The sequence below is a fragment of the Streptomyces sp. NPDC006516 genome (assembly GCF_040611875.1).
Taxonomy (GTDB): Bacteria; Actinomycetota; Actinomycetes; order Streptomycetales; family Streptomycetaceae; genus Streptomyces.
In genome coordinates this window covers 1-57,671 of sequence record NZ_JBEXPD010000017.1, presented here as the reverse complement: position 1 = coordinate 57,671, position 57,671 = coordinate 1, and the positions used below count along the sequence as shown (strand labels likewise).

Annotated in this window: 44 protein-coding genes (1 of these 44 running past the window's edge); 18 read left to right on the top strand and 26 right to left on the bottom strand. The window is 71.2% G+C overall.

Annotated elements, in window-relative coordinates:
- A protein-coding gene (locus ABZY45_RS31520) for a nuclear transport factor 2 family protein (protein ID WP_356745536.1) crosses the window boundary here: on the top strand, positions 1 to 6 show its end. 432 nt of this gene lie to the left of the window's left edge; the window shows 6 of its 438 coding nt (coding positions 433-438); the start codon falls outside the window, past its left edge; it ends in the stop codon at positions 4 to 6.
- A gap of 77 nt (positions 7 to 83) precedes the next feature.
- On the opposite strand, the gene ABZY45_RS31515 is transcribed toward ABZY45_RS31520, so the two are convergent.
- Genes ABZY45_RS31515 through ABZY45_RS31490 form a run of 6 tightly spaced genes read right to left on the bottom strand, consistent with a single transcriptional unit; the run spans position 84 to position 7,009 of the window.
- On the bottom strand, positions 84 to 1,349 hold the full coding sequence (locus tag ABZY45_RS31515; protein WP_356745534.1) for a class I SAM-dependent methyltransferase: 1,266 nt from the start codon (positions 1,347 to 1,349) through the stop codon (positions 84 to 86).
- Positions 1,346 to 2,815 carry an NDP-hexose 2,3-dehydratase family protein gene (locus ABZY45_RS31510; protein ID WP_356745532.1) on the bottom strand — a complete coding sequence of 490 codons (1,470 nt, stop codon included), beginning with the start codon at positions 2,813 to 2,815 and terminating at the stop codon, positions 1,346 to 1,348. Before ABZY45_RS31510 ends, ABZY45_RS31515 begins: the two co-directional genes overlap by 4 nt.
- Positions 2,812 to 3,759, bottom strand: a complete 948-nt coding sequence (locus tag ABZY45_RS31505; RefSeq protein ID WP_356745530.1) for an NAD(P)-dependent oxidoreductase — start codon at positions 3,757 to 3,759, stop codon at positions 2,812 to 2,814. Before ABZY45_RS31505 ends, ABZY45_RS31510 begins: the two co-directional genes overlap by 4 nt.
- Positions 3,756 to 4,370, bottom strand: coding sequence for a dTDP-4-dehydrorhamnose 3,5-epimerase family protein (locus tag ABZY45_RS31500; protein WP_356745528.1), 615 nt, complete (start codon positions 4,368 to 4,370; stop codon positions 3,756 to 3,758). The genes ABZY45_RS31505 and ABZY45_RS31500 overlap by 4 nt, the downstream gene beginning before the upstream one ends.
- Positions 4,371 to 4,419: 49 nt before the next feature.
- The gene (locus ABZY45_RS31495) at positions 4,420 to 5,631 is read right to left on the bottom strand and encodes a class I SAM-dependent methyltransferase (protein WP_356745526.1); all 1,212 of its coding nucleotides are present in this window, start codon (positions 5,629 to 5,631) and stop codon (positions 4,420 to 4,422) included.
- A gap of 37 nt (positions 5,632 to 5,668) precedes the next feature.
- A complete protein-coding gene (locus ABZY45_RS31490; protein WP_356745524.1) occupies positions 5,669 to 7,009 on the bottom strand; it encodes a P450-derived glycosyltransferase activator in 1,341 nt (446 codons plus the stop codon).
- A 132-nt stretch (positions 7,010 to 7,141) separates the two neighbouring features.
- Here ABZY45_RS31490 and ABZY45_RS31485 point away from each other — a divergent pair, with 132 nt between their 5' ends.
- Positions 7,142 to 7,885 (top strand): NAD-dependent epimerase/dehydratase family protein, encoded by a 744-nt coding sequence (locus tag ABZY45_RS31485; protein ID WP_356745522.1) that lies wholly within the window; start codon positions 7,142 to 7,144, stop codon positions 7,883 to 7,885.
- A 119-nt stretch (positions 7,886 to 8,004) separates the two neighbouring features.
- On the top strand, positions 8,005 to 9,228 hold the full coding sequence (locus ABZY45_RS31480) for an acyl-CoA dehydrogenase family protein (RefSeq protein WP_356745520.1): 1,224 nt from the start codon (positions 8,005 to 8,007) through the stop codon (positions 9,226 to 9,228).
- A gap of 124 nt (positions 9,229 to 9,352) precedes the next feature.
- On the opposite strand, the gene ABZY45_RS31475 is transcribed toward ABZY45_RS31480, so the two are convergent.
- A complete protein-coding gene (locus tag ABZY45_RS31475; protein WP_356745518.1) occupies positions 9,353 to 10,306 on the bottom strand; it encodes an aromatase/cyclase in 954 nt (317 codons plus the stop codon).
- A gap of 221 nt (positions 10,307 to 10,527) precedes the next feature.
- Here ABZY45_RS31475 and ABZY45_RS31470 point away from each other — a divergent pair, with 221 nt between their 5' ends.
- The 4 genes from ABZY45_RS31470 (at position 10,528) to ABZY45_RS31455 (ending at position 13,458) form a co-directional block, all read left to right on the top strand.
- Positions 10,528 to 10,701, top strand: coding sequence for a hypothetical protein (locus ABZY45_RS31470; protein ID WP_356745516.1), 174 nt, complete (start codon positions 10,528 to 10,530; stop codon positions 10,699 to 10,701).
- 229 nt (positions 10,702 to 10,930) lie between these two features.
- Complete coding sequence (locus ABZY45_RS31465; protein WP_356745514.1) at positions 10,931 to 11,920, top strand: ATP-binding cassette domain-containing protein; 990 nt, start codon at positions 10,931 to 10,933, stop codon at positions 11,918 to 11,920.
- A 2-nt stretch (positions 11,921 to 11,922) separates the two neighbouring features.
- The gene (locus tag ABZY45_RS31460) at positions 11,923 to 12,696 is read left to right on the top strand and encodes an ABC transporter permease (RefSeq protein ID WP_356745512.1); all 774 of its coding nucleotides are present in this window, start codon (positions 11,923 to 11,925) and stop codon (positions 12,694 to 12,696) included.
- Positions 12,697 to 12,759: 63 nt separating this feature from the next.
- Complete coding sequence (locus ABZY45_RS31455) at positions 12,760 to 13,458, top strand: DsbA family protein (protein WP_356745510.1); 699 nt, start codon at positions 12,760 to 12,762, stop codon at positions 13,456 to 13,458.
- Between the two features lie 59 nt (positions 13,459 to 13,517).
- Here the strand turns inward: ABZY45_RS31455 and ABZY45_RS31450 are convergent, their stop codons facing one another.
- Positions 13,518 to 14,303: an SDR family NAD(P)-dependent oxidoreductase gene (locus ABZY45_RS31450; protein WP_265691104.1), complete on the bottom strand. Its 786-nt coding sequence runs from the start codon at positions 14,301 to 14,303 to the stop codon at positions 13,518 to 13,520.
- A gap of 197 nt (positions 14,304 to 14,500) precedes the next feature.
- On the opposite strand from ABZY45_RS31450, the gene ABZY45_RS31445 reads away from it, so the two are divergent.
- From ABZY45_RS31445 to ABZY45_RS31415, 7 genes are all read left to right on the top strand, one after another.
- Entirely contained in the window at positions 14,501 to 15,319 is an 819-nt protein-coding gene (locus ABZY45_RS31445; RefSeq protein ID WP_356745508.1) for an NAD(P)H-binding protein, read from the top strand.
- A 102-nt stretch (positions 15,320 to 15,421) separates the two neighbouring features.
- Positions 15,422 to 16,606 carry a class I SAM-dependent methyltransferase gene (locus ABZY45_RS31440; protein ID WP_356745506.1) on the top strand — a complete coding sequence of 395 codons (1,185 nt, stop codon included), beginning with the start codon at positions 15,422 to 15,424 and terminating at the stop codon, positions 16,604 to 16,606.
- Positions 16,607 to 16,695: 89 nt separating this feature from the next.
- Entirely contained in the window at positions 16,696 to 17,919 is a 1,224-nt protein-coding gene (locus ABZY45_RS31435; RefSeq protein ID WP_356745504.1) for a nucleotide disphospho-sugar-binding domain-containing protein, read from the top strand.
- Between the two features lie 88 nt (positions 17,920 to 18,007).
- Positions 18,008 to 18,805, top strand: coding sequence for an SDR family oxidoreductase (locus tag ABZY45_RS31430; protein WP_356745502.1), 798 nt, complete (start codon positions 18,008 to 18,010; stop codon positions 18,803 to 18,805).
- Positions 18,806 to 18,912: 107 nt separating this feature from the next.
- Positions 18,913 to 20,226: an activator-dependent family glycosyltransferase gene (locus ABZY45_RS31425; protein WP_356745500.1), complete on the top strand. Its 1,314-nt coding sequence runs from the start codon at positions 18,913 to 18,915 to the stop codon at positions 20,224 to 20,226.
- Between the two features lie 52 nt (positions 20,227 to 20,278).
- Positions 20,279 to 20,716, top strand: a complete 438-nt coding sequence (locus ABZY45_RS31420) for a MarR family transcriptional regulator (protein WP_356745498.1) — start codon at positions 20,279 to 20,281, stop codon at positions 20,714 to 20,716.
- Between the two features lie 67 nt (positions 20,717 to 20,783).
- Positions 20,784 to 22,085, top strand: coding sequence for an activator-dependent family glycosyltransferase (locus ABZY45_RS31415; RefSeq protein WP_356745496.1), 1,302 nt, complete (start codon positions 20,784 to 20,786; stop codon positions 22,083 to 22,085).
- 63 nt (positions 22,086 to 22,148) lie between these two features.
- Here the strand turns inward: ABZY45_RS31415 and rfbD are convergent, their stop codons facing one another.
- A complete protein-coding gene (gene rfbD / locus ABZY45_RS31410; RefSeq protein WP_356745494.1) occupies positions 22,149 to 23,000 on the bottom strand; it encodes a dTDP-4-dehydrorhamnose reductase in 852 nt (283 codons plus the stop codon).
- Positions 22,997 to 23,992 carry a dTDP-glucose 4,6-dehydratase gene (gene rfbB / locus ABZY45_RS31405; protein WP_356745492.1) on the bottom strand — a complete coding sequence of 332 codons (996 nt, stop codon included), beginning with the start codon at positions 23,990 to 23,992 and terminating at the stop codon, positions 22,997 to 22,999. The genes rfbD and rfbB overlap by 4 nt, the downstream gene beginning before the upstream one ends.
- A gap of 143 nt (positions 23,993 to 24,135) precedes the next feature.
- On the opposite strand from rfbB, the gene ABZY45_RS31400 reads away from it, so the two are divergent.
- The gene (locus ABZY45_RS31400) at positions 24,136 to 24,459 is read left to right on the top strand and encodes a muconolactone Delta-isomerase family protein (protein ID WP_356745490.1); all 324 of its coding nucleotides are present in this window, start codon (positions 24,136 to 24,138) and stop codon (positions 24,457 to 24,459) included.
- Here ABZY45_RS31400 and ABZY45_RS31395 read toward each other — a convergent pair.
- The 6 genes from ABZY45_RS31395 to ABZY45_RS31370 form a co-directional block, all read right to left on the bottom strand.
- On the bottom strand, positions 24,449 to 25,417 hold the full coding sequence (locus ABZY45_RS31395) for an SRPBCC family protein (protein WP_356745488.1): 969 nt from the start codon (positions 25,415 to 25,417) through the stop codon (positions 24,449 to 24,451). The two genes, ABZY45_RS31400 and ABZY45_RS31395, sit on opposite strands and share 11 nt — an antisense overlap.
- Positions 25,414 to 26,700: an activator-dependent family glycosyltransferase gene (locus tag ABZY45_RS31390; RefSeq protein WP_356745486.1), complete on the bottom strand. Its 1,287-nt coding sequence runs from the start codon at positions 26,698 to 26,700 to the stop codon at positions 25,414 to 25,416. The genes ABZY45_RS31395 and ABZY45_RS31390 overlap by 4 nt, the downstream gene beginning before the upstream one ends.
- Entirely contained in the window at positions 26,697 to 27,860 is a 1,164-nt protein-coding gene (locus tag ABZY45_RS31385) for a hypothetical protein (RefSeq protein WP_356745484.1), read from the bottom strand. Before ABZY45_RS31385 ends, ABZY45_RS31390 begins: the two co-directional genes overlap by 4 nt.
- Positions 27,857 to 28,666, bottom strand: a complete 810-nt coding sequence (locus tag ABZY45_RS31380) for a phytanoyl-CoA dioxygenase family protein (protein WP_356745482.1) — start codon at positions 28,664 to 28,666, stop codon at positions 27,857 to 27,859. The genes ABZY45_RS31385 and ABZY45_RS31380 overlap by 4 nt, the downstream gene beginning before the upstream one ends.
- Positions 28,667 to 28,730: 64 nt before the next feature.
- Positions 28,731 to 29,879: a nucleotide disphospho-sugar-binding domain-containing protein gene (locus tag ABZY45_RS31375; protein WP_356745480.1), complete on the bottom strand. Its 1,149-nt coding sequence runs from the start codon at positions 29,877 to 29,879 to the stop codon at positions 28,731 to 28,733.
- Between the two features lie 109 nt (positions 29,880 to 29,988).
- Positions 29,989 to 30,702 carry a class I SAM-dependent methyltransferase gene (locus ABZY45_RS31370; protein WP_356745478.1) on the bottom strand — a complete coding sequence of 238 codons (714 nt, stop codon included), beginning with the start codon at positions 30,700 to 30,702 and terminating at the stop codon, positions 29,989 to 29,991.
- 164 nt (positions 30,703 to 30,866) lie between these two features.
- Here ABZY45_RS31370 and ABZY45_RS31365 point away from each other — a divergent pair, with 164 nt between their 5' ends.
- The gene (locus ABZY45_RS31365) at positions 30,867 to 32,006 is read left to right on the top strand and encodes an aromatic ring-hydroxylating dioxygenase subunit alpha (RefSeq protein WP_356745476.1); all 1,140 of its coding nucleotides are present in this window, start codon (positions 30,867 to 30,869) and stop codon (positions 32,004 to 32,006) included.
- A gap of 184 nt (positions 32,007 to 32,190) precedes the next feature.
- Here the strand turns inward: ABZY45_RS31365 and ABZY45_RS31360 are convergent, their stop codons facing one another.
- From ABZY45_RS31360 to ABZY45_RS31335, 6 genes are all read right to left on the bottom strand, one after another.
- Positions 32,191 to 32,919: a hypothetical protein gene (locus tag ABZY45_RS31360; RefSeq protein ID WP_356745474.1), complete on the bottom strand. Its 729-nt coding sequence runs from the start codon at positions 32,917 to 32,919 to the stop codon at positions 32,191 to 32,193.
- Positions 32,920 to 33,012: 93 nt separating this feature from the next.
- Positions 33,013 to 39,969 carry a polymorphic toxin-type HINT domain-containing protein gene (locus tag ABZY45_RS31355; RefSeq protein WP_356745472.1) on the bottom strand — a complete coding sequence of 2,319 codons (6,957 nt, stop codon included), beginning with the start codon at positions 39,967 to 39,969 and terminating at the stop codon, positions 33,013 to 33,015.
- A gap of 87 nt (positions 39,970 to 40,056) precedes the next feature.
- Complete coding sequence (locus tag ABZY45_RS31350) at positions 40,057 to 43,704, bottom strand: LamG domain-containing protein (RefSeq protein ID WP_356745470.1); 3,648 nt, start codon at positions 43,702 to 43,704, stop codon at positions 40,057 to 40,059.
- Between the two features lie 23 nt (positions 43,705 to 43,727).
- On the bottom strand, positions 43,728 to 45,245 hold the full coding sequence (locus tag ABZY45_RS31345; RefSeq protein WP_356745468.1) for a VCBS repeat-containing protein: 1,518 nt from the start codon (positions 45,243 to 45,245) through the stop codon (positions 43,728 to 43,730).
- 344 nt (positions 45,246 to 45,589) lie between these two features.
- Positions 45,590 to 47,116, bottom strand: coding sequence for a VCBS repeat-containing protein (locus tag ABZY45_RS31340; RefSeq protein WP_356745466.1), 1,527 nt, complete (start codon positions 47,114 to 47,116; stop codon positions 45,590 to 45,592).
- Between the two features lie 833 nt (positions 47,117 to 47,949).
- Entirely contained in the window at positions 47,950 to 48,723 is a 774-nt protein-coding gene (locus ABZY45_RS31335) for a calcium-binding protein (RefSeq protein WP_356745464.1), read from the bottom strand.
- Positions 48,724 to 49,125: 402 nt separating this feature from the next.
- On the opposite strand from ABZY45_RS31335, the gene ABZY45_RS31330 reads away from it, so the two are divergent.
- Positions 49,126 to 49,731 (top strand): lytic polysaccharide monooxygenase, encoded by a 606-nt coding sequence (locus ABZY45_RS31330; protein WP_356745653.1) that lies wholly within the window; start codon positions 49,126 to 49,128, stop codon positions 49,729 to 49,731.
- A gap of 520 nt (positions 49,732 to 50,251) precedes the next feature.
- On the opposite strand, the gene ABZY45_RS31325 is transcribed toward ABZY45_RS31330, so the two are convergent.
- From ABZY45_RS31325 to ABZY45_RS31310, 4 genes are all read right to left on the bottom strand, one after another.
- Entirely contained in the window at positions 50,252 to 51,556 is a 1,305-nt protein-coding gene (locus ABZY45_RS31325) for a BNR-4 repeat-containing protein (RefSeq protein WP_356745462.1), read from the bottom strand.
- A 156-nt stretch (positions 51,557 to 51,712) separates the two neighbouring features.
- Positions 51,713 to 53,014 carry an ABC transporter substrate-binding protein gene (locus ABZY45_RS31320; RefSeq protein ID WP_356745460.1) on the bottom strand — a complete coding sequence of 434 codons (1,302 nt, stop codon included), beginning with the start codon at positions 53,012 to 53,014 and terminating at the stop codon, positions 51,713 to 51,715.
- A gap of 61 nt (positions 53,015 to 53,075) precedes the next feature.
- On the bottom strand, positions 53,076 to 53,996 hold the full coding sequence (locus ABZY45_RS31315; RefSeq protein WP_356745458.1) for a carbohydrate ABC transporter permease: 921 nt from the start codon (positions 53,994 to 53,996) through the stop codon (positions 53,076 to 53,078).
- On the bottom strand, positions 53,996 to 54,922 hold the full coding sequence (locus ABZY45_RS31310; RefSeq protein WP_356745456.1) for a sugar ABC transporter permease: 927 nt from the start codon (positions 54,920 to 54,922) through the stop codon (positions 53,996 to 53,998). Before ABZY45_RS31310 ends, ABZY45_RS31315 begins: the two co-directional genes overlap by 1 nt.
- A gap of 340 nt (positions 54,923 to 55,262) precedes the next feature.
- Here ABZY45_RS31310 and ABZY45_RS31305 point away from each other — a divergent pair, with 340 nt between their 5' ends.
- On the top strand, positions 55,263 to 57,551 hold the full coding sequence (locus tag ABZY45_RS31305) for an FAD-dependent oxidoreductase (RefSeq protein WP_356745454.1): 2,289 nt from the start codon (positions 55,263 to 55,265) through the stop codon (positions 57,549 to 57,551).
- Positions 57,552 to 57,671: the final 120 nt, after the last annotated feature.

Here is a 57,671-nt window from a genome sequence, read left to right as displayed (position 1 = left end):
CCCTGAGGCGGACGGCGAGAGGCCCGGGGGGACGTCGGGCGACGTCCCCCCGGGCCTCTCGCGTGCCTCGGAGGGGGTACGGCTCAGCGGACGGTGTCGGCCGACACGACGGCGGGTTCGGGGAAGGGCAGGATGAACCGGCCTCCGGCCCGCAGGAACTCCGCCTCCTTGCGCAGGATCTCGTCGGCGTAGTTCCAGGCCAGCATGAGGTAGACGTCGGGCGGGTCGTTCCTGGCGTGGCCGGGGCTGCGGACCGGGATGTGAGTGCCGGGCAGCACCTTGTCCTGTTTGAGCGTGGTGGTGTCGGTGCAGTAGGCCACCTCGTCGGCGCCGAGGCCGCAGATGTTGAGGATCGTGGTGCCCTTGGCGGATGCCCCGTAGCCCGCGACCCGCTTGCCCTCTGCGAGCAGGGAGCGGACGAGGACGGGCAGTTCCTCGCGGACGGCCCGGACCCCGCGGGCGAACTCCCGGTAGGCGGAGTCGCCGTGGAGTCCGGCCCGGTCCTCCGCCGCGATCAGTTCGCCGACGGCGCCGGTGACAGGCCGCCGGGCCTCGGGACGGCCGGCGAGCACCAGGAGGGAGCCGCCGTGCACCGGGAGCCGCTCCACGTCGAAAAGACTCAGTCCGTGCCGGGTGAAGAGGGTGTCGAGGGTGCTGAGCAGGAAGTACGAGAGGTGCTCGTGGTAGATGGTGTCGAAGGCGTACTTCTCCAGCAGGTCCACCGCATAGGGGACCTCGATGGCGAAGACACCGTCAGGGGCGAGCAGCGCGCGCACTCCGGCGAGCACCCCGGCGAGGTCGTCGATGTGGGCGAACACGTGGCGGCCGAGGATGAGCCGCGCGGGCCCGTGGGAGCGGTGGACCTGCCCGGCGGTGGTCTCGGTGAAGAATTCCGGCAGGGTATGGACGCCGTTCTCGCTGGCGACGGCAGCCAGGTTGCGGGCGGGGTCCACGCCGAGCACCCGGGCGCCGTCGCGGGCGAAAGCGGCGAGCTGCTGGCCGGTGTTGCTGCCCAGTTCCACCACCAGGTCCCCGGCGCCGAGCGCGGCCCGTTCCCGGCAGGTGCGCGCGACGAACTCCATGTGGCGGGTGATGGTCTCCGAGTCGGAGGTGACGTAGCTGTACGTCCGGTACATCACCTCGGGGTCGACGACGTGGGTGACGCTCATCAGCCGGCAGGAGCGGCAGGAGATCACCCCCAGCGGGTAGGCGGCCTCGTCCTCGTAGGAGTCGGCGGGTGGCAGGAAGGCGTTGGCCAGCGCCACCTCGCCGAAGGAGACCACGTCCTGCCAGTCCGCCGCGCCGCACACCCGGCAGCTGGTGACGGGCCGTACGTTCTCCGCGTTCATACCCGGGCCTTCCTCTCCGTGGTCGGTGCCGGTCCGCCCGGCGTCAACAGGCTCTGCAAGCAGGCCACCAGGCTGCGTGCCTGGATGTTGAGGTAGTGGCTGTGCCGCAGCAGCTCGACGAGCTGGTGGACGGTCATCCACCGGTAGTCGGGATCGTCGGCGGGGACGTCGAGGTCGGTGTCGACGATCAGATAGCGGTTGCGCGCGTGGTGGAAGCGCCCGCCCTCCTCGGAGAGCAGGGACCGGAAGCGGACCCTCGCGGGGTCCGCTTCCTCCACAGCGTCCAGGTAGCGCGGCCGAGCGCTCCTCGGCAGGTGCGCGTAGGAGGCGGGGGTGCACTGGACCGTGGGGGCCAGTTCCACCACATCCATGTAGCCCGCCTCGACGCGGGCGTTCATGAGGACGTGCAGCACTCCGTCGATGGACCGGGTCAGGAAGGCGACGACGCCGGTGCCGTGCGGTTCGATCATGGGCTGCGCCCACCGGGCGACCTCCCTGCCGCCCGCCTCCACACGGACGCCGATCACGTCGAAGAAGGCCCCGGACTCGTGGGAGATCCGCTCCGGGGTGCGGTGCCAGCCGGGCAGCCCCGCGAGCGGGACGCGCCGGGCCTGGACCTCGGTGCGGGTGCGGGCCTCGGTGATCCAGCTGAGGACGGCGCCCAGCGGGTGCCGGGCCCCGGCGGACGGGTCGCAGGAGCGGATGAGGGCCGCCTGGAACGGGTCGGCGGGCGGGCCTAGTTCGCGGGCGAGGTCCGCATGGGCGAAGGGCAGGCAGGACAGGACGGTACGGGCGTCCATGTTGAGGACGTCGTCCTCGGCGAGGAGCCGGTGGAGCTGACCCAGGGTCAGCCAGTGGAAGTCCTCGTACACCTCCACCTCGCCTTCGGCCTCGACGACCATGTTCCGGTTCCGTTTGTGGTGGAACGCGGAGCCCTGTTCCGACTGCCGTACGTCGACGAGGGTGCCCCGGGAGCCGGGATCGCGGAACCGGTCCAGGTACGGGACGGGACGGCCGCCGTGGATGCCGGTGTAGTTGCTGCGGGTCGCCTGGACGGTCGGTGAGATCTGGACGCCGCCGACGTTGCCGGGCTCGACCTTGGACTGCATCAGACAGTGCAGGATCCCGTCGAACTCCTTGACCAGGATGCCGAGGACGCCCACCTCGGGCTGGTTGATGATGGGCTGGCTCCAGGCCGGGACGGGCCCGGCCGGCATCCGGACCTCCAGACCCTCCACCGTGAAGAACCCGCCGGTGTGGTGGCGCAGATTGCCGGTCTCGGGGTCGGTCTCCCAGCCGGCGAGGGCGTCGAGCGGGACGCGTTCCACCTGGGTGAAGGTGCGGGCGGCGGCCCCCGCGTACCAGTCGCGGAACGCGCTGTGCGGGGTGTGCCCGCCGTCGCGTGCGTACGCCGACGCGGCGACCCGCAACGGGGTGGGCGCCGCGCGCGTGAGGAATTCGGTCATGATTGCTCCACCGGGTGGTCCTCGCGGGACGCGTCCCACATGTCCTTGATCGATTCGGGCAGTTCGACCGTCGGCCGCCAGCCCAGCGACCGGATCGCCCGGCCGACGTCGACCCGGGTCCAGTCGCCGCCCCGCGAGTCGACGGACGCGGCCCTGAGCCGGACGGCGCCCGGCGGCCGCCCGGCCGCGGCGACGAGCAGGTCCACCAGGTGCGCCACCGGTACTGCCTCGCCCCGGCCCACATTGATCACCTGCCCGGTCACCGGAGCGGTGGTGGCGGCGAGGACGGCCTCGGCCAGGTCCCGTACGTCCAGGTAGTCCCGGTGGGCCCCGGCGACGGTCAGTTCGGCCGGCCGCTCCGGGGTGGCGTCCCGGAGCTGACGCACGACGGCGCCGAGGAAGCCGACATCCGCCGCTTCCGGGCCGCAGAGATTGACGACCCGCAGCACCACCCCGTCCACGAGCCCCTCGCGGGTGGCGCGGAGCACGGCCTCGGCCCCGGCGAGTTTGCTGCGCGCGTAGGCCGTCTCGGGCCGGGGCCCGTAGGTCTCCGACACGGCCGTGCCCGCGGGAAGCGGGCCGTACTCGTGGACGGACCCGATCTGCACCAGCCTGGTCCTGCCGGGCGTCCGGGCGAGTGCGGCGAGCAGGTTCTCCACCAGGTGCAGGTGGACGCGCTCGTTCTCGGCCTCGCCGGTGACCCAGCCGCCGGTCGCGTTGACCACGGTGTCCACCCCGGCCGCCGTGAGCAGACCGGCGAGTTCACCGGGGTCGACGGCCGCCGCGTCGAGGGCGAGGAAACGATCGCCGCCCGGGTGCGAAGGCCCATGGCGGCCCACTCCGAGGACCGGCCGGCGAGCCCGGACGAACGCGGCCGTGACCGCGCGGCCCACGCAGCCCGTCGCGCCGAACACGGCGACGGCGGGTTCCCGGCCGGCGGTCACCGGGCCGGGCCGCCGCACAGCGCCCGTTCGAGCTCCAGACAACGCCGGTACTCCGGCAGGGTGCCGGACTTCTCCGCTGTCTCCAGGGTCGGCGCGGCCAGGTCCCGTTCCGACATGACCGGTTCGAAGTCCGACGGCAGCGACAGGTCGAGGACCGGGTCGAAGACCGAGAGGGCCAGCTCGTTCTCGGGGACGTACTCCCCGGAGAGCATGTACGACATGACCGTCCGGTCCTCCAAGGCGACGAAGGCGTGCGCCACGCCGACCGGGAAGTAGACGGCGCGGAAGTCCTCCTGGTCGAGCAGGACGGTCTCGGAGCGGCCGTAGGTGGGCGAGCCGAGCCGGACGTCGATGACGATGTCCAGGGCCCTGCCGCGCGCGCAGTAGACGTACTTGGCGATGCCGGGCGGTGTGAGGGTGTAGTGGGCGCCGCGGATCGTGCCGCGGCGGGAGAGACTGTGGTTGGTCTGGGCCACGGGGAACAGCGGATGTCCCAAGGCCTGTCGGGCGGCCGTCTCCTGGAACGGGGAGACGAAGAGCCCCCGTTCGTCGGTGAAGACCTGGGGCCGGAACTCGAACGCGCCGTCCACGGCGAGCTGTCGCGACTGCATGACACCGTCCTCGGTTGCTTGTGGTGGGGCCGGCCTGGGCCGGCGGCGGTCAGAGGACGCGGACCTCGGGCACGTACACGATCCAGCGCCCCCCGGACTCCCGGAACAGCCGCTCCTTCGCCATGATCTCCTCGGCGTGGTTCCAGGCGAACAGCACCGCGTAGTCGGGGTAGGGGTGGGTGAGCGCCTCGGTGGGGCGGACCGGGATGTGGGAGCCGGGCATGAGCTTCCCGTGCTTGGCCGGGGTCACGTCGCACACCCAGTCGATCGACTCGGGGCCGATCCCGCAGAAGTTCGTCACGGTGGCGCTCTTCGCCGTGGCGCCGTAGCCGACGATCCGCTTACCTTCTGCTCGCAACTCCCGCAGAAGAGTGGTCAGTTCCGTCCGAACCCGTTCGATCCCGGCGGCGAACGCCGCGAAGGACTCGGGAGTGCCGACCCCCTTGCGGTCCTCTTCGGCGAGCAGCGCGGCCACGGCCGGGCTCGGCACTGCCCGGCCCGTCCGCTTGAGGGTGTAGCGGAGTTCCCCACCGTGCACCGGCAGCCGTTCGACGTCGACGACCTCGAAGCCGAAGCGGGCGGCGGCGGCGCTGACGGAGCGAACGGTGAAGAAGTAGAAGTGCTCGTCGTAGATCTGGTCGAAGGACGTCTGCTCCAGGATGTCGCCCAGGTAGGGATCCTCGAAGACGAAGGCGCCGTCCGGGGCGAGCAGGGTGTCGAGCCCCCGGAAGACGGAGTCCAGGTAGGGGATGTGGCAGATGGTGTTGGCCGAATAGACCAGGTCGGCCGGGCCGTTCCCGGCCACGATCCGGGCCGCGGTCTCCTCCTCGAAGAACTCGGTGAGGACCCGCACCCCCTGCAGGCGGGCGAGTTCGGCGACGCCGCCGGAGGGCTCGACGCCCAGGTGCCGGACGCCCTCCTTGGCCAGGGCCCGCAGCATCACGCCGTCGTTGCAGCCGATCTCCACCACGAACGGGTCGGGGCCGCGCAGGTGCTCACGGGAGATCCGGGCCGCGGTCTGCTCGAAGTGGCGTCGCATGTGGACCGAGCCCGACGAGTGGTACGGGTAGGCCTCGTGGAACATCCGGTCCCGGGCGACCTCGTCCAGGAGCTGGGTCATGCCGCAGGACTCGCAACTGCCCACGGCGAGGCGGTAGAAGTACTCGTCGTCGACGCGGTCGGGGTCGAGGAACGCGTCGGAGAGCGGCTGGCGCCCGAAGTCGAAGAACGGACGGACGGGTCCTTTGCAGACACGGCACATGGGGCCTTCCTCGGGTTCATAAGGTCCGGGGCGGGAACTACCGCCGGACGTTTCCTTGGCGAGCGGCGGGGAAACGGAACAAGCCACCGGTGAGCGGGGAGCGGAGGCGGCGCAGCACCTCGCCGTTCCTGACCAGGCCGGGCATCTCGGCGGCGAGCGCACGCAGCGCGGCCTCGGCCGCCAAGCGCGCGGCGGGGCCGACGATGGCGCCGGCGTGGCCGTCCTCGGGGAGGGCGTGCCGGTCGTGGGCGGGCCGGTGGACGTCGAACCGGTCCGGGTCCTTGTGGCGGCGCGGATCGTGCCCGGCCGCCTCGGTCAGCAGGACGACCTCCTCGCCCCGCGGCACCCTGGTACCCGCGAGGTCCAGGTCCTGGCGCGCGTACAGCCGGTGCAGGCGGACGGGGGGCGAATGGCGCAGGGTCTCGGCGACGGCTGCGGGGGCGAGGCCTGGGTCCTCACACAGGGCCCGCCACTGATCGGGGTGGTCCAGGAGGAGGGCGACGGCGTTACCGGTGAGCGTGGCGGCGACGTCGGCACCGACGAGGGCCAGCAGGGCGGACAGGATCAGGACGTCCTCGGGAGCGCCCAGGGGCCCCAGAGGGCCCGGTGCTCCCGGTGTCCCAGGCTTCTCGCGTGTCTCCCGCGTTCCCTGCGTGGCCTCCGTCCCTCGCGTCTGCCCCGGTTCCTTCGCTCCCGCGGACTCGGCCAGGAGGGACAGGAGTTCCGGGAGGGCGGCGCGGTACCGGCGGGCCGTGTCGAGGCGCGGGGGGCAGAGCGTGGCGTCGAGTACGCCGCTGAGGTCCCCGCAGAGTTCCGCGAAGCGCTCGGCCCGGTGCTCCGGCAGGCCGAGGAGGACGCGTGAGGCGTCCACCGTAGCGGGCCGCACCACGTCGTCCATCAGGTCGAAACGCTCCCCCACCGCCGACGCCCGGTGCCGGTACGCCCGGACGGCCGGGCCGAGCCGGCGGCGCAGCGCGGGCCCGCCGAGCACAGGGGCCGCCACCACCCGGAGCCGTTCGTACTCCTCCCGGGCGAGCGCCACCGGGAGTCCGGTCAGCGGAAGCGCCTCCCGCAGGGCCGGTACGTCCCACGGAGCCGGTTCCCCGTCCGGGCCCCCGGGCGGGGAACCGGTGCCGGGTGGCCGTGGAGTGAGGCGTACGTCGGTCAGCGCCTCCGCGACCACGGTGTGGTCGGCCGTCACCCAGGCCTCGGCGCTGCTCCAGTACAGAGGTCCCCGCTCTCGGACGCGCCGGCCGAGCTCGGCCCGGTCCTCCCCGGCCGCGCGCAGCAGCAGTGCGTATGGGTCTCCCTTCGTGCCCAGGATCCACTGGACGCCGCGCAAGGTCAGCAGGACGCGTCCCAGCGTGCTGTCGGTCATGCTCGCCACCATGGGCCGGAACGCTAGGCAGGCCTCCTCGACCCCCTCTCGAATTCCCCTGTCACCGGCCGGAGACGGCGTCGAGCCGGGCACGAGGAGAGCGTGGCAGCGGCCCCCTAGGGTGACGCGGTCATGGACATCATCGGCAAGGGATTCATCGCCCGGCACCTGTGGCCGCTGCGAGAGGCGCACCCCGGGGTGACGGTGCTGGCGGCAGGTGTTCCGCGCCAGCACCTGCCGGATTCCGAGCACGAGCGGGAGGCCGAGCTCGTACGGGAGACGATCGCGCGCTGCCGGAGCCGGGGCGAACTGCTGGTCTTCTTCTCCACGGCCAGCATGTACGGCGGCCCCGGCTGCCGGGGACGCGAGGACGACCGGATCGTCCCGACGACCCGCTACGGCCGCCACAAGTTCACCCTGGAGTCGACCGTCCGGGAGTCCGGCGTGGCCCATCTCGTACTGCGCCTCTCCTACGTACTGGGGCCGCACGGACCGGACTTCCGGCTGGTGCCCGCCCTGGTGTCGCAGGTGCGGGCGGGGCGGGTCCGGGTTCATCCGGGGGCGCGGCGCGATCTGCTGCACGTCGCTGACTTCGTGGGGCTGGTCGACCGTCTGCTGGCCTCGGGGGTGCGCGACGAGACGGTGAACGTGGCCTCCGGCGACTGCGTGGACGTCCTGGCTCTCGTCGCGCACATCAAGCAGCGACTGGGGCTCGATGCCGAGGAGGAGGTGATGGGCGGGGGCGAGAGTGCGTTCTCGCACTGTCCTTCGGTGGCCAGGCTGCGCGCCCTGGTACCGGAGCCGGCCGGTTCGGTGTTCGGGCCGGGCTACCACCGGCTCGCCCTCGACCGCTACCTCCGCGAGACGGGCGCATGACCGGCGGTGGACCCGGGGAGGCAGCGGCCTTCCAACGGTCGTCGAACCGCCGCGGACATCATCGGGTCCTCCCGGCCGCACCGGGCGACGGGAGTCGACTGAAGGAAGCGGGGAACGCGATGGCGGCGTACGACAGGGACCGGGCAACCACGACGGATCTGCGCGACCCGGGGACCGCCTCGGGCCGGGAGCTGCTCGCTTTGCTGAACGAGTACCTTCCACAGATGCGGGAGGGCGCCCGGCGGGCTGACCGGGAGGGCGCCTTTCCGGCCGAGGTGTTCGAGGGGCTCAGGAGTAGCGGCGTGCTCGGGGCCACCGTGCCGCAGGAGCTGGGAGGGCTCGGCGTCTCCTCGCTGCACGACGTCTGTCTCGCCCTGAGGACCGTGGCCGAGGCGGACGCGTCGACCGCGCTCGCCCTGCACATGCAGCTCAGCCGGGGCCTGACGCTCACCCACGAGTGGCGGCACGGGGACGCGCGGGCACGGGCCCTGGCCGGACGGCTCCTGCGTGGCATGGGCTCGGGCGAGGCGGTGGTGTGCACGACGGTGAAGGACGCGGGCGGCGGGCGGGTGGTCACCCGGCTGCACCCGGCGCAGGACGGCGGCTGGCTTCTGTCGGGCCGCAAGACACTGGCCAGCATGGCGCCGATCGCCACTGACTTCGTGGTGACGGCACAGGTGGAGGTGGCAGGCGTGACCTGCTCGGCCGCCGCCGTCCTGTCCCGGGGGACGCCGGGGCTCAGCGTCCTGGACAACTGGGACGGGCTCGGCATGCGGGCCTCCGGCAGTGTGGACGTCCTCCTGGAGGACTGCCCGGTCCGGCAGGAGGACGTGTTCCTTCGCGGTCCGGTCGGAGAGCGCGACGACACGGCCCTGGCCGGGCAGACCGTCAGTTCGATCACCATGCTGGGGATCTACGTGGGCGTGGCCCAGGCCGCCCGGGACCACGTGGTGGCGGAGCTGACCCGCCGGAGCGGTGCGCCGGGGGCGGGCGTCCGCACGCTGCTCGCCGAGATCGAGGCCCGGCTGCACGCGCTGCGGACCACGGTGGCGGGCACCCTGGTGGTGGCCGACCACCTGGCGTACGGGTTCGACGGTGATCCGCTGGAGCGCGGACGGCGGATGATGTTCGACTTCCAGCGGGCCAAACTGATGGTCAACCGGCTGGCGCCGGAGATCGTCGCGGACTGCGTGACGGTGATCGGCGGCGCCTCCTACTCCGGGTCGCACCCGCTGGCGCGGCTCTCACGGGACGTCAGGGCGGGTGCGTTCATGCACCCGTTCACCTATCCCGACGCGGTGGATTGGCTGTCCGAAGCGGCCCTGGGCGGCCCGAAGGACTGACACCGACGAGGGGCCGGCCGGGTTCCGGGCCACCGGGGCGGGGCGGCGCGGGGCAGGCCGAACGGGAGGGCGGGGAGTCCCCGGCCCTCCCGTTCGCTCTCGCGTGACCCTGAAAGCGCGGGCCTCAGTGGGAACGGGCCTTCCGGGCGTGGGCGACCGCGTGTTCCATGGTGGTGGTGCTGTTGCGGCTGAGGGCGTTCCGTACGAAGGCGCGGGCATCGGCCACCGTGGCGTCCGGGCCGAGGACGGCCGGCACGGCCTCCTCGTTGAGGACGACGGTGTGGACGGAGGTGACCCTGGCCCCGTCAGCGTCCTCCTCGAAGAGCCAGCGTCCGGTGTGCGCGGTCATCAGCGCGGGGGTGCGCAGTTGCTTGTAGACGATCCGATCGTCGGGGAAGCAGATCCGGACGGAACGGGTGGTGTGTGTCGAGCCGTCCGGCGCCAGGGTCTCCATCTCCAGGGTCTGCACCCCGGGGACGTTCTCCTCCAGTACGGTTCCGGCCACGTGCGGCAGCCGTTCGGGCCAGCGGTCCGCCTCGTCGACGAAGGCGTAGACCTCCTCGAGGCCGCCGGGGACCTCGACGGTGTCCTCGAAGGTCAGGGTCAGCCCTCCGGAGTCCTCGGCCCGTTCGACCGCGGCGCGCAGCGCGTCGAGTTCGGCTCCGCTGTTGCGGTCGATCGCCCGCCCGATCCATTCGACGTGGGCGGGGTCGTCGCCGACGGCCCGGAAGTCGTGGAGCAGACGGACCCGGGTCCGGGTGTCGTCGAGCGCCTCGACGATCCACTCCCCGCCCATGGCTGCCACGGGGGGCTGGGAGACCTCCTGGCGGAAGGTGACGCGCAGGCGGTCCTGGTCCAGTCGGCGGCGCGAGGTCCAGCTCTTGACCTCACCGTTGGCTGTGGCCCAGATCCGGATCACCTCCTCCGTCGCGCCGCGTTCGGCGTACTCGACGTGCACCGTGGGCGGGAAGGTCTCCGGCCAGCGGCCGACATCGACGATCAGGTCGTAGACACGGCTGGCGGGTGCGGCCACCGTGACCGTGTGCTCGGTGTGGTGGGTGGTTCGGGGGTCTGGCATGGTTCTCCGTCCAACGCGGCTGTGGGTCGGTTGGTCCTGAGCGCGGCCAGCTTCCGTGCGCACTCTGGTCAGCGGCTCGACGACGGCTCGGGGGGCGGTGGGCGAGGGCCTCGGGGGCACGAACGGGGAGCCGCCGGTCAGCTGCCGGTCAGCGGACCGAGGGGCACGCCGAAACAGGTCCGGGGGGCCGGGGCTCCTCGCGCCACCTTCACGTCCGGTCCGTGGCCGATCGCCTTGTCGGCGCCCAGCCTGGGTGCGCTCGCTGGCGGGACGGTGGAGTCACGCTGGTACGGGCGTCCACGGGCTCCCCGGAAGAGACGGTTCGGCGGGGCCAGGAGCTCGCCGGGGGTGTCTCCATGTCCTTCGTCGAGGAGGCGGCGCTCGGGGCCGCGTGAACGCCGTGCGCGCGGGCCGCACGGACGGCTGTCCGGGTGGTGGTTCGAAGACCAGATCGAGACCGTCAACCAGGCTGACAAAGACGTCATTAACGCTTCTAAGCTCGAAGAAGTCAAGAGCCCAGGGCATCTGGCTTTCCCTCAGCCTGCCCCGGTGCCGAGCCGGCCGGACCGGGCACGGGCCGCGCCCTCCCCTGGTCCGCCCACCGAACTCCGTACGGGAGAACCCATGATCCACACACGCGGGCTCACCCGCAGCTTCCGCGCCAAAGGAGAGACCGTCGAGGCCGTGCGCGGCCTGGACCTCGACATCGAAGCCGGTTCCGTCGTCGCCTTCCTCGGCCCGAACGGCGCCGGGAAGACCACCAGCCTGCGCATGCTGACCACCCTGCTGCCGCCGACCTCCGGCACCGCCGTCGTCGCGGGCCACGACGTGAGGACCGACCCGTCCGGCGTCCGCCACCGCATCGGCTACCTCGGCCAGGGCAACAGCGCCGGCAGCAACTTCCGGGTCAGCGACGAGCTGATCACCCAGGGCCGCGCATACGGCCTGAGCCGCGCGGAGTCCCGCTCCCGGGCCGACCGTCTGCTCACCGCGCTCGAACTGGACGGCTTGACCAAGCGGACGGTCGGCACCCTCTCGGGGGGCCAGCGCCGCCGCCTGGACATCGCGATGGCCCTGGTCCACGAGCCGGCCCTGCTCTTCCTCGACGAGCCGACGACCGGACTCGACCCGCACAGCCGCGCCAACATCTGGGACCACGTGCTGCGGCTGCACAAGGAACTCGGCACCACGATCGTCTTCACCACCCACTACCTGGAGGAGGCCGACCTGTGGGCCCGCCGGGTGATGGTGGTCGACCACGGCCGGGTGATCGCCGACGACTCCCCGGAGAAGCTCAAGGCCGACCTGGCGGGCGACCGCATCACCCTGGGGACCGCCGACCGCGCCGACGCCGAACGGGCCGTCGGGCTGGCCCGCGCCCTGCCCACCGTCCACGAGGTCACCGCCGACGGCACGGAGGTGCGGATCCGGACCCCCCACGGAGACACACAACTCCCCGTGCTGCTGCGGAACCTGGAGGTGGCCGGGGTGCGGGCGCTGACCGCCCGGCTCGTCCGCCCCACCCTCGACGACGTCTTCCTCAGCCTCACCGGGCGCACCCTACGGGAGAGCGCCGATGCCACCGCCCCGACCACCTCGCAGGACGGAGCCTGACCATGAAGGTGCTCAACGACACCCGCACCGCGTTCGCCCGCGAGCTGGGGCCCGAGCTGCGCCAGCCGGCCGGGCTCCTCTTCACGATGCTCCTCCCCTTCCTCTTCCTCGCCCTCTTCGCCCCGCTGCTCTCCGGCACGGGACCGGCGGGCGGGGGCACGGGGACGGGCTCCCCCTGGCAGTGGTTCGTGCCGGGCATGCTCGTCCTGCTGGCCCTCTCCGCCACCGCCGGGGCCGGGGCCTCGCTGCTCAACGAGATGTCCTCGGGGGCGTTCGAGCGCATGCTCGTGACCCCGCTCAACCGGGCGGCGATGCTCGTCGGGCGGGCACTGAAAGAGGTCGTGATCCTGCTGGCGCAGGCCCTGCTGATCCTGGTCCTGCTGCTGCCGACCGACTTCCGGCTCCACCCGCTCGGCGCGCTCGCGGGCCTGGCCCTGCTCACCGTCTTCGGGGTGGGGATCGGCGCCCTCTCCTTCACCCTGGCGCTCCACTCCCGCAAGCAGCAGACCCTGTTCTACGGCGTGCAGCAGATGATCTTCTTCCCCCTGCTGCTGCTCTCCGGCGTCCTGCTGCCGATCACCCAGGCCTCGGCGCCCACCTGGCTCTACGTACTGAGCCGGATCAACCCGGCCACGTACGTCGTCGAGGCCGAACGCGCACTGTTCGACGGCCGGTTCGCCGAGACGAACGTGCTGTACGGGCTCCTCGCAGCGTCCGCCGTCGCGGTGCTCGGGGTCGTCGCGGGCATTCGCGGCATGCGCAACGCCTCGGTGTGACACGCCGTCCGACGCCCCCGCCGCTCACCGCCCTCCGGTCCGTACACGAAGGAGCACCACCCCGTGCCAGCAGAAGCCCTGCCGGGCGGCCCCCGCCCCCGGCTCCGCACCGTGAACGTCTGGTTCGACCCCGCCTGCCCGTACACCTGGCTGACCGCCCAATGGCTGCGGCAGGTCTCCCGGGTCCGGCCGCTGGAACTGCGCTGGCACCTGATGAGCCTCACCCTCCTCAACGAGGGCCGGGAGGACGATCCCGAGGGCGACCCCGGCGGGTACCTGAGGATCCCGGTGCGGATCGGCACCGCCGTCCGTCGCCACCACGGGCAGGAGGCCCTGGGCCGCTTCCACGCCTCCCTCTGGTCCCACCTCGGTCCCCCCGGGGAGCACGGCAGTACCGCCAGGAAGTGGATCAACGACCCGGCCCTCGCCCTGGCCCACGCGGGTCTGCCGCCGGAGCTGGCGGCGGCCGGCGGATCGACCGTCTACGACGAGGAGCTGCGGGCCTCGCACGAGGAGGCCCTGGAACTGCTCGGCCCCCGGCCCGGGACACCGGTGGTGGCCGTCGGGGAGCCCTCGGAGCCCTCCCGTCCGCCGCTGGCCTTCCACGGGCCCGTCATCTCCCGCGTACCGAAGGGCGAGGACGCCGGGCGGTTGTGGGACGGGACGCTCCTCGTGGCCGGGACCCCTGGGTTCCACGCGCTCAAGGGACGGCCCGCCGACCCGGACCCGGACGTGACCGGATCGGACGTCGATCCGGCGTGACCGGGCCCGCACGGGCGGGCCTTCGGGCGGGGCGCGCGGAGGTCTCCGGCCTCCCGAGGTCAGTAGTTGCCGAGGCCGCCGCAGACGTTGAGCGCCTGGGCGGTGATCGGCGCCGCGGTCTCGGTGATCAGGTAGCCGACGAGGCCCGCCACCTCCTCGGGGGTGGTGTACCGGCCGAGGGGGATCTTCGCCTGGAACCGTTCGAGCACCGCGTCGGTCGTGGTGTCCCACGCCGCCGCGTACCCGGCGCGGACCCGCTCCGCCATCGGGGTCTCCACGTACCCGGGGCAGACCGCGTTGACCGTGATGCCGGTCTTGGCCAGTTCCAGGCCCATGGCCTTGGTGAGGCCGACGACGCCGTGCTTGGACGCCGAGTAGGGGGCGCCGAGCACCACGCCCTGCTTCCCGCCCGTGGAAGCGATGTTGACGATCCGGCCCCGGCCGCGCTCCAGCATGCCTCCGGCGGTCAGCGCGGCCCGGGTCACCCGGAACACGCTGTGCAGATTGGTGTCGACGACATCGAGCCACAACTCGTCCGTCAGCTCCGCGGTGGGGCCACCGCCGTTGCGTCCGGCGTTGTTGACGAGGACGTCGACCGGGCCGTACCGGTCGACGGCGGCGCGTACGAAGGCGTCCACCTGCTCGGTGGAGCGCACGTCGCAGCTCTGCCCGTCGGCGTCCACACCCTCCTCGCGGAGGAGTTTGACGGTCGCGGCCACCGCGTCGGCGTCCCGGGCGCAGAGGAAGATCCGCAGCCCGTCCCGGCCGAGCGCTCGGGCCACGGCGAGGCCGATCCCGCTGGTCGCTCCCGTGATGACTGCGGTCCGTCCTGCGGTGCCGGTCATGGTCCCTCCCGGATCGTGACATCGGATGTGCCTGCCCGGCCCGAGGGTGGCAACAGGCGCTCGACAGGCGGTGGAACGACCGCGTTCACCGCGGTTCGAGCGGTTCGAGAGAACCCACCGGAAACGTCGGCAGGTCCGGGACCGTCCCGCCGCACATGCCGACCGAACACGACACTCTGGAAGAAGGAGAGAAGACGATGACCGTACTGGTTACGGGTGCCACGGGGAACGTGGGCCGACACGTGGTGGCGGGACTGCTGGAGAAGGGAGTGCCGGTGCGCGCGATGACCCGCGCGCCCGAGCGGGCAGCCCTGCCGGACGGCGTGGAGGTGGTCCGCGGCGACCTCGCCGGTCCGGGGAGCCTCGACGCGGCCCTCGCCGGGGTCGACCGGGCCTACCTCTTCCCGCTGCCCGGGACGGCCGAGGAGTTCACCGCGCGGGCGGCGAAGGCGGGGGTGCGGCGGATCGTGGTGCTCTCCTCCGTGGCTGCCGAGTACGCCGACGGCGACTACAGCGGCGACCACCACACCGCGGTGGAACGCGCGGTGGAGGCCTCCGGCCTCGAGTGGACCCATGTGCGGCCCGGTGAGTTCATGGCCAACCTGCTGGACTGGTGGGCGCCTTCGATCCGGGCCGAGGGCGTGGTACGCGCTCCCTTCGGTTCGACCCGCAGCACCCCCGTGCACGAGGCGGACATCGCCGACGTGGCGGTGGCGGCGCTCCTCGAGGACGGGCACGCGGGGAAGGCGTACTGCTTCTCCGGCCCCGAGTCCCTGGCCAAGACCGAGCAGGTCCGCGTCCTCGGCGAGGTCCTCGGGCGTGAGATCCGCTTCGAGCAGTTGACGGTGGACGGGGCCCGCGCCCTGTGGCTGCGGCAGGGCATGCCCCCTGAGGCGGTCGACTGGCTGCTCCAGGACCCGGTGGACGTCCCGGTCGGCCCGACCGCCGAGCACGTCACGGGACGGCCGGCCCGCACCTTCGCCCAGTGGGTGGCCGACCACCGGGCGGACTTCTGACGGGCCGCGCCCGGCCGGTGTTCAGCGGCGGTTGAGCGGGTTTCCAGGCGGTCCGCCGACCGTGGTCGCGACCCTCTTCGCGGACCGATGGGAAACGCCCTCATGGTGGATGTCGCACAGAACGCCCTGATCCGACGACTGGTCCGGGCCGGAGCAGGCTCCGACGACGAGATCGACGCCGTGCTGAAGGACGCCGGTCTGACCGACGTGGCACGCGTCCTCGTCGCGGAGGTGCTGTTCCGCTCCCCGGAGCCGGTCAACACCGCCCCCGTCGACGTGGCCCTGGACGTCACCCACGGCGGGGAGCGGTACTCCGTCGCCCTGCGTATGGTGCGCGACGAGGCGATCCGCGTGATCGGCGACGACTCCGCCCGGGTGCGCTCGCGGGTGACCTTCACGGCGGCGGGACTGGTCCGCCGGCTCTTCGGGCCGGCGGACTCGCAGCGCACCGGGGACTTCCACAACTCCTTCGTGCCGACGCCCGAGGACCCCGAGCGGGTGCGGGAGCTGCTCGCCGAGATGAACACGGTGCTACGCGCGGCGGCCCAGGCCACCGCCACCCTGATGGCGGGCTGCACCGGGCGCTGCCCGGACCTCGGTGAGCTGTCGATCCGCTACGGCTCCGACAAGTGGGCCAGTTTCCACTGGTACACGGCCCACTACGAGCGCCACTTCGCCCCGTACCGGGACCGGGCGGTGCGGATCCTGGAGATCGGCATCGGCGGTTTCGACGACGACCTCGGCGGTGGCTCACTGAAGATGTGGAAGCGCTACTTCCCCCGGGGCACCGTCCTGGGCCTGGACCTCTATGACAAGACGGCGCTGACCGAGCCCCGGCTCACGGCACTGGTCGGGGACCAGAACGATCCCGAGTACCTGACCGGACTGGCCCGGGAGCACGGCCCGTTCGACATCGTCATCGACGACGGCAGTCATGTGAACGAGCACGTGCGCACCTCGTTCCGGACCCTCTTCCCGTACGTGCGTCCCGGCGGGCTCTACGTGATCGAGGACCTCCAGACCGCTTACTTCACGGACTTCGGCGGCAGTACGGGCGGGGTGGCGGGTCCCGACACCTCGCTCGGGCTCGTCAAGGAGCTGATCGACGACCTGCACCACCGTGAGCACCGCGAGCCCTCCGTCACCCGGCCCACGCCGACGCAGAGCACCGTCACAGGGGTGCACGCCTACCACAACATCGTCTTCGTGGAGAAGGGGACGAACGGGGAGGACACCCTCCCCTCATGGATGGACGCGGACGTGTGGACCGCCCTCGGCGCCAAGTGAACCGCCACGAGAGCCGTCAGGGAAGCCGCCGCGTGAACCGTGACGCCGGCCGTGACGCCGGCCTCCGGGCGAACGGAAGGGGATCGCGCATGCGTGTGCTGTTCACCGTGTCCACCTGGCCCACGCAGTACGCGGCGATGGTGCCGCTGGGCTGGGCGCTCCAGGCGGCCGGACACGAGGTCCGGGTGCTGTGCGCCCCCTCGCAGGCCGCCGCGGTGGGCCGGGCCGGGCTCGTGCCCGTACCGGTCCTCGGGGGGATGGAGGAGGTGCTGCGGCTGCGGCTGCAGTACCACGCGGAGGCCACGGACGGCATCTGGCCGTACCCGTGGCTCCCGCCGCACCCGCTGACCGGCGAGCGGCTCGACCGGCTCGACGCGTTCGACGTCGGCCACTTCGAGCGGGAGATCGCGCCGGAGCTCGACGCGTCGGCGGCCCGGAGTTTCGACGCGGCGGTGTCGTACGCGAGGGGGTGGCGGCCCGATCTGGTCCTGCACGACCCGGGGAGCCTGGAGGGGCTGCTGGCGGCCGGGGTGGTGGGCGTCCCCTCAGCGCTCTGTCTCTGGGGCCCGGCGAGCCCGCACGACCCCGAGCACATGCGGATCGTCCCCACCGACCACAGCGGCTCGTTCGACCGCTACGGCCTGGGGCCGTTCGGCCTGGACATGATCGAGCGGGTCGTCGACCCCAACCCGCCGTCCCTGAAGGTGCCGGTCGCCGCCGAGCGGCTGCCCGTACGGTACGTCCCCTACAACGGGGCCGGGCCCGCCCCCGGGTGGACTGCCCTGCCGCCGGCCGCGCCTCGGGTCTGCGTCACCTGGTCCACGGCACTGTCCACCGTCTCAGGGCCCGACTCCTATCTGCTGCCGCGGATCGTCACCGCCCTGGACGGGCTCGACTGCGAGGTCGTCCTCACCGCGACCGCGCGGGACGTGGCCGCGCTCGGCCCGGTGCCGTCCTCCGTGCGCGTGGTGGAGAACGTGCCGCTGGCCGCGCTGCTGCCGGGCTCCGCCGCCGTCGTGCACCACGGGGGCAGCGGCAGCACACTGACGGCCCTGTGGGCGGGGGTGCCGCAGTTCATCGCGACCTTCGCGTCGGAGCAGCAGGTGACCGGGGAGCGGGTGGCCGCCACCGGGACCGCGCTCCACGTCCCGGGCCACCTCGCGGACGAGGCCGCGATCCGGGGCGCCGTGGAACGCCTCGTCACGGACGGTTCCTTCCGGGCCGCGGCGGGACGACTCCGCGAGGAGGTCGCGCAGACCCCGCCGCCCGCCGAACTCGCCAGCCGGCTGGAGGAGCTGGCCGCAGGCGGCTGAGGGCCGGTCACCAGCGGGGTGGCCACCGTCGGATCCCGGTGCGCGAGGGTCGAGGCGCCTGCGAGGTCCGCCTCCGATTCTGCAGGGCATGACCACGCGAACCGAAGGAACCGACCGCGAGGACCGGCCCGCCGCCGGCGCCGCACGCGGAATCGTCATCACCGGCGGCGGCACCGGCATCGGCCGGGCCACGGCCCGCGCGTTCGCCGCGCGCGGGGACCGGGTGCTCGTCGTCGGACGCACCCGGGAGACCCTCGACGCGACCGCCGAGGGCCATCCGGGGCTCCTGGGCCTGGTCGCCGATGTCACCGAGCCCGGCGCCCCCGAGCGAATCGTCGAGACGGCCGTGGACCTCCTCGGCGGGGTCGACGTCCTGGTGAACAACGCGGCGGCGATGGGGTACCGCCCGCTGTCCGCGCTGGACCGGGCCGAGGCCGAACGGCAGCTCCACACCAACCTGCTGGCCCCGGTCCTGCTCACCCGGGCCGCCCTCGAGCCCTTGGCGGATCGATCCGGGACGGTGGTGAACATCGGCTCGTCCGGCGCCCTGGGTCTGCGCTCCTGGCCCGACAACGGCCTGTACGGGGCCGCCAAGGCCGGGCTCGACTTCCTCACCCGCACATGGGCCGTCGAACTGGCCCCGCGGGGCGTCCGGGTCGTCGGGCTCGCCCCTGGGGTGACGGATGTCAGCGGCGGCGGCCAGGGTCCGGACGGGACCGACCCGGCGTACGCGGACTTCCTGAAGGGGATCGCCGCGCGGACACCTGGCGGGCGGGTCGGCCGCCCCGAGGAGATGGCCTGGTGGATCGTGCAGCTCACCCGGCCGGAGGCCGCCTTCGCCAACGGCACGGTGGTGCCGGTGGACGGGGGCCTTTCGCTGACGTGACGGCTCCGGTCCCGGCCCGGTCGAGTGACGGCGCCCGGTCCCGCCCGCCCCGTCCCCACGCCCGCCCGGCCGTCCGGCCGTCCGCCAGATCCGAGAGGGGAGCGCCGATGCGCGTCCTGTTCCAGCCCTTCGCCGCCGCCACCCATGTGGCCGCCCAGGTCCCGCTCGCCTGGGCCCTGCGCGCGGCCGGCCACGAGGTGCGGGTCGCGACCCAGCCGGACGTGACCGATGACATCACCGGGGCCGGTCTGACGGCGGTACCGGTCGGAGAACCACTCCACGTGGCGGCCAGGATGAACCCGGACGACACGGGCCTGGCCGAGGAGCTGCGCGACGGCGCCTGGCTGCGGGTCCTCGATCCGGGCGACGTGCGGCCCGAGCGGCTGACCCCCGATCACCTGCACGGGGTCTTCGCCGCCTGGACGCCGCTGGTCCACCGGAACACGGTGCCGGACCGGATGATCGACGACCTGGTGGCCCTCGCCCGGGACTGGGGACCGGACCTGGTGGTCTGGGACACCATGACCTACGCGGGCCCGGTCGCCGCCCGGGCCGTCGGCGCCGCGCACGCCCGGCTGATGTTCGGGCTCGACCTGGTCGGGCTGCTGCGCGAACGGTACCGGGCCGTGCTCGACCGGCTGCCGCCGGAGCTGCGGGACGACCCGCTGGAGGAGTGGCTGGGGCACGTCCTCGAACGGCACGGCCTGGAGGGTCCGGGCCGAGGGTTCGACGAGGAGATGGTGGTGGGCCAGTGGACGATCGACCCGGTGCCCTCCTCCCTCGCCCTGCCCGTACCGCTCCCCCGCGTCCCGGTCCGGTACGTGCCGTACAACGGCACGACGCATGTGCCCTGGCGGCTGGACGAGCCCGCCGGGCGGCGACGGATCTGCCTGACCCTCGGCGTCTCCTTCCGGGAGGTCGTGGGCGAGGACCAGGCCTCGGTCGGCGGGCTGCTGGAGGCCGTGGCCGATCTCGACGTCGAGGTGGTGGCCACGCTCAACGCCGAGCAGCTGGCCGCCGTGGGACCGCTCCCGCCGAACGTCCGGGTGGTGGACTTCGTCCCGTTGGACGAACTGCTGCCGAGCTGTGCGGCGATCATCCACCACGGCGGGGCGGGCACCTTCCTGACCGCCCTCGCCCACGGCGTGCCGCAGGTGGTCGTCCCCTCCCGGATGTGGTGCAACACCCCGCGCGCGGAGCGGGCCCGGTCGGCGGGGGTGGCCCTGACGTGCCCGCCCGAGCAGCTGACGCCCTCGGGGCTGCGGGCGATGGTGCGCCGGGTGCTGGACGACCCGTCGTTCGCCAGGGCAGCGGGCCGGGTCCGCGGCGAGATGCAGCGGACGCCGTCTCCCGCGGAGGTCGTCCCCGTGCTGGAACGGCTGGCCGGCGAACGTCGGACCCGCCCTCGCCGCGGTGTATGACATACCGTCGGACCGACAGGATCCGTTCTCCGTCGGCCGAGGTGACACCTCCTTGAGGGCACACATCCCCTATCTCCTGGCTGTGGCAAGCACCGTCGCGACCCGCAGGGTGGACGAGCGGCTGGCCCCCTACGACCTGACGGTGCGCCAGTACGGACTGCTGACGCTGCTCTCGCTGGAACCCGAGCTGACGATGGCGGAGCTCGCAAGGCAGTTGGGCATAGCCCGGCAGTCGGTGCACAAAGTGGTCGACGACCTCGTGGAAGCGGGGCACGTGCGGCGCCGTCCGGGCGCCGACGACCGCTCGCGCCGACTGGAGATCACCGACACCGCGCAGTATCTGCTGACCCGGATCGACGGCCCCCTGGAGCGGGTCGAGGCGGAACTCCTCGGCGACCTCACCCCTGAGGAGGCGGAGGCCCTGCGCGGTCTCCTCCAGCGGGTCCTGGCACACGCCACGGACGACGAGGCGTGGCTGCCGGCCCGCTGACCGCCGCCCGGCCGCGTACCAGCGGGAGTCGAGGCCCTGTCGAGGCCCGGCTCGTAGCGTCGCCGCCATGCGTGTGCTGTTCGTAACCCTGGCCGCCTCACCCCACTTCTTCGTCCAGGTTCCACTGGCCTGGGCGCTGCGCGCCGCCGGACACGAGGTGCGCGTCGCCAGCCAGCCCGACCTCATGGACACGATCACCGCCGCCGGGCTGCCCGCGACTCCCGTGGGGCCGCGGCTGGCCCAGGACGAGTCCGTGGAGGAGCTGCGGCGGCGCCAGGAGAAGGCCGCCGAGCGCCTCGCGGAGCCGCCGGACGCCCAGGAACTGATGCGGATGGCCGAGAACAGGCCCGAGCTGTTGACACCGGACTTCCTCGACGGTCTGTTCACCGTGATGACCTCGGCCATCTTCCAGAACTTCTCGGCCGAGGAGACCGTCGACGACCTGGTGGGGCTGGCCCGGCGGTGGCGCCCCGACCTGGTGGTCTGGGACAGCCTGATGATGGGCGGGGCGATCGCTGCCCGCGCCTCCGGGGCGGCCCACGCCCGGCTGCTGTACGGGCTCGACCTGGTGGGCACGATGCGCGGGCGGCACCTCGCCTCGCTCTCCCGGCGGTCCCCGGAACTGCGGGAGGATCCGCTCGCCGAGTGGCTGGGGTGGACGGCTGCGCGGTACGGCGGCGGGTTCACGGAGGACCTGGTCACCGGCCAGTGGACCGTCGACCCGGCCCCCGCCTCTCTCCGCTCCCCCACCGCCCTGCCGTGGCTCCCCGTCCGTCACGTCTCCTACAACGGACGGTCCACGGTGCCGGAGTGGCTGCGCCAACCCCCGTCCCGCCGCCGGGTCTGCCTCACCCTCGGGCTGTCCTTCCGCGAGGTGATGGGCGGCGACCAGGCCTCCGTGCCGGATCTGCTCGCGGCCCTCGGCGAGCTGGACGCGGACGTGGTGGCGACCCTCGACGCCGGACAGCTGGCCGAGGTCGGGCGGCTCCCCGGGAACGTGCGGACGGTGGACTTCGTCCCGCTGGACGCGCTGCTCCCGTCCTGCTCGGCGATCGTGCACCAGGGGGGCTTCGGCACCGCGCAGAACGCGCTGGCGCACGGGGTGCCCCAGGTCGTCGTCCCCAACGACCTGTGGGACATCCACCCGCGTGCGGAGCTGATCGAGCACTCCGGTGCCGGGGTGCGGCCGGCCGGGACGGGGCCGCTGCGCCCGGCGGAGCTGCGCGAGCTGGTGGTCCGGGTGCTGGACGATCCCTCGTACGCGAGGAACGCGGCCCGGCTCAGGGACGAGATGCGGGCCGCGCCCACGCCCGCCCAACTGGTGCCGGAGCTGGAGAGGCTGACGGCACTGCACCGCGCGCGGGGCTGAACCGCGGCCGGGCCGCGTCCGGGGTCCCGGCGCGGCCCGGCAGGGGTGCCCCGGGCCCTGGGGTCAGCCGGTCCGTCCCAGCGCCTCGGCCAGTGCCTCGCGCCACGGCCGGGGCGCCGGGATGCCCGCCTCGTGCCATCGGTCGTGGCCGAGGACGGTGCACCGGGGCCGGGGCGCACGCCCACCGAAGGCCTCGGCGGAGACCGGCCGTACCCGGTCGGGATCGGCGCCGGTCAGCCGGAACACCTCGCGGGCCAGCTCGTACCAGGTGGCGCGGCCCGCGTTGGTGGCGTGGAAGACGCCGCCCGTCCCCGGAGCTTCCCCGAGGGTGATCAGGGCCTGGGCGACGTCGGCCGCCCAGGTCGGCTGGCCCACCAGGTCGGCCACCACGTCCACGGGCCCCCGGCCGCGTGCCCGTCCGGTCATGGCGCGGACGAAGCTGGGTCCGTGCTCTCCGTGGAGCCAGGCGGTGCGGACTACGACTCCGTGCCGCGGCAGCAGGTCGAGGACGGCTCGCTCGCCCGCGCGTTTGCTGCGTCCGTAGACGTTGCGGGGGGCGGTGGGGTGGTCCTCGGGGTACGGGGTGTCGGTGTCGCCGGGGAAGACGTAGTCGGTGGAGACGTGCAGGAGCCGGGCACCGTGGCGGGCGCAGAGGCCGGCCAGGTGCCGGGGGGCGTCGGCGTTGACGCGGTAGGCGAGGTCCGCTGCTGTCTCGGCCGCCTCCACGGCGGTGTAGGCGGCGCAGTTGACGACGAGTCCGGGGCGGTACCGGGTGAAGGCGGTGGCGAGTGCGGCGGGGTCGGTGACATCGAGGTCGCGTCGGCAAAGGCCGACAGCGTCCGCTCCCCGGGCCGCGAGGGCCGCCGTCACCTCGTGGCCGAGGAGCCCGGTCGCGCCGGTGACCAGCCATCTCATCCGCGGGCCCGGGCCGCACCGTCCAGCGGGCCGCGCAGCCGGTGGGCGAGTGCTTCCCACCAGCCGCGGTGGTCCCGGTACCAGGCGACGGTGGCCGCGAGGCCGTCGGCGAAGGCATGCCGGGGCCGGTAGCCGAGTTCGGCGCGGGCCTTGGTGTCGTCGAGGGAGTAGCGCAGGTCGTGTCCCTTGCGGTCCGGCACCCGCCGGATGCGGTCCGGACCGGCGCCGCAGGCGTCGAGGAGCAGTCCGGTCAGCTCCCGGTTGGTGAGCTCGGTTCCGCCGCCCAGGTGGTAGACCTCCCCGGCCCGGCCCCGGGTACGGACCAGGTCGACCCCGGCGCAGTGATCCTCGACGTGCACCCACTCACGGACGTGGGTGCCCTCGCCGTAGAGCGGGACCTGCTCTCCGTCCAGGAGGCGGGTGACGAAGAGCGGGATCAGCTTCTCGGGGAACTGGCGCGGACCGTAGTTGTTGGAGCAGCGAGTGATCCGAACGTCGAGCCCGTGCGTGCGGTGCTGGGCGAGGGCGAGGACGTCGGAGGCGGCCTTGGAGGCCGCGTAGGGGGAGTTGGGGCTGAGCGGGGAGTCCTCGGTCCAGGATCCCTCGGGGATGGAGCCGTAGACCTCGTCCGTGGAGACGTGCACGAAGGGGCCGACGCCGTGGCGGACGGCCGCGTCGAGAAGCGTCTGGGTGCCGAGGACGTTGGTGCGGACGAAGGGTTCCGCTCCGGCGATGGAGCGGTCCACGTGTGATTCTGCGGCGAAGTGCACGACCTGGTCGGCCCGGGCCGTCAACCGGTCGACGAGGTCGGAGTCGCAGATGTCACCGTGGACGAACCGCAGCCGGGGGTGGCGGGTGTCGAGGTTGTCGAGGTTGCTCGCGTAGGTCAGGCGGTCCAGCACGGTGACGTGGACGGCCGGATCCTCGGACAGCAGGGTGCGGACGTAGGCCGAGCCGATGAAGCCGGCCGCTCCGGTGACCAGGAGATTCACGGGTGGGAGCCTGTCCGGTGCGGGTGGAGGTTTCGACGACGCTCCCTGGTCGCGCTCCGCCGTCGGCTCCACCGGGAGTCGACCCGTCGGTGACCGGGGCGGCCGAGACTCGGGCGTCGAGATCCCGAGACGCCGGAGGAACCATGGCGCTGTTCGCTGTCCTCGCCACCCAGTCGCCCACCGGAATCACAGCCGACGCGTTCCGCCGCCGACTGCCGGAGGGGTTCGCGTACGTCAGGAGCCTGGTCGACAAGGGGGTCATCGTGCACAACTGGATCCGTGTCGGCGCCTCGGGCGGCCTTCTGATCTACGAGGTGGAGTCGCACGAGGAGCTCAACTCCCTGCTGTACGGCAACCCTCTGAGCCCGCACCTCCGGTTCGAGGTGATCCCGCTGGCGGGGGTGGGCGGCTTCGACCCGAGGGCCTTCGAGGACTCGGCAGCCGCGGCGGGGGACGTCAGCGGGTGACGAGCGCGCGGGCGAGGCTCCGGTAGAAGGCCGTGACGCCGGGTTCCTTCGGGGAGAGATGGCCGCGCCCGGCGAACCGGGAGCCCACGACCCGCTGCACGGCCTCCATGCCCAGCCGGTCCTCCCGGTTGACCACGGCGGCGCTCTCCTCGTTCTGCTCGCGGAGCGCGTCGCGGTCCTGGCCCGCCATGGCGGCCGGATGCATGAGCACCCCGCCGCGGACCTCGATGCGGTCGATGGCCAGCGGAATCATCGTGATCCAGATGACGGAGTCCCCGAAGGCGGCGAGGCTGCCGCACGGGAAGACGGCGCAGTTGTACATGGTGGCGCGCTGTTCGGCGGAGAGAGGCAGCGCGGTGGCCGGGAGCGGTTCACGGAAAGGGCTGAGGAGCCGGGTCACCCAGCGGGACTCGGTGCGCACCTCCATCGCCCCGCCGGGCGGAGTGATGAGCGCGACGGTGGTGGGGTGGAGCCCCATGGCGTGGTAGTTCTCGTGGGCGTTCTGCACGGCGATCTTCCAGTTGCACAGCCATTCCTCGGTCCAGCTCGCGACCGGGACCATCTCGGACAGCCGGTAGGCGTCGAGTTCCTCGCCGGTCCGCCTCAGGTGCGGGGCGAGCGGCTCGGCGTCCGGATCGGGGTTGACGAAGACGAACCCCCGCCACTCCTCGACCGCCGGGTCCGGCCGGTGCGGGCCGAGGGCCGACCGGGCGCGCAGTGTCCCGTCGTCGGCGCGGGACACCGTGAACGGCCGGCCGGCGGGCGCGAGGGTCACCGACGACCCGGGCGCGGCGAGTGCACCGGAGTGGGCCACGAGGAGCCAGGAGCGGGCGAAGACCCGTTCCTGTTCCCACCGCCACAGCTCAGGGGACGTGAAGGCCGCCGGGGACAGGCTCAGTTCGGGTGCGTCGGGTTCCAGGTACGCCGCCAGTTCCGTCACCAGGTCCGTGGGCGTCATGCTCTGTGTTCCTTCCGGTGCCGGGCCGTGAGCCGCTCGATCGCGGCGACGGCCTCGTTGGGTGTCGGCATCTCCTCGATCTCCCGCCGCAGCCGCCGGGCGTGCGCCGCGAACGACGGTTCCGACAGGACCCGTGCGACCTTCTCGCGGAAGCGGTCGGCGGTGAACTCCCGCAGCGGGAGGGAGAGGAGGTTGCCCTGCTTCTCGTAGTCGGCGCCCATGGACTCGCTCACCCACTCCCAGCCGGTGAGCAGGACCTGCGGGACGCCGTGGAACTCAGCGGTCGCCTTGGTCTGGTAGCCACCGTGGTGCACCACCACCGCGCAGGTCGGCAGCAGGTCGTGCATGGGAACGCGGTCCACCACCCGTACGGTGTCGGGGAGCGGCGGCAGATGCGCGCGCTGCCGGTCGGAGAGGGCGGCGACGACCTCGATGTCCAGTTCGCCGAGCGCGCCCAGCATGCCGATGAGGACCGTGTCGAGGTCCCAGAGGCCGTAGCCGCTGTCGATGCTCACCCCGAGGGTGAGGCAGACCCGGGTACGCAGCGGCTGTTCGCGGAGCCAGCGGGGCACGACGGCCTGTCCGTTGTACGGGATGTAGCGGGCCGGGACGGTGGGCACGCCCAGGTCCTCCCGGAGGCTCGCGGGCCGGGTGTCGACGGTCCACTGGCCGGTGAGCACGGACTCGTCGAACCGGGCCCCGGCGCCGTGGCGTTCCAGGGTCCAGTTCAGCCACTCCGCAGTGGGGTCCTCACGGTGCTCGGGCTCCTGCTCCGCGGCGAGCCGCAGGAAGGTGCGCCGGGTGCCCAGCTGCATGGCCAGCTCGGGCCCGGAGACCAGCCGGGCGTGGGCCGCGCCCACGGTCAGGGCCGCGACGGGGCCCGCCAGGCAGAGCGTCTCCCAGATGACGAGGTCGGGCCGCCAGTGCCTGGCGAGGGCCACCAGCTCATCGATCATCGTGTCGGAGTTGAGCCGGGAGTTGAGGGCGGGAACGATGACGCTCTCGTAGCCGAGCTGTTCCTCCCAGGTGTCCTCCCGGTGCGGGGCACGGTCCTGGTCGGCGGTACCGAAGTAGGCGATGCCCTCTTGGTGGAAGGCGCCCAGTGCCTCGTACCACGGAGGGCTGTCGATGGGCACGGCGGTTATCCCGGTCCGGGTGACGGTCTCGACCACGTCGGGGACACAGGCGGCGCGCACCTCATGGCCGGCGGTGCGCAGTGCCCATGCCAGCGGGGCGAGCAGCTGGAAGTGGCTGCCCTCCAGCGAGGTGAACAGAACCTTCATCGCGCTTCTCCTCTTCTCGCCCCGAGGGCGGCGGCAGCCGCTCTCGGGGACGGGGTCGCCTCCGGTGGCACCGTCGGGGTGGTGGTCGCGTCCATCCGGCGGTCGGCCGTCGTCGCGGTGGTCGTGCCGCTCCCCCCGGAGCCGGCGGCCGTGACAGGGGTGACGACGACCGGGGCCCGCGCGGGCCCCCGGGTCAGCGGGGCGCGGGCGCGGCGCACCACGGGGGCGGTGGGGCGGACCCTGACCCGGCGGTCCGCGAGTGCGGTGAGGACGGTCTCGGCGAGGAATCGGTGGAACGGCGCCAGCGTGCGGTGGGCGGGAGCGGTCGCCTCGGCGGCGCCGCCGCCGAGGAGGACCGCGAGCCGGTCGCCGCCGGCGATCCGTGCTCCAGCCACCTCCGTCTCGGTACGGGCCACCAAGGGCGCGATCCGGCCGGGAGGCTCCGCGCGGAGCACCTCCTCGGCTGCCCGTCCGGCCTCACGGGCGGAGAGGGGGAACCGTGCCCTCAGGACGGCGCGGGCGACGAGATCGGCGCCGGTCCGGGCGGCGACGGCGAGCGCCAGGGGGCCGGGCGCCCCGGGAGGAGCGCCGTCGAGGAGGGACCGCAGGGCGTCGAGGCCGGTCCGCAGTCGCCGAGTGGCTGCGAGCCGCTGCGGGGCCACCGTGGCGTCCTGGAGGACCTCGCAAGCGGCGAGGGCCTCGGCGAACCGGCCGCGCTCCCGCTCGGGGATCGCGCAGGCCTCGGCGAGGGCCGCCGCCGCGAGCGGCTCGGCCACCTCGGTCACCAGGTCGAACTCGGGGCCCGCGGCGTCCAGCAGCCGGGCGCAGAGGGGTCCGAGGCCCTTCTGGACCCGTACGGGCGTCACGGTCTCCTCCCCCGGCCCCAGCAGCTCCTCCGGCGGGACCGTCAGGTGTCCGATGCCCGGGTGGGCGAACAGCGTGGCGGCCGTACGCGGGTCGGCGGTGACCCAGACCCCCGTTCGGGAGCGCGACAGCGGGCCGGCGGCCCGGACCCGTTCGCGCAGCGGGGCCGGGTCGTCGTCGACGTCACAGAGCAGCGCGGCGTACGGGTCGCCCTTGAGCCGGTGCAACCAGAGCGTGCCGTGCTCGCGCTGGAGCCGCTCACCGAGCGCGGCGAGCTCCTCCCGCTCCTCGGTCACCGGGTGGCACCGGGACCGTCGGCGATGAGCGGGAACAGCTCTCCGTCGACGGGCGCGCCGGGCTTCAGGTGTGCCACCGGGTGGTCCTGGACGCCCGGCCGGTAGGTGGCGTCGGAGTCCATGTAGACGGAGGCGAATGCGAGCCGACGTTCGGCGCCGGTGTTGACCGCGGCCAGGTGCACGGTGCGGAAGTCGTGGAAGACCACGTCACCGGCGCGCATCGGGACGGACACCTGGGGGCTGAAGGGAAAGTCGGGCCAGACCTCCTCCATCGGCCGGTAGTCCTGGAACCCGGCCAGGTGGATCTGGCGGTGTTCCGGGGGGCGACGGTGGGAGCCCGGCACGTAGATGAGGCAGCCCCGGTCGACGGGCACGTCGACCAGCGGGACCCAGGCCGTCAGCGTCCGGGTCAGTCCGGCGAGCGGCAGGCCGGGCTCGTCGTCATGGACGACGGTGGGGAGGTGGACGTCAGGGTCCTTTTTGAGCACGTCGGTGCCGTAGAGCCGCAGCGGCCCGCCCGCGAGGTGCTCGGCGGACCGGGTGATCACCGGGTGGAGGGCCAGGGCGCGCAGGTCGGGGTGCTTGCGCCAGGCGGCCTCGACGTAGTGGACCTGGGTCTCGTCCTCGGAGGCACCCCAGATCTCCGGGCCCTCCTTGGCGAGGAGTTCCTCGGCGGCGGCCCGGAAGCCCGCGACCTCCCCGGCGGACAGCACAGCCCGGAGGTGGACGTAGCCCTGGTCGTGGAAGCGGCGGACGGACTCCTGGGTCGGCAGGCCGCTCTCCGTGAGTCCGGAGGGTGTCAGCATGGGGTCGTCCTTCCTCTGGTCGTCTTTCCTGGTCAGGTGGAAGCCGTGCGGGAGTAACGGCTGGTCAGCCGAGGGAGCCCGCGAGCCACTCGACGGTCTCGGCCGGGGTGGCCATGGCGAACACTTCGTCCCTGACCCGGTGGGCGGTGTCACGGAGCCGTTCGTCCTTGAGGAGCGTCCGGCACTCGGCGGCACCGAGCGTCCCGGGCTCCGCCACGATCCCGATGCCCCGGGCGGGCAGCAGGTCGGCGCCCGTCTGCTGGTAGGAGCCGCGTGGAATGACGCACTGCGGGAGCCCGGCGGCGGCGGCCGTCAGCATGGTCCCGCTGCCGCCGTGGTGGATGATCGCGGCACAGGTGTCGAGCAGCAGGTCGAGTGGTGCCCAGTCGACCAGCCGGACGTTCGGCGGCGCGTCAGCCAGGAGGGCGGGGTCGCCGCCGCCCAGGGTGACGACGAACTCTGCGTCCACGCCTCGAGCCGCCTCCATGAGCGGGCCCAGGATCGCGAGCCCGCCCCACTGGGCCTCGATGGTGCCGAGGGTGACGGCGATGCGCGGCAGCCGGGGCGGCTCGGCGAGCCAGCCGGGCAGGATCGCCCCTCCGTTGAAGGGCAACGGGCGCACCGGCCGGGCCTCGGGAGTCCTGCGGTCCTCGGGGAGGAGGGCGGTGAGGCTCGGCGGGAGCGTGGTGAGGGGGATCGTCCTGGAGGGATCGCCGGTGACGCCGTGCCGGGTCCGGTGGGGCGCCATGCCGGCGTGGAGCAGGGTACGGAGCCGGGCTCCGCTGTCGTACGAGCCGAGTCGGGGTTCGACCAGGGGCACCCCGAGCGCGGCGGCGACGAGTCGGCCCGCGCCCTGAAGGGGAGGAGCGACCACGAGGTCGGGCTTCCAGTGCCGGGCGGCCTTCAGGGCGCCGTCCACCATGACCCCGGAGACCCGGGCGAAGAGGGTGGCGAGTTCCGCGTCCTCCGGGTCCTCGGCGAACATGGGGTGGTCGGCCGGGCTGTCGGTCCCGGGCTCCTGGGGCATGTAGACGGGCAGGTAGTCCAGGCCGGGGGTGACGTCCACGACATCGAAGCCGGCTTCGGCGGCGGCCAGACTGAGTCCACCGGTGGCGTACCGGACCCGGTGGCCCGCCGCGCGGAAGGCCTGAGCGAGGGGGACGGTCGGGAAGAGGTGGCCGAGGCCAGGCGAGGTCACGAACAGGACGCGCATGCTTGCCCCCAGGCGAGGGTGGGCGGACGGGTGATGACGGGCCGCGTGGACCCGGGTGTGACGGGGCCGGGCTGCACCGCGGGGCCGGAGGCCACGGGGTGGCCCCGGCTCATGGGGCGGCCCCGAGGAACAGGCCCCGGCCGCAGTGCAGGCCGGGGACGTACTCGACGGTGAGCCCGGCGGCCCGGAAGGCCTTCTCGTAGACCGTCCGGGGGAAGAGCGAGATGCGGTGGGTCTCGGTGAAGTGCCGGGCGCCCCCCTGCGCATCGGCCACCACGTAGTGCACGTCCATCCGGCACGCCTCCCCCTCCCGCGCGGAGTGCGACACCCGGGCGACCGTCCGCCCCGCCACGGTGGTGACATCCGCCGAGACGTGCCCGTCCAGGTAGCTCTCGGGGAACCACCAGGGGTCCACGGCCACCACACCCCCGGGGTTGAGGTGCCGGGCGAACGCGGCCAGGGCTGAGTGGAGTTCGGCCTCGGTGGTCGCGTAACCGAGAGAGCCGAACATGCAGGTGACCACGTCGAACCGGTCGTCGAGGTCGAAGGTCCGCATGTCGCCGGTGTGCACGGGGACGTCCGGCAGCGCGCGGCGTGCGGTACGGACCATGGGCTCGGACAGTTCGAGGCCCGCGACGGTCCCGAAGAGCCCGGCGAAGTGGCGCAGATGGGCTCCGGTGCCGCAGGCCACGTCGAGGAGGGAGCGAGCGTCGGGCCGCAGCCGGCGCACGTGCCGGGTCAGCTCGCGCGCCTCGGTCCCGTAGTCCTTGCCGCGGCTCTCGTGGATCAGGTCGTGGATCTCGGTGAGGTCAGCGCCGTACATGGTCGGATCGTCGGAAGAAGGACTGGAGAAATCGCCCAGGACGGGTGGAGGGGGCGGCCGGGGCGCGTCGATCGGGGGGCGACCGTTTCACCAGGGCGCGTGGTCACCCTCGGCCGGACCGGAACGAGACACGGGACGAGAGCCGGAACGAGCGGAGGGCCGACGTGGACGTCGGGGAGATCGTGGCGGAGCTGGAGCGCTATCTGGGGCCGGACGCGGAGGAGTTGAGCCTGCCTCCGGCGGCGTTCACCTCGCCCGGCCTGTGGGAGCTGGAACGGGAACAGGTCTTCGGACGGTCCTGGATCCTCGTGGCGCACGTCGACGAGCTGGCTGAGACCGGTGCGTACGTCTCCCTGTCGGTCGCAGGCGAGCCGGTGGTGGTGGTCCGGGGTGAGGACGGGGAGTTGCGCGGGATGTCACCGGTGTGCCGCCACCGGCTGATGCCGGTGGTGGAAGAGGGGTCGGGCCGTACGGACGTCTTCACGTGTCCGTACCACTTGTGGCGGTACGGACTCGACGGGCGGCTCGTCGGCGCCACCCACATGAAGCGGAATCCGGCGTTCGATCCCGCCGCGTGCCGGTTGCCGCGGTTCGCGGTCGAGGAGTGGCACGGCTTCGTCTTCGTCAACCTCGACGTCTCGGCCGAGCCGCTGGGCCCGCATCTGCGGCGGATCGGCGATGACCTGGCCAACTACCGCCTGCCGGAGCTGACCCAGGTGGCGGGTTGGACGGAGGAGTGGCGCTGCAACTGGAAGGTCGCCGTCGAGAACGCCCACGAGAACTACCACGTGATGGGCTTCCATCCGGAGACCCTCCAGCCCACCACGCCGGGGGGCGCGGAGACCCGGGTCCGGGCCGACTCGCCGTGGGCCGACAGCATGCGGGTGCGGTACTCGGCCCCGCTGGAGCCCGTCGTCCTGGACCTCACCGAGGAGGAACGGGCCCATCTGTACGGCTTCTTCGTCTTCCCGTCGGGCAGCCTCGCCGCCTCCGGCGACATGGTGATCTGGCTCAGCCTCATCCCCTCGGCCCTCGACCGCACCACGGTCAGGGGCGGGGTCCTGATGCCCGCGGCCATGATCGAGGGGCAGGACCGGGAGGCCGTACGGAAGGAGGCCGAGGCCTACGCCGCCGTGATCAACGGCGAGGACCGGCGCGGTCTTGAGGAGGTCCAGCGGGGCGCCGGGTCACGTTTCGCCGAGCGGGGGCACCTCTCGCCCAAGGAACCCGGGGTGGTGCTCTTCTACCGGTCGCTGGCCCGCGCCCTGGTGCGCGAGGACACGGACTGGCCAGGCGAGCTCTGAGACCGGCCCCGTCGCGGTGCCCCGGCCGCCGCGCCCCGTCGTCGATGACGGCCGCAGCCCCGAACAGTGCGCACCCCTTCACCGCAACATGGAGGGGCCGTTCCGTGGCCGACGACGGAACAGCCCCTCCCGCCTGTTGTCAATGCTGTCAACGGGCTCGGCGGACCCCCGCGACCATGAACCGCTAGATGTACTCCATACGGAACAGGCGACGGGACAGGACCAGCGGCCGGGCCTCGTCCACGACGGCCCCTGCGTCGATCCCACCCGTCGGGAATCCATGGTCGACCAGTTCCTGTCCGACCCTGAAGCGCACGGCCGGATTGGTGTGCGTCAGGGCGTACTCCGACCACCGCGCGGCCACCGATTCACCGATCGCCCCGTCCGCCCGCCAGATGCAGAGGGTCGCCGCGAGGGCGAGGTCGGCCTGGACCACGGGATCCTGATCACTCGCACACGCTTGGGAAAACCGATTGAAATCCTCTGCCGGCCGACGGGAGAGATTCGCGAGTAGCAGAATGGCGGCCCCCCGCACATCCCTCGATGAACTATTCTCCAGCCCTTGGACGAGCGACGTACCGGCGAGAACCGATTGAAGCACCCGGCTCTTGAGCGGTGTGGAACCTCCCAGCACCCCATCGACCGAGACGACCGTGTCAAGAATCTGCAGGACGAAATTCTTCCACGCAAAGTTCTCGAGTGCGAGCATTTCATAAAGCGCCGCCACAGCCGGGACGGTCACTTCTTCCACCGTCACAGCCGCGTAGCAGATGAGTTCATGCAGGGCGTGAGTGGCATCGATCGCGTCGTCCTCCGACGTCGCGAGCCTGAGCTGGTCCAGAACCCTCCGAACCTCCGAGCCAACAGCCGGAGCAATCCCGGGGGCCGACCAATCAAATTCCGGCGTATCCATCAATTACCACCATGTCGATCACTGACACCTACGAAGAGCCCGGAGACCACGAAGGCCTCCTGCGATGCAGGAGGCCTTCGCACCGGGCAGCTATTAGAAGTCTATCCCCAACCCCTTCAGCATCCCGTCGCACTTACTGAAACACGGATCCGCCTTGGTCCCATGTTTCGCTGCATCCTTGGAGAACGCATTGAAGACGAACACAGTCCTGATGGAACCCCCTCGGATCGCGGATGTGGCTTGCTCAGGAGTCGCTCCCCCCTTGACTGCGCTCTGGTAGGCATTGAGCAGGCAGCCCACTTCCGCGCATCCGTAGTGGCTGCGCTCGCCCAGCGCGTCCACGAACTGCGACGGAAGATCTTCGACGTTGCGGGCCTCGTTGTGCCCGTAGAACTTCTTGCCGTTGGAATCGGTGTACTCGGATGCGTACTGGACGGACTTCTTCCCTGCCTTGGGCTGCAGAGAATCGGCGTACTTGCCCAGATCACAGTTGTGTACCAGCAGAGGCGTCGAGTCAGCCAGTACGTAATACGCATGGATGCCCGTCACCGTCAGGTCGTGCGTCCGCTGGCGCTTCTCGAAGTGGCGCGCGGCCGAAACCTCGACCGTGTCACCCGCAGGGGTGCGCAGCGTCATCCCCGCGCGAAGGTCTCCTGCCTTGATCCACGCACTCTCGGACACGACCCAGAACGGGTGCGTCGTGGTGGCGATCAGGGCCTCCGGCGTGCCGGAGTCGTCGGTGATCGTGAGGTCGACGAACTGCTTGTCGTCCTCGGTGACGATGGTGCCGGCGACTTCCCGAACCGTCGTCTCACCGGTTTCCGGGTCGGTGACGGTGACCTTGTCGCCGAGCTGGACTTCTTCGATCGGCTTCGACGTGCCGTCAGGTAGAAGGACCTCGGTGCCGGGAAGGAAGCTGTGGCACTCCGGTTCCTTCTTCTTCAGTGCCGCCGCTGCCTTCTTCTGCGCTGCCGCTAGTGCAGACTTCGCCTTGGCCAGACCCTCGGTTGCCTTGTTGACGGCCTTGCTGGCATTCCACAGGTCCTTGACTCCGCCGACGAGATCGCCGACCAGACCGACGACACGCTTGGCAAGCTTGGCACCCTTGGCCCAGTTCCACGGTGCCCCGTACTTGGCCAGGATCTTGCCCGCGAGGCCTCCGGCGAAGCTGCCCGCGATGTTCAGCAGGGTCTCGCCGCAGGCACCCATGTCGCCGCTGGATACGCAGTCGAGCGCGGCGTCCACACCGAGGATGTCCCGCGCGATCTTGACCAGGGCCTTGGCCGAGGACTTGATGCGCTGTGTGGCGACCGACTGCTGCCCCTGGGCACTGGAGAGCGCGCTGGTGGCATCGTCGACGTCCTGCTCTTCGTCGGCCGTGGGGCCGGACTTGCTGACAGGGAGTCCGCCCCGGCATTCGATCAGCCCTTGCAGGCACTCCGGAATCGCCATGCCACTCGGGTCGGCGAGCGTTACGGGCGTGTTGTTGGCGTACGCATAGCCGTTGATCTGCTGGGGTTGGGTGTGATCGATGATCGGGTCGGCAGAGACGAACTTGCCGATGTCGGCGTCGTACTCGCGGGCCCCAAGGTGCGTCAGACCGGTCGATTCGTCGATCGTGCCACCGACGAATCCCTTCTCTCCGGGCCAGGTGCCGGACGATTCACCCCGTTCGGCACCGAAGGGATCGAAGCGGCGCTGCGAGACCGCACCTGTTGCGGAGTCGATGGCCAGTTCGCCCGTGCCGTGGTGGTCGGAGGCGAGGAACGACACCTTGTTGTCGTTCGTACGCACCGCGACCGTCTGTCCGGCGTGCGTGTAGTAGCGGGTCGCTTCCTTCTTGGTGCCGTCGGCCGAGAGTTTCAACTCCGTGCCGGGCAGATACACCGTCGTTCCCGTCGGGTCCTTGCGCTGGACCCGGCTGCCGGCGCTGTCGTAGAGGTACGTGGTCTCGTCGCCACTCGCCTCCTTCGACGAGGCAAGCTTGCCCGCGTCGCTCCAGGACAGATTCTGGGCATCACCACCGATGGTGCGCTTCGTGGTGTTGCCCGCGTCGTCGTACTCGTACGACGACTGCTTGTCACCCGTCGGGGTGTTCTCCACGACCTTGGTGACCTGGTGCGGACCGTCGCCGAGCGCACCCGCGCCCCCGTAGGTGTACGTGCGGGTGGTGTTCAGGGCCGCGTTGAGGCCCGTGTCATGCACCGTCTCGGACGTGCGGTTGCCGATGGCGTCCGTGACGTACGACTTCCAGTACGCCGCCGGGCCACCCAGCGGCGCCGCGCCCGGCGCGGCCTGACACGCCTTGGGGCCGGAGCCCTCCAGCGGTGCAGAGGAACTCAGGGTGCCGTTTCCAGCCGCGTCTGCCACGCTCGACGCGGCGGTCCACGCCTCCGACAGCCGCTGCCGACTGTCGTAGGCGAAGCACTGGACGTCGGGCGAAGCGGAGTTCGCCGTGTCCGAGATGGACAGGACGTTGCCTGCCTGGTCGTAGGAGTAGTTGGACTCCTTCACGGGGGCTGACGCCCCGTAGACATCGACCACCGAGCGGGTCAGCCGGTCCGTACCGGTCTCGTAGTCGAAGGTCTCCCACACCTTCTTGCCCGCGCCTGTGGAGAGTTCCAACTGCTGGACATGGCTGAGGGGGGAGTAGACGGTCTTGGTCACGTACGGCGTGGATCCCGTCAGCGTCGTCGGACGCTGGAGGTCGTCGTAGCCGCTGACCAGAACCTCGGCCGGCAGGTCGCCCACGGCGGGCACACCTGTGGACTGCAGGGTGCCGTCCCGGTTGTAGGCCGAGGTGAAAGTGTATGTGCCGGCGAGAGACCCCTGCGAAGCCGGCACGACGTAGTTGGTGGTGAGCGGTCGGTAGAAGTCGTCCATCGTCTGGACGACGGTCCCGAAGGACTCGGTCGGGGAGATGTAGCTGATGTTGGCCCAGGCCTGGCCCAGCAGACCTGCCTTGTCGTAGCGGGTCTCCGTGAGCCTGGTCCCCGTACTCGGCTCACCCTGCCACGTCGACAGGATGCGGCCCAGCTTGTCGTAGACCGACGAAACCTTCTTGCCCCGGCTGTCCGTGGACTGGACCGGACGGTCGAGCGTGTCGTACGCCGTCGTCGACGATCCCGTGTCCGGGTCCACGCTCTTCGTCTTGCGCCCGAGCGGGTCGTACTCGTAGCGCCACACGTTGCCCTTGGCGTCCGTGACCGTCTCGAGCTCGTTCTTCGGGGTGTAGGTGTACTTGGTGACGTCGTAGCCGGACAGCGGGTTCGGGGAGTCGCCCCGGTAGTGCCAGATCTCCTTGGTGTTGCCCGCGAAGTCCGTGACTGTCGTCGTGGGTACGCCGCCCTTGGGCGGGTCGACCGTCGTGCGCTCGCCGTCGTACACCGTAGTGGTGCGCCACTGCTCGACGCCGGAAACTGCCATGATCTGCGCCGTCGCACGGCCGAGTCCGTCGTACTCCAGCAGACTCTGCTGGCCGACCTCGCCGTTGTGGACGATCAGCAGTTCGTCCGATGCGGCCCCCGCAGCGTTGTACGTGGCGTTGGTCTTCTTGATCTTGCCGGTGCCGTCGTAGAACGAGTCGGCGACCATGCGCGTGCCGCCGGGGCCCTCCGTCTGCAACTGCCGTGGTCGCAGCAGGCCGTCGTAGAGCTGGTACTCGGCGCCGTACGAGCCGTCGTTCTCGATGTTCTCCGTCTTGATCGCGACGGCCTTGTCGCGGCGCACGTTGTACGAGTACTTGATGCTCGGGGTCTGGGTCTTGACCCGGTCCGGAAGCCAGACCGAGGTCAGGCGGCCCAGGCCGTCATAGGCCAGGTCGGTGCGTTTGCCGTTCGGGTCGGTCTGGCCGGCCGACATTCCCCAGGCCGGGGCGTAGTCGGTGGTCGTGACGTGGTTCAGCGCGTTGGTGCTCTTGGTCTGCGAGATGAGGCCGTTGACGTCCGTGTACGCGGTCTTCGTCTCAGCCAGGCTCGCGTCCTTCTGCGACAGCGGGCGGCCGAAGGCGTCGTAGGTCGTCGTGCCGGTGACCTGGTACGTACCGGTGGTGCCGTCGTGCGAGGTCAGACGCTCGGTCTTCGTCGCGTCACCCTTGGTCGGTGCCGCGCCGAACGCCTTGCCGTCGTAGCTGGTGCGCTCGTCGGCGTGCACCTGCGTCTTGCGGTCGGGGGTGGCGGAGCACTTCACGCCCACAGCCTCGCTGCGCGAAGGCAGGGTGAGGAGGTTGGCCGCCGTGTTGTCGGCGTACCAGGTGCGGGTGCAGGTGTCGTCGGCCGCGGTGGAGACGTCGCCCTGGTCGTCGACCTCCAGGACACGGCCGGTGCCGTTGCCCGTGTCGAACGTGGTGGTGCTCTTCGTCGCGCGCCAGGTTCCGTCGGACAGCAGGCTGTAGCCGCGTTCCGTGTCGGACCGGACGAGCACCGAGTGCGAGGTTCCCCAGTCGCGGGTCTGCGTCGCCGTGTAGTGCTTCCACGGCTCGCTGATCACCTTGGAGACGAGCTTCGTGCCGTCGTAGGTGTGCGCCTCCAGCTGGTGGCCGGTGAACTCCTCGGAGGAGGTGTACTCGACACCCGTCGAGTCCTTGACCTTCACCGAACGGGTTCCGCCGTTCGGGTCCTTGTCACCGTCCATGCCCTGCAGATACGTGTAGTCGATCCGCGAGGTCTGCTTGTCGGCGCTTCCGCTGGTCACCTTGACCTTGCTGTAGCCCTGCCAGCCGCCCCACGTGAGGTACTTGTCCTCCGTGATGCCGTCCGGCTTCGCCCTGCGCCAGGCCGCGTCGCCCTGGTAGTCGTAACGGGTGACGAGGCTGTCGCCGCCGCCCGTGCGGTCGGTCTCGACTATTTCGGCGACCACGTACTTGTGGAACCAGTCCGTGATCGGTTCGATTGTGCCGGGCGGGGCCCACTTCACCGGGTAGCAGCGCTTGGTCGACTCGCCCGGCTTGGGCAGGGCGGCCTTGGTGCACTCGGTCGCCGCGTAGTTGACGTCCAGCTGGGCGCCCGTCTCGCTCAGGACTGCGGCGAGGCGGAAGCGGTGGAACGGGGCGATGTTGTCACCGACGGCGTCGACGCGGTTGACGAGCTGCTCGCCGTAGAGTTCGAGCGTCGGCAACTTCACCGCCGTGCCGACACGGCCCTCGTGGTCGATCTTCGACAGCCAGAGGGTCTTGGAGTCGTCACCGTTGTCGGTGAACAGGTGGGTGAAGGTCCACGCGTCCACGTCCTGGTACTCGGTGGCGCTCTTGCGCATCTGGGTCGTGATGCCGGTCAGGCGCTTCGTGGTCCAGAACGTCTGGCCCACGGTGCACTTCGTGGCCGCCTTGCACTCCTGGTCCACCGGGGTGTCCGGCCAGTGAGCGGCGTTCGCCTTGGTCCGCTTGGATTCCGCGCAGTCGAAGTCTGCGGTGGGCAGGCAGCGTTCAGCCACGTCGAACACGACGCGGGCGGGCGCCTTGGCCGCGTAGACCTGGCCGTCGCGCTGGCCGTAGTCGACCCTCTTCAGATAGCCGCCGCGGTGGTAGGCGGTGCCGTTGACGTCCGTCTTGCCGTTGAGGGCGTAGTAGTTCGTCTCGGGAGCGTAGAAGTAGGACATCACGTTGCCGTGGGTGTCCTTGACGTGGTCGAGGCTCCAGCGCCAGGCCTGCTTGCAGTGGGCGCTGGTGAACGTGGCGTTGTAGCAGGGCTCACCGGAGTCGTCGCCGAAGACGGGCACGGTCCAGGTGGAGTCCGTGGTCTCCTTGCCGTCGGTCCAGCCCGGGAGGCGGTTCAGTCCGAACCAGTACTCCGTGCCGTCGGCGGTGGTGACCTTCCAGTGCTCGCCGTCGTTGTCGCCGTTCGTCGCCCCGGTCAGCTTCTCGACCTTGGTGCCGTCGTCGGACGAGAACTTCCACTCGCCGGTCTCGTCGTCCTTGATGAGCTCGGAGGCACTGCCGTTGAGCATGATCGTGGCGTTGTCGAAGGCCCAGCACTGCTCGGCCGACGTGGAGTGCCCGTCGTCGGAGCACGGCTTGTAGCGGCGCTCGATGTACCCGGGGTCGTAAGAGAAGCCCTCACCGACCCAGGAGCCCTGGTTGTTGGTCACCGAGGTGCGGCCGTCGGCGGACTGCGAGGAGTAGCCGAGACCGATGCTGGGCGTCTGCCCGCCCGGCGTGGGGACCGTACGCAGCGGATAGCTCCAGCTGAAGCCACCGGACGAGTTGGCGACGCTCCAGGTCGCGGACGGGGCGAGCGCGGTCGCCTTGTAGCTGCCCTGGGCGGAGGACGGGCCCGCGGCGAGGGCGACGAGCGGTGCCGCGCTCGGAGCGGCCTTCGCCGTCATGGCGGCGGGTGCCGCGGCGGCCTGGACGTCGGCCGAGACGGTGCGGTCCTCGGCGTCGTTCACGGTGGCGAGGGGCTTGGCCTGCTCCGGGCAGGCCTCGCTGCCGGGGGTCGCCACGGCCGCACAGGCGGGGAGCTGGAAGAGCTGCAGACGGGCCCCGTAGTCGCCGCCGTACGCGTCGGCGAACTTCGAGTAGTCCACTGAAAGACGGACCTTCGCGCCCTTCGCCGCCGCGTCCGTGCGCTCGACGCGCATCAGCGCGCCGGCGCCGAGAGCTTTGGCCCGCTTTGCGGGCAGTACGTCGACCTCGACCTCTGCCGGACCGGTCGGCTGCGCGGCCTTCTTGGACGTCTTGGACGTCTTGGACGTCTTGGACGTCTTGGACGTGATCGCGGCGACGGCGACGGGCAGCCCGCCGACGTTCTCCTCCATGGGAGACGCGGTGGCCACGGCGACCTTCGCGCTGCCGCCCGCAGGCCAGACAGCCTTGTCCAATCGCTTGACGGCGGCCTTCTGCGCCTCGTCCGCCGGCCGCTTCTTCGCCTGTGCGTTCTTGCCCTCCGCGGGGTCGCCGAAGTCCTGGACACCGGGTCTGCCTCGCCCCTCCCCCGGTGCCGACGGCGCAGCCTGGACTGCGCTGCCGGTCAGGGCGAGGGTGATACCCAGGGCGGTCGCCGTAAGCAACCGCCCGGGCAGGCGCCGGTTCAACAACCGGCCTCTGAATGCCATCACGTGTCTCCGCACGTAGTGAGGGATGGGGCTGAAACGGGCGGGTGTGCCGGTTCTGTTCGGAACCGGCACACCCGCCCGCCTGGATCACATGTTCGGGAGCGGTGTCCCGTTGGCCATCTGCCGGATCGCTGTCATGTCCGCTGCCCCGGTGTAGACACGCACCTCGTCGATGGCGCCCGCGAAGTACTCGCTGCCGCCGCCGAGGGCCGAACGGCCCACTTGCAGGGCGCCGGTGGCGCCCCAGAGGGTGTCGTCGGTGCCGTGCGCGATGTCGGCGAGCTGTCCGGCCACGTACAGCCGGATCTCGTTGGCGAACGCGTCGTACACCACGGCGAGGTGCTGCCCGGCCATGTCGACGTCCGGGAGCGTCTGGTCGTCGGTGAAGGTCTTCACCGGTGCTGTCGCCGAGTCGGACTCGGCGACAGCCAGCTCCCACGTCGAGGACGATTCCGCGTCGGCGGCGGGCCGGTAGCGGACCGCGAGCCGGTTGGCGGCCTGGCCCGGCAGCGACAGCACGGTCTGCGGCTCGGTCGCGTCCAGGGAGGTGAGCTGTACGCGGGCCGTCGCCGTGAAGCTGCTTGCGCCGGTGACGGGCGCGGTGGCCGTGGACGCGTAGTCCCCGTCACCGTCGAGGACCAGGTGTCCCGCGCCGACCATCGGGAACGGGCCCTCGAAGTACGGGTCGTCCGTGGGCGCGTTGTAGATGGAGGCGTTGCCCGCGAGGGTCAGCTTCTGACCCGTGCCCGTGTCCGCGGAGGCTCCCGCTGCGGCCGAGTCGAGCTGCCAGTAGTTCATACGGGTCGGCTTGACCGTCATCATCTCCGCCACCTGGGCGGCGGGCAGGACGCGGTCGAAGACGCGTACCTCTGCGAGGTCACCGGAGAAGTTGTCCCGGTAGCCGCTCTTGGCCGTGGTCCGGCCGATCTGCAACGGTCCGTACGACTTCCACACCGAACGGCGGGATGCGGTGCCCTTGGAGTCCTTGTTGATGTAGAGGCGCAGTTCGGACTTGGCCGCGTCGTAGACGCCGGTCAGCAGCACCCACTGGTCGGGGACCACGCTGACGCCGGTGGCCACGGCCTTCCACTCGCCGAGTGTGTCGACGTCGGTCACCGGGACGGAGAACGCCCAGGTGCCCGCCACCTGGTCGTAGCCGAGGGTGAATCCGGGCTCGCCCGTGCCGTCCTGGCTGATGACGGCCATGTCACGCGTGGGGGTGCCGTTCGGGCGGACCCAGGCGCTGACGCTGAAGCTCTTCGAGGAGTCCAGCACCGTTTCGTTGACGTCCGCGTACGCGTCGCCGGTGCCGTCGAAGCGGGCGGCCGAGTCGGCCTTGCCGCCCGGGCCTTCCACACCGAAGGTGACACCGGTGCCGGTGTTCGCGGAGAACGCGCCTGTCTCGTCGTGGGCCTCGGTGCTCGACGGTTCGTCGGCGAGGTTCCACTGGCCGGCGACCGGGGTGCCCTCGGTCACGAGGAACTCGTAGTGCGCCTTGGTGCTCGGGTTCTCGGCCTTGTCGACGGCGATGACGTCGACCCAGTGGCGTCCGGAGCGGGTGGGCATCCAGCTCACGGTGGCGGGTCCGCCGGGGGTGGCGGCGTTGACCGTGGTGGCCGGGGTGGCGGTGCCGTCGAACGCGTACCGGTACTTCACGACATCGGTGTCGGGCACCGAGTCGTTCGGGTTCGGGGCGAAGGTGAAGGAGCCGTAGGTGCCGACGCCGTCGTGGTACACGGTGTCGGAGGGGTACTGCTTGGACAGCACGTTCGGCTTGCCCGGCAGCGTCTTGTCGTACATGAACTCGCAGCGCACGGTGTCCCCGTCGTAGCTCCAGGGGCCGTATCCGTCACCGTCGTAGGCGCGCGCGCTCCAGTAGATGACGGTGTTCTGCGGGATGGACGACTTCACCGTGTGGGTGAACTTGGTGCCGGACGTGGGCGCCAGCCAGGACGGCGTGAGGTAGGAGTAGGTCTTGGCCTCCTTGGTGACCGGGTCCGTCCAGTCCACCTTGAACTCGACCTTGACCTTGTCGGTGAGGCCGTTTCCGTGGTCGGGGTCGCTCGCCACGGCCTGCAGCTGCGGCGGCACCTCGGAGTACGGACGGCCGGCACCGCTGGTGCACATGCCGCCCGGGTTCTGCGAGAGCGTCGTGATCTTCCGCGGCAGGTTGTTGTAACTGATCGACAGGTAGGCGTTGCCGCAGACCCGCTTCCATTCGGGCAGCCGGGACTCGTCGGCGGCCCGCAGGCCCAGCGTCATGGAGGACCAGCCCTCGGCCGCCGCCGTCTTGACCTCGGTGGTCAGCTCACCGGTCGCGCCCGCCTCGAAGTGCAGGTTGGCCTGGCTGGAACAGCTCGTCGGCGAGATGGCCTTGTCGACGGTGCCGATGTGGTCCGTCCAGTCGTCCGAGGTGTTGGACCAGCTGGACGAGGAGGTGATGCTGTAGTTCTTGCCGCCGATGCGGTAGAGCCGGATCGGTTCGGCGGTCGGCGAGGCGCTGTAGATGTGCTCGACGCGTGCGGAGAACGTCGCGCCGAGGATCTGCTTGCCCTTGTAGAACGACATGGGCATCGTGAACAGCGTCCGGCGCACTCCCACGCCGTTGCAGGAGACCGGGCTGTAGTCGGTGGGGCACTTGCCCACACCGGCGCTGCCGGAGTACTTCCAGTCCTGCTCGCCCGGCATGCCGGACATCACGCCGGTCCACGCGGTGCGCGAGGTGGTGCGCTGGATCGGGTCGATGACGACGGGGAAGACGGTGTCGTCGCCCCGGAGCAGCTTCTGGTCGGGGACGAGAGACAGCTTGCCCTTGCCCACCTCGATGCCCAGCGGTGAGGTCCGGCCACCGCCGCCGGGGCCTGCCAGGGCGGCCTTCGGTGCGACGGCCGGGGCGGGTGCGGCGTCGGCGGTCGCGGCGGCGAGCGCCTTCGACACGGCCTTGGGGCCCTGGGCCTTGGCCGCGGCTTCCTTGACCGCTGCCGAGTCCCACATCACGGGCTTGCCGGCCTCGAAGACGGTTCCGCCGACGGCGGCGTCCTCGGCCTTGATGGCGCCGGAGGCGTCCTCCGCGACCTTGAGTCCGTCGGTCTTCAGACCCAGGTCGAGCCGGGCCAGCCGCGGATCGGCCGCGGCCTCGGGGGTCTTCACGACCAGGAGGTGGCCGAAGCCGTCCGCCTCGGCGCGCACGGTGAGGTCGACGCCGGGCAGTGCGTCCTTGTACGTGGCCGTGTCGCCGTCGAGCGAGGGGGCGGGCAGCTTCCCGTACGGCCAGGTGAGGGCCAGCTCGCGGCCCGCCTGGTTCATCGTGACGAACGGCTCGCCGGCGGTGCCGTCCGAGAAGGACAGCGCGACCGCCGCGGCCTTCGGCGAGACCGAGCCGTCGGCGTGCCGTACGAGGGTCCGGTCGATGTCGACCCACGTACCTTCCTGGAAGGTACGGACGGGGTCGGTGTATTCGCGGGCCGTGAACGTGCCGTTCGGCTCGGCGTAGATCTCCCGGCGCGAGGTGCGCATGCCGAGGATCTCGACCTTCTGGCCGCTCTTCCTGGCGACGGTCAGTGCCTCGGCCTCGCTCTGCACCGGCTTGCCCGCTGCGGCGATCGACGGCTCGGGGGCCTCGTCGGGAGCGGGGCCTTCCGACTGGGCGCTGAGGATCCCGGTCATCACCGCGCCCGCCACCACTGCGGCGAGCGCGCCACGCAGCACCGGGCCGCGTCGTATGCGTCTGGACATGCGTCTGTTCTCCAGGTCGTTCGTCAACGGGTCACGGCTCCGAACGCGACATCGCCCGTGGGGACGCCGTCCCAGCCGGGCTTGAAGGTGCGGGTGGGCGCGCCGCCTGAGGCCACGTTCCAGCTGAAGGAGTGGACGGCGTGTTCCGCGGCGGGCCCGTAGGGCATGCCCACGTACAGGGCTGACGGGGTGGCGCCCAGGCTCATTCCGGCGAGCTGGCGGGGTGCGGGTTCTCCGGGGATACCCCAGCCCGGGTCGATCCAGGCGTCGGAGGCGCCGGCCGCGCCGACGAGCGGGAAGATCTGCACTCCGCCCTTGTCCATGTGTTCCTCGGAGGCCTCCTCGCCCGGCACGCCGACCGCGAGGCGGACGGTGGTGGCCGAAGCGGTGCTGTTGGGTGCGGTGTTGACCGCGGCGAGGCGCTGTCCGAAGAAGTCCGCGGCCTCGGTCTGGTCCTCGGCGTCGGCGGTGTTCTGGTCGAGCCAGTAGACCTGCGTGAAGGTCCCGGTGGCCGTGATGCGGAAGACCTGGACGGCTCCCGCGTCGACGGTCGTGGCCAGGTCCTCGCCGGGGACGCCGACGGCGAGCAGGGACTCGGTCGTCGAGGTGGCGCCCGAGGGCCGGTACGGGGCCATGGCGAGCGCGGTACCGAAACCGTCGCCCGGCTCCTCGGCGCCCTGGATGACGTCCTGGTCCTGAGCCAGGCCGACCAGCGGCTTGGGAAGGCCGGAGACGAGCGTGTGACTGAAGACCGCGACGCCTCCGGCGAACGGCACGGTGCCTATCGCCTCCCCGGGCGCTCCCACGGCGAAGTGAGTCGGGGTGGCCGCGAACGACGAGCCGAAACGGTCGTCCACCTCCATCTCCCCCGGCACCGGCCCGGCGGTGGTCGTGTCCTGGTTGACTCCGACGACGGTGGCCGCGTCGGCGGAGACGTAGAAGAAGGCACCGGCGTCCTCGACCGTCCCCAGCGCTTCACCGGGGGCGCCGATCAGCAGGTACGACGTGCCCGCCGCGGTCTTTCCTCCGGCCAGGGCGTAGCCGACCCAGTCCCCCGTCTCCCTGCCCCCGCCGAGCGACGCGGTCGCGCCCTGGGAGTGCTCCTTGACGGCTTTCCCGCCGGCGGGCCCGGCCGCCGAACCGTAGACGATCTGGACCAGGCCCGCGTCGCGGACGGTGACGTCGCCCACGGCGAGGTCCTCGTACGGGAGGCCGACGGCGATGTCACTGCACCCGTCGGCGTCCGCGTCGTAGACGGCGAAGGAGAAGCCGAACCTGTCGTCGGGCTCGGCGCCCCCCGGAACGTTCGGAGTCTCCTGGGACAGTTGCATGCTGCCCTTGTCGCCGCCGTAGACGATGTGGATCAGACCGGCGCCCCGGACGTTGTTGACGGTCCCCTCCGGGTCGGCGATCACGGTGTCCCTGACGCCGTCCCCGTTGAAGTCGGAGTCCACGCCCGAGCATCCGGCGGCCAGGGCGGTGGCGGGTGCCGTGAAGGGCGCTCCCGGGCCGAAGCCCAGGGCAAATGCGGTCAGCAACACGGCACTTGCGGCGAGCGCTGTTCTTCCTCTGGCCGTACGCCTCGGTGGGCGCATCGGACTGGTCACAGAAATGGTTCCTCCCCTGATCGTTCCGGCTCGCCGTCGGCCGGAGGTTCCCGAAACGGCATCGGGCATGGTGGTGACAGTCGTCTCGCGACGGCGTCGGACGGCGCTCATGGGTGTGGCAGGCGTGGCGGGTACGAACGGCGCGAGAACACACGCGCCGGCAGAAGGCCGGGCGGGCGGCACGAGGCCGTACGGCATTCACCGCCGCACCGATTCCGAGGGGCACTGTCGCGCGGGGTGCACGACGGCATGTGCCGTGCACCCACCGGCGCCCCGTATCAGCTCAGTTGGACACCGAAGGCAACGGCGTCGGCCGGGATACCGCCTTCACCGGGGCGCCAGGTCTGCGTGGGCGCGCCGCCGTTCGGGGTGTTCCAGGGAAACGCGTGGACGGCTCTGTTCCCTGCGGGACCGTAGGGGACGCCGACGTACAGCGATGTCGGGCTGGAACCGAGGCCCATGCCGGTGAGCATGCGGGGCGCGCGGACGGCGGGAACGCCGTCGCCGGGTGAGATCCAGCTGTCACCGGCGCCGGGCTCACCGAGCAGCGGGAAGATGTGGACGCCGCCCTCCTCCGGGTACTCCTCGGTCAGCTCCTCGCCGGGCGCCGCCACGGCGAGTCGCATCGTCGCCGCGGTGCCCGTGGCGGTCGGGGCGGTATTGGCCGCGGTGAGGCGCTGTCCGAAGAAGTCGCCCGCCTCGGCCGAGCCTTCGACGTCGGGCTGGTTCTGGTCGATCCACTTGAGGTGCTGGAGGGTTCCGTCCGCCTTGATGTGGTACGTGTGGACGGCTCCGGCGTCGACCGTGGCGGCCAGATCCTCACCGGGAACGCCGACCGCGAGAAGCGAGTCGTTGTTCGCGGTCGCTCCGGCGGGACGGTAGGGAGCCATCGCCAGGGAAAGGCCGTACTGGTCGCCGGTCTGCGCGGTGGTGTCACCGCTGCCGCTGCGGCCCTGCCCCATGCCGAAGAGCGGGGCCGGGATGCCGTCCGTGTTGATCGAGGGCCGGAATGCGATGACAGCCCCGGCGAACTCGACGTTCTGGGACGTGGTGGCGATGGATTCGCCGGGCGCGCCGACGACGAAGTGGCGGTCCGTCGCCGCGATCGACGCGCCGAAGCGGTCGTTGGGCTCGGGATCCTCCCAGACGCCCGCCGAGTCCTGCGCGACGTGGGCCACGTTGTACCCGGTGCCGTAGACATGGTGGAACATCCCCATGTCCTTGCCTTCGGCACCGTCCTCGCCGGGCGCTCCGATGACGAGGAAGGGGATGCCGCTGGCCGATGTGCCCGCGGCGACGGCGTATCCGACCCAGTCCTCCGCCTCGTAGCCGCCACCCAGTTTGCCGTCGGCTCCCTGCCGGAAACCGATGGTGCCGAGTCCTCCGGATGCGATGCCGGTGGGCGAGCCGTAGATGAGGTGGACGAGCCCCGCGTCCTTGACCGGGCCTTCCGCCACGTTTATGTCCTCGAACGGGATGCCCACCGCGATGTCGCTGCAGCCGTCGAGATTGGCGTCGTACACGACGTAGGAGAAGCCGAAGCGGTCGTCGGTCTCGGCGCCGTCCGAGACGTTCGGGGAGTCCTGCGACAGCAGGAACGTTCCCTTGCCTCCCCCGTAGACGATGTGGATCTGCCCTGCACGTTCCTTGCCCGAGACCGTGGCCTCGGGGTCGGCGACGACGGTGTCGCGGATCCCGTCCCCGTTGAAGTCGTGCTGCGCCCCGGCGCAGCCCGCGGCGGCGACCGCCTGCGGAACCGGCAGCGCTCCTGGACCGAGCAGCGTGAAGGCTGCCACCAGTGTCATACCGGCCACGACGCGGCCGCCCCGTCTGCCCGCGCGAACCATCATCAAGCCCCCCGCCCCCTGCGCACGACGCTCATCGAACGTCCGCGGCCTCCCCGACTGATACCCCCGCCTGGCCTGCTGCGCTGCACGCCGCGCCAAGGTCCCGCACACCACGAAGTCCCTAGGGTGGATGCGGCGATTCACATGATCGACGAAGGCTGACGGGACTCTGCCACGCGTCACAGGGAATGCACAAGAACACATGTCCGACATCAACTCATCGGTAACAATCACGACTCCGTCACAGCCGATTCACCCAAGGGTCATGATTTCGCCACGTCGGCGGCACCACCTGGGTCGGCACAACACAGTGCGGCCAAGCCCACTCGGGGCTTGACCGCACAGGGGCCTGGCCGGCCTGGCCGCACATGGTTGGCCGCACGGGGGCTTGACCACACAGGCGGATCAGCAGAACGCGCATCGCGGACGGGCCACCCCGCGCCGAGGCCCGCGCCGAGGCCCGGTGCGGGGGTGGTCCCGGTGGCGGGCGTCAACCGCGGCGCGGTGGAGGTCCGCCCGGCGTCGGCCGTCGGCCGCGTACCCGGCCGGATCCACCACTGCGAGCCTCATGCGCATGAGCACGCGTCGAGAGGAGGCGGGTGGGTGCTTGCCAGGAAGCTGCTCAGGAAATCGGCCCTGACGCCCGTCGCGTGATGCTGTCGCCTTCCGTCTGCCGCCTGTCGCAGTCGGGGTCGCCAGGCGGTGATTCAGCGCCCGCCTCGCTGTTCGCGCCGCAGGCCGGAGCCTTCGGGAACTTCGGTGCCTCGGGGTCTTCGGGCAGAGAGCGGCGGTTACGGCAGGACGATGTCGCGGCCGTCCCCGCCGTCGAGGGCGTCCTTCCCGGTGCCACCACAGACGAGGTCGTCGCCGCCTTCCCCGTGCACCATGTCGTCGCCCGAGCCGCCGAGCAGGATGTCCCGGCCGTCCCCACCCATGACGTGGTCGTCGCCGGAGCCGGCGTACACGGTGTCGTCACCGCCGTAGCCCTCGATCATGTCGTCGCCTCGGCCGCCCCACATCCGCTGGTTCTCGCTGTCGCCCATCAGGTGATCCATGCCGTCCCCGCCGTGCAGGGCCGCGGGCCCCATGACCATGTCGTTCCCCGCGTCGCCCAGCACCGTGCGGGCGGTGTGGGCGTGCAGTTCGTCGTCGCCGGCGCCGCCGCTGACCCTGTTCATGCCGGGCGTGAAGGCGGCGATCGTGTCGTCGCCGTCGCCGAGGAAGACGTCGATCCTGTCGGGCCGTGCGCTGTCGGCGGGCAGTTCGCAGACGACGGCGGTGGTGTCCTCGGCGCCGGCGTACGCGCAGTGCTCGCCGGGTTCCAGCGGGACAACGTCTCTGAAGCCGATCCGGCGGATCCCGTCGCTGGTGTACATCGGGTAGATGCTGAGGTCGTTGGCCTGGCCCGCAGCGGCGGTGAAGACGATCGTCCGGGTCTCCCAGTCACCCCCGACGCGCGCCTTCACTTCGGAGGCGGAGGCGGAGGCGACTGCAGGGCCGACGGCGAGGCCGGCTGATAACAGGGTCACGGTGACGGCGCTGACGACGGCTCGGTTCCGGTTCATGGGACCTCATCCCGGGGGGGGGTGACGGTGGACCGATCTCCCCGGCGCCGCTCGGACCTGTCCGGCGTGGTGCTGCCGGGTACGGAGGGGACCGGGGAATGAAGGCAGTCTCCTCGGTTGGTCCGGATCCGCAAGAGCGCAAACCGACGCGGCGCCACGGCGAGCCGGTCTCCCTCCCGACATGACGGCGAGGACGGCCATCCCGCTCACGGCACATCCCCTGCCCACCCGATTTGTGATCAACTTGGTTGGTTTTATTGACACTTCACGCGAACGTCGTACCGTTGGGAGCGCTCCCATCACAGCCTTGCCACTGGAAGGAGTTCCCCCCACATGCACAACAAGATTCCGTTGACCAGGCGTTCGAGGTCGTACCTCCGCCGGCCCCTCCAGGCGTTCGTCATGCTGTTCGCCGTTCTCGCCGGCGCGCTGGCCTGGTCGACCCCCGCCCAGGCCCACGGCACGATCGTCGGCCCCGCCACCCGCGCCTACCAGTGCTGGAAGACGTGGGGCAGCAACCACATGGACCCGGCCATGCAAACGCAGGACCCCATGTGCTGGCAGGCCTGGCAGAGCAATTCCGACACCATGTGGAACTGGATGAGCGCTCTGCGCGACGGCCTCGGCGGCCAGTTCCAGGCGAAGACCCCCGACGGGACGCTCTGCAGCAACAACCTGTCCCGGAACGCCAGCCTGAACAAGCCCGGGGCGTGGAAGACCACCACGGTCGGCAACAACTTCTCGGTGCACCTGTACGACCAGGCGTCCCACGGTGCCGACTACTTCAAGGTCTACGTGAGCAAGCAGGGCTTCGACCCCAAGACCCAGACCCTGGGCTGGGGCAACCTCGACTTCATCACGCAGACCGGTCGCTACGCGCCGGCGAACGACATCACGTTCCCCGTCCAGACCTCCGGCTACACCGGACACCACATCGTGTTCGTGATCTGGCAGGCCTCACATCTCGACCAGGCCTACATGTGGTGCAGCGACGTGAACTTCAGCTGAGCTCAGGAGCACCACACATGGCACCGGTCCCGGGCGGCGCCCCCGAGGCGCCGTCCGGCCGACCGAAAGGGAAGTCGCGCAGTTCAGCGGCCGAATCCCTCTGATCGTTGCAGGTCACCGAGTTGACTGGTCTCTTCTGTGACATCTGACCGGTGTGTTGTCGTGCCCCTGAGAGAACAGGGGCACGACACTTCTTTGCATCCGAGGTTGAGGGGGCTCGCCGGCCACGGATGTCAGCAGGTGCGGGGGTTGGGCGTTCGCCCCCTTACCGGAGAATTCGCGAGCGGAACAACGCCGTCGCATGCCGGGGCGCGACCCCGCCGTGCCCCCGGTCGGGGGTCGGGGCGGCTCCGAGAGCTCCAGGTGGGTGCCGCCGCTACGGCCCTGAGGTCGCCGGCGGCGGCGTCACGGACGGTTCGATCGTCGAGCGGACGCATATCCGCGTCGTGCCCGGCCCGCCTGGGCTGTCCGTACGGCCGTGACCTCCCCTCGTACGGACAGCGACGAGCAACAGGACGTGTCAACGGGTCGCGTAGTAGAGGGTGTTGTGTGCCGTGTCCGGAACGTAAAGCACATCGCGCCCGTCCGGGTCCCGGCGCACCGCGAGCCGGTCCGCGGTCACGCCCGGCGTGGCGGACTGCGCGGTCCAGGCCCCGGATGCCGACTGCGTCGCGGAGAAGACCCGGTCGGTGCCGGAGGTGGTCACGTAGTAGATCCGCTTGGTGTCCGTCTCGTCCCAGGTGATACCGAGGGCCGCCGCGGTCTGTCCGCCCGCGTACACGGTCTTGCCGACCCAGCCGCCACCGCTCGGATAGGCGTAGTACACGCGGAAGTGACCACCGCTGTCCGCCGAGCGGTAGCGGTAGGCGATCTTCGGGGTGGAGCCGTCGAGGGTGAGCTTGGCGCTCTGCACGGCCGGGCCCGTGTAGGCGTTGTCGGCACTCCACTCCTCGCCCGCGGTGAGGTCCTGGACGACGTCGGAGGTGGCGGGCGTGACCGGGGTGGTGACGGTCGTGTTCGTACTGTCCGCGAAGGCGCCGGTCGACGGGTCGTAGGACAGGTACGAGAGCTGGTGGCGGAACGCGGTCGCCGGCGCCTTCGCCCACTCGTAGAGCAGGTGCACGCGGCCGGAGGCGTCCACCGTGATGTCGTCGGGGTACACGGAGCGGTACAGCGCACTCGCGAAGGTCGCGGCGACGCTCCAGCGGGAGTTGGCGTTGTCCCAGCGGTACAGCTTGCCGGGGCGCTGGTCGGAGCCGGTGCCGACGCGGGCGGCCAGGTACAGGTCGCCGTTGGGCGCGGTGGTGACGACCGGGTAGGTGACGCCCACACCCTGATCGGGCAGTTCGGATGCGTGGTCGGTGACGTCGCCGCCGGGGGCATCGGTGCGGAAGTAGCGCCACGAGTTGGCGTGCATGGAGGTGAAGACGTGCAGGCGGCCGTTGCCGTCGCGGGCGATCGACGGCTGGTTGTGGCCGTTGTCGTCGGGGAACTCGGCCTGCTGCCCGTCGCTGTTCAGCAGCGGGAGCCGGCTCCAGAGCCCGTCCGGGTCGCGCCGTGCGATGGCGGGCCGGTGCGTCGCCGCCGTCGAACCCGGCTCGTTGAAGGCGAAGTACGTGTACTGCCCCCGGCCCTTGTACGTGGCGACCGGCGTCCACCAGGCAGCCTGGTTCGACGCGTCCATCGTGTACGGGACCTTCTCGATCACGGTCGCCTCGGCTGCAGTGGTCTGCGCGGTGCCCGCCCCGGCTGCCGGGGCCGGCAGGAGGAGAGCGGCCAGGGCCGCGGCCGATGCGGTGTACGTGCGTACCGTGGGACGTCGCAAGATGAGCTCCTTCACGGGTGCGGGCGCGTGGCGCGGGAGATGACGCGCACGGCAGGCCCGGGAGCCGGCCGGCGCGGTCGTCGTGCGGGGTGGGGTACGAAGCGGGGCCCGGCGTCGCGTGCGGCGCTCGCCGGGCCCGGACCACGGTGCTCGGCCTCAGCGCTTGATGAGTGCGGCGGCCTCCTCGCCGGCCTGCCTCATCGCGTCCTTCGGCTTCGACGTGCCGACGAGGACCGCCTGTACCTGCTTGGCGACGGCCTCCTCGATCTGGGCGTTCTGCGCGAACTGCCAGAAAGGACTGCCGGTCGCCGTCCTGGTGATCTTCTGGGTCCACTCCGTGGTGAAGGTGTCCTTGGCGACCTCAGGAGCGGCCAGGCCCGCAGTGGTGGACGGCGGCAGTGCGCGTGCGGCGAAGTACTCGGAGGTGGTGGCACGGTCGGTGGTGGTGTGCAGCGCGAACTCGGTCGCCGCGTCCTGTCCCTTGCCCTTCACGATCGCGATCACGCCACCCCACAGCAGCGCCTGCGGCGTGTCCCCGGCCTTGAGCACCGGGCGCTCCATCGGTTGCATGGCGTCGGCCAGCGTCTTGTCCTTGGACTGGGCGGAGGTCACGCCCTTGCCGATGATCGCGTCGTCGTAGAAGGCCGCCTTGCCCTGCCCGAACAGGGCGCGCGCGTCGAAGCGGTCCACGTCGGCGGCGATCAGCTTTTCGTCGTGCAGCTTCTTGTACCAGGTGACCGCGTCGACCGAGGCGTCGTCGCCTATCGTGACCTTCCCGCCGTCGAGCATCGTGCAGCCGAAGGTCTGCATCCACGGGAAGATGTCCTTGAGCTGCGCGACCTTGGTGGCGGCGGCATACGGCACGACACCTCCCCCGAGCCCCTTCAGCTCCCGCAGCGCGGCCTCGAACTCCTCGACGGTGGTGGGGTGCTTCTTGATCCCCGCCTTCTCCAGGAGCTGCGAGTTGGCGATCACACCGATCGATCCGGTGTTCCACGGCAGCCCGTACTGCTTGCCGTCGCAGACGCCGCTCTTGAGCGCCACGTCCGTGTAACCGGCCTGCCCGGCCACCGATCCGAGGTCTGCCAGCTTGCCCATCTGCGCCATCGCGGCGAGCCAGGCTATGTCGAGGTGCACCGCTCCCGTCGTCTCCCCGCCGCCCAGCTTGAGGGTGAGCTGGCTCAGGTACTCGTTGTACGGGTACGACACCGCACGGATCGTCGACTTCTCGGCCTTCTCCCACGCCGCGATGATCTTCTCGATCGAGGGCTTGGCAGCCTCCTCGTTGAGCGACCAGGAGGTGAAGTCGAAGTCCTTGGACTTCGGGTCTCCGCCGTTCGACGCGGAGCCGGCGCCGGACGGCGCACAGGCGCCGAGCACACCGGCGCCCGCTACACCGAGCGCGCCGATGCCGAACATGCGCAGCGCGCCGCGCCGGCTGATGCCAGAGGTGGTCATGATCTCTCCATGGGAGTGAGCGGGAGGGCAAGTGGAGGGAAGCCGGGCTGACCTTGCGGGTTCAGCTCTTGACCGAGCCGGCGGTCATGCCGCCGACGAGGTAGCGCTGCAGGAACATGAAGGCGACGATCACCGGGACGGACACCACGAGCGAGGCCGCCATCAGCTGGGGCCAGGCAGTCTGGAACTCGCCGATGTAGGTGGAGACGAGTCCGGGGGGCAGGGTCTGCTTCTCCTTGTCGGCCAGGGTCAGCGCGAAGATGAAGTCGTTCCAGCCGCGTACGAAGGCGAAGAGCCCGGCGGCGATCATCCCCGGCGCGGCCAGCGGCGCCACGATGGAGTGCAGCGTCCGCCACCGGGACGCGCCGTCGATGGACGCCGCTTCCAGCAGGGCGTCCGGGATGGTGTCGAAGATGCCCTTCAGCATCCAGACGCACAGCGGCATGGTGAACGTGGTGAAGGAGAGCACCAGGGCGGTGTACGTGTTGAGCATGCCGAAGCTGGAGAAGACGGTGTACAGCGTCACGAGCAGAAGCGCCTGGGGGAACATCTGGGAGGCCAGCACCAGGTGCATCAGCGACCGCCGCCCGCGATAGCGGAACTTGGAGAACGAGTAGCCCATGTACGTGGCGACGACCACGCTCAGCACGGCGGTGATCGAGGCCACGACGAGCGAGTTGATCATGTAATCGATCAGCTGGTCGTTCTTGGCCAGGGCCGTGAAGTTGCTGAGGGTGAGATCGGTGGGTATCAGTTTCGGCGGGAACTGGAAGGTCGACTCGGGGGTGCTCAGCGCGGTGGCGAGCAGCCAGTAGACCGGCAGCAGGCCGAAGGCACCGATGACGACGACCGCGCTCCAGGCGGCGATCCGCGAGCGCAGCAGGTCCTTGCGCACACGGCGCCGGGTGCTGCGCCCGGCCCGCGTGGCGGACGGCTGCGGCCGGCCGACGGCGGGCGCAGGGGTGGAGGTGGTGGAGGTCATCAGGCGTCGCCCTTCCGCTCGGTGATCCTGAGGTAGACGGCGACGAGCAGGAGCAGGAGCAGCATCCACAGTCCGCCCAGTGCGGTGGCCCGGCCGATGTCGAAGCCCTTGAACGCGGTCTGGTACACGGCGGTCGCGAACGTCTCGGTGGTACCGGCGGGCCCGCCGCCGGTGAGGACGTAGATGGTGTCGAAGTGCTGGAAGTTCCAGATGAACTCCAGCAGCAGCACGATCGAGGCGACACCGCGGACCTGCGGCCAGGTGACTGCGAAGAAGCGCCGGATCGATCCCGCCCCGTCCATCGAGGCCGCCTCGTGCAGTTCCTTGGGCACGGTCTGCAGACCGGCGAGGAGCATCACCATCATCCAGGGGAAGCTGGCCCAGGTCTTCGTGACGATGACGGCGAGCATCGCGGTGCCGGGCCGGCCGAGCCAGGCCACGGACTCGTCGATGAATCCGGCTTCCATGAGGACGCCGTTGAGCACCCCGTAGTTCGCGTTGAAGATCCACATCCAGAGGAAGGAGACCACCACGCCCGGAATCACCCAGGGGAACAGGAACAGCCCGCGCAGGAAGCCGCTGCCCTTGAGTCCCGTGTTCAGCGCGAGCGCGAGTGCGAAGCCGATCACGAAGGGGACGAGCGTCGCGCCGACGGTGAAGACCAGCGTCTGCTCGAGGATGGTGAGGAAGTCGCCGTCCAGCCAGTAGGCGAAGTTGTCCAGGCCGACGAACTCCCGGCCCGCGAGCCGCAGATCCTGCCTGAAGAAGCCGGTGAACAGCGCCGACAGCAGCGGGTAGAAGATGATCGCCGCGAACAGGGCGAGTCCCGGCGCGGTCAGCAGCAGGGCGAACGCACCGTTGGAGAGCCGCCCCCCGGCCTGCTCGCGCGGCGGGGGCGCCTTCTGGGGAGGTGCGGCCGTACTCATGGGTCTGTCCTCTCAAGTGGTGGCGGGAGCGCCGGAGCCCTGCGTGTGTGCCGCCACTGCGATGAATACAAGTTGCAGCATGCGGGATCGTTCTCCATATCGTGCGACGGCGTCAACCCTTTTCGTCGGTGAATCGCCGATTCTGTGCCGGACCGGCGAACACGCCCCACCTGCCCCGAACTTGCACTTCGGCTCACGACAGCCGGGTCGGTGGCCGCAACCGGAACTTACAGCGGATCCCAAGGGTTGAACAGTGGTTGCACAATATGGATGTGATGTACGTTCAAGGCCGCCCGCTGTGGCGGGGAGTATCCGAGCTTCACACCGAGGAGGCCGCACCGTGCGGGAAGAAGAGGTCCATTACGACATCGCCGTGATCGGCGGCGGATTGGCGGGGACCTGCGCGGCCATCGCCGCGGCTCGGCTCGGCCGGCGCGTCGCCCTGGTCAACAACCGGCCCGTCCTGGGTGGCAACGCCAGCAGCGAGATCCGTGTCTGGGTCTGCGGCGCCACCGCACACGGCGTGCACCGCTGGGCCCGCGAGACCGGGATCATGGGCGAGTTGTACACCGAGAACCAGTACCGCAACCCCGAGGGCAACCCCTACTACTGGGACCAGGTCGTCCTCGACGCCGTCCTCGCCGAACCGAACATCGATCTGTACCTCAACACCGACGTACGCGAGGTCGACGCGAGCGGCCCCGAGGACAGCCGTGAGGTGCACTCCTGCACCGGCTGGATGATGGGCTCGGAGCGCCGCATCACCTTCCACGCGCGCCAGTTCCTCGACTGCACCGGAGACGGCCTTCTCGGCCACCTCGCCGGCGCCCGCTACCGCATCGGCCGTGAGGCGCGGACCGAGTTCGACGAGCCCTGGGCACCGTCCGAGGCCGACCAGGCGCTGCTCGGCTCGACGACCCTCTTCCACACCAGGGACACGGGCCGGCCGGTGAAGTTCGTACCGCCCGCCTACGCCAAGGACCTGTCGACAACCCCCATCCTGCGCAACCGCATCCTGCGCACCGGCGACAACGGCTGCGACTACTGGTGGATCGAGTGGGGCGGCGAACTCGACACCGTCCACGACAACGAGCGCATCCGCGACGAGCTCCAGGCCGTGATCATGGGTGTCTGGGACCACATCAAGAACTCCGGCCAGTTCCCGGACGCGGCGAACCTCACCCTGGAATGGGTCGGCAGCCTCCCCGGCAAGCGCGAGTACCGCCGCTTCCTCGGCGATCACGTCCTCACCCAGCAGGACATCCTGGAGCAGCGCCAGTTCGAGGACCGGATCGCCTTCGGCGGCTGGTCCGTCGACCTCCACCCCGTACAGGGCATGTACGCCGAGGAACCCGGCGCGCGGCAGCGGTACGCGGACGGCATCTTCCACATCCCCCTGCGCTCCCTCTACTCGGCGAACGTCAGGAACCTGCACTTCGCCGGGCGCAACATCTCCGCCACCCATATCGCTTTCGGGGCCACCCGCGTCATGGCCACCTGCGCGACACTCGGCGAGGCAGCGGGTACCGCCGCGGCCCTGTGCGTCGCCGAGAACCTCACGCCGCGGGAACTCGCCACCGAGCGGGCGGACCTGGTGCGCCGCACGCTGCTGCGCCAGGACGCCTCGGTGATCGGCCTCGCCGACGATGACCCCGGCAACCTGGCGCGGACGGCCCGCGTCACCGCCTCGTCCTGCCTGACCCGTCTGGCCGCCGAGCCCACGCAGGACGCAGCCGGCACCCCGTACCCCCTCACCCGCGACCTGGCCCTCCTGCTGCCGGTCGACCCCGCACTCGACGCGGTCGACCTGCTGGTCCACGGCGATCCGAACGGCCGGTCCCGCGAACTCACCGTGGAGCTGTGGAGCACGGGCCGGCCCGAGAACGCGGTCCCCGCCGACCACCTCCTCACGACCACCGTCACCGTCCCGCCCGGCGGCCCCCACTGGGTCACGGCCCGCCTCGACCACCACCCCGACACACCCCGGAACGCGATCCTCATCGTCCGGGCCTGCCCCGGCGCGGCCCTGGTCCTCCTCCCCGAACGCACCGACGGTGTCCTCGCCCTGCGCCGGAAGGCCGAGGGGGACGCGGGCGTCGACCACGACATCCCGGAGGAGGACGGCCAGCCGGTCCTGGAATGGCAGGCCCGCGGCCTGCGCCGGCAGACCTTCGCCTTCCGGGCGGCCCCCGGCACCAGGGCGTTCCACCCAGAACGGGCCGTGGGCGGATACCAGCGTCCCTACGGCGGCCCGCACATGTGGTCCTCCGCGCCGGAGGACGACGCCCGGTGGCTCCGTCTCGACTGGACTGCCGACCAGGAACTCACCCAGATCCGCCTGGTGTTCGACGACGACGTCGACGAGTACCTCAACAACCTGCACCGCCACCGCACCCCGTACGAGGTCATGCCGGAACTCGTACGCGACTACCGCGTCCAGAGCTGCGACGCCTCCGGTACCTGGCACACACTCCTCACGGTGACGGACAACCGGCGCCGCCACCGCGTACACGCGTTGAAGACTCCGGACGGCGGCCCCGTACGCACCGACGCGCTACGGCTCGTGGTCGACGCGACGCACGGGGCGCGGCACGCGCACGTGATCGCCTTCAAGGCGTACGGCCCATAGCCACATGGCGAAGGGGTCCGGTGGACAGCCGCCCCTCGCGGTAGAGCCGGGCGGGATCGGCCCAGCCCTCGTCCAGTGAGGCAAGCAGGGCCTGGCGGGCGACGGGATGCAGGGGGGCGG

Bases quoted from the DNA above. Each gene is read 5' to 3' on its own strand.
- ABZY45_RS31500 (WP_356745528.1), bottom strand. From the start codon at position 4,370: ATGCAGTCGCGACAGCTCGCCGTGGACGGCGCGTTCGAGTTCCGGCCC.
- ABZY45_RS31515 (WP_356745534.1), bottom strand. From the start codon at position 1,349: ATGAACGCGGAGAACGTACGGCCCGTCACCAGCTGCCGGGTGTGCGGC.
- ABZY45_RS31430 (WP_356745502.1), top strand. From the start codon at position 18,008: ATGACCACGCGAACCGAAGGAACCGACCGCGAGGACCGGCCCGCCGCC.
- ABZY45_RS31370 (WP_356745478.1), bottom strand. From the start codon at position 30,702: ATGTACGGCGCTGACCTCACCGAGATCCACGACCTGATCCACGAGAGC.
- ABZY45_RS31480 (WP_356745520.1), top strand. From the start codon at position 8,005: ATGGCGGCGTACGACAGGGACCGGGCAACCACGACGGATCTGCGCGAC.
- ABZY45_RS31375 (WP_356745480.1), bottom strand. From the start codon at position 29,879: ATGCGCGTCCTGTTCGTGACCTCGCCTGGCCTCGGCCACCTCTTCCCG.
- ABZY45_RS31315 (WP_356745458.1), bottom strand. From the start codon at position 53,996: ATGACCTCCACCACCTCCACCCCTGCGCCCGCCGTCGGCCGGCCGCAG.
- ABZY45_RS31330 (WP_356745653.1), top strand. From the start codon at position 49,126: ATGCTGTTCGCCGTTCTCGCCGGCGCGCTGGCCTGGTCGACCCCCGCC.
- ABZY45_RS31485 (WP_356745522.1), top strand. From the start codon at position 7,142: ATGGACATCATCGGCAAGGGATTCATCGCCCGGCACCTGTGGCCGCTG.
- ABZY45_RS31380 (WP_356745482.1), bottom strand. From the start codon at position 28,666: ATGCTGACACCCTCCGGACTCACGGAGAGCGGCCTGCCGACCCAGGAG.
- ABZY45_RS31445 (WP_356745508.1), top strand. From the start codon at position 14,501: ATGACCGTACTGGTTACGGGTGCCACGGGGAACGTGGGCCGACACGTG.
- ABZY45_RS31350 (WP_356745470.1), bottom strand. From the start codon at position 43,704: ATGTCCAGACGCATACGACGCGGCCCGGTGCTGCGTGGCGCGCTCGCC.
- ABZY45_RS31395 (WP_356745488.1), bottom strand. From the start codon at position 25,417: ATGACGCCCACGGACCTGGTGACGGAACTGGCGGCGTACCTGGAACCC.
- ABZY45_RS31415 (WP_356745496.1), top strand. From the start codon at position 20,784: ATGCGTGTGCTGTTCGTAACCCTGGCCGCCTCACCCCACTTCTTCGTC.
- ABZY45_RS31475 (WP_356745518.1), bottom strand. From the start codon at position 10,306: ATGCCAGACCCCCGAACCACCCACCACACCGAGCACACGGTCACGGTG.
- ABZY45_RS31340 (WP_356745466.1), bottom strand. From the start codon at position 47,116: ATGACACTGGTGGCAGCCTTCACGCTGCTCGGTCCAGGAGCGCTGCCG.
- ABZY45_RS31510 (WP_356745532.1), bottom strand. From the start codon at position 2,815: ATGACCGAATTCCTCACGCGCGCGGCGCCCACCCCGTTGCGGGTCGCC.
- ABZY45_RS31490 (WP_356745524.1), bottom strand. From the start codon at position 7,009: ATGACCGACAGCACGCTGGGACGCGTCCTGCTGACCTTGCGCGGCGTC.
- ABZY45_RS31460 (WP_356745512.1), top strand. From the start codon at position 11,923: ATGAAGGTGCTCAACGACACCCGCACCGCGTTCGCCCGCGAGCTGGGG.
- ABZY45_RS31450 (WP_265691104.1), bottom strand. From the start codon at position 14,303: ATGACCGGCACCGCAGGACGGACCGCAGTCATCACGGGAGCGACCAGC.
- ABZY45_RS31310 (WP_356745456.1), bottom strand. From the start codon at position 54,922: ATGAGTACGGCCGCACCTCCCCAGAAGGCGCCCCCGCCGCGCGAGCAG.
- rfbD (WP_356745494.1), bottom strand. From the start codon at position 23,000: ATGAGATGGCTGGTCACCGGCGCGACCGGGCTCCTCGGCCACGAGGTG.
- ABZY45_RS31440 (WP_356745506.1), top strand. From the start codon at position 15,422: ATGGTGGATGTCGCACAGAACGCCCTGATCCGACGACTGGTCCGGGCC.
- ABZY45_RS31335 (WP_356745464.1), bottom strand. From the start codon at position 48,723: ATGAACCGGAACCGAGCCGTCGTCAGCGCCGTCACCGTGACCCTGTTA.
- ABZY45_RS31425 (WP_356745500.1), top strand. From the start codon at position 18,913: ATGCGCGTCCTGTTCCAGCCCTTCGCCGCCGCCACCCATGTGGCCGCC.
- ABZY45_RS31320 (WP_356745460.1), bottom strand. From the start codon at position 53,014: ATGACCACCTCTGGCATCAGCCGGCGCGGCGCGCTGCGCATGTTCGGC.
- ABZY45_RS31400 (WP_356745490.1), top strand. From the start codon at position 24,136: ATGGCGCTGTTCGCTGTCCTCGCCACCCAGTCGCCCACCGGAATCACA.
- ABZY45_RS31495 (WP_356745526.1), bottom strand. From the start codon at position 5,631: ATGTGCCGTGTCTGCAAAGGACCCGTCCGTCCGTTCTTCGACTTCGGG.
- ABZY45_RS31435 (WP_356745504.1), top strand. From the start codon at position 16,696: ATGCGTGTGCTGTTCACCGTGTCCACCTGGCCCACGCAGTACGCGGCG.
- ABZY45_RS31360 (WP_356745474.1), bottom strand. From the start codon at position 32,919: ATGGATACGCCGGAATTTGATTGGTCGGCCCCCGGGATTGCTCCGGCT.
- ABZY45_RS31355 (WP_356745472.1), bottom strand. From the start codon at position 39,969: ATGGCATTCAGAGGCCGGTTGTTGAACCGGCGCCTGCCCGGGCGGTTG.
- ABZY45_RS31390 (WP_356745486.1), bottom strand. From the start codon at position 26,700: ATGAAGGTTCTGTTCACCTCGCTGGAGGGCAGCCACTTCCAGCTGCTC.
- ABZY45_RS31465 (WP_356745514.1), top strand. From the start codon at position 10,931: ATGATCCACACACGCGGGCTCACCCGCAGCTTCCGCGCCAAAGGAGAG.